73 protein-coding genes, 1 tRNA gene, 2 pseudogenes and 1 riboswitch (1 of these 77 only partly in view) are annotated in these 56,250 nt (G+C 38.4%); of the genes and pseudogenes, 73 read left to right on the top strand and 3 right to left on the bottom strand.

Annotated elements, in window-relative coordinates; all coding sequences use genetic code 11:
• From CP363_RS05260 to CP363_RS04950, 63 genes are all read left to right on the top strand, one after another.
• Positions 1-440: the 3' portion of a DUF1351 domain-containing protein gene (locus CP363_RS05260; RefSeq protein ID WP_098035958.1), read on the top strand. 436 nt of this gene lie to the left of the window's left edge; the window shows 440 of its 876 coding nt (coding positions 437-876); the start codon falls outside the window, past its left edge; the stop codon is at positions 438-440.
• Positions 440-1,399: an ERF family protein gene (locus CP363_RS05255; protein ID WP_233187138.1), complete on the top strand. Its 960-nt coding sequence runs from the start codon at positions 440-442 to the stop codon at positions 1,397-1,399. Before CP363_RS05260 ends, CP363_RS05255 begins: the two co-directional genes overlap by 1 nt.
• A gap of 1 nt (position 1,400) precedes the next feature.
• A complete protein-coding gene (locus tag CP363_RS10935; protein WP_233187137.1) occupies positions 1,401-2,309 on the top strand; it encodes a helix-turn-helix domain-containing protein in 909 nt (302 codons plus the stop codon).
• Positions 2,310-2,314: 5 nt separating this feature from the next.
• Complete coding sequence (locus CP363_RS05240; RefSeq protein ID WP_089150736.1) at positions 2,315-2,608, top strand: helix-turn-helix domain-containing protein; 294 nt, start codon at positions 2,315-2,317, stop codon at positions 2,606-2,608.
• A 105-nt stretch (positions 2,609-2,713) separates the two neighbouring features.
• Positions 2,714-2,917 carry a hypothetical protein gene (locus CP363_RS05235; protein ID WP_098035957.1) on the top strand — a complete coding sequence of 68 codons (204 nt, stop codon included), beginning with the start codon at positions 2,714-2,716 and terminating at the stop codon, positions 2,915-2,917.
• A gap of 21 nt (positions 2,918-2,938) precedes the next feature.
• Positions 2,939-3,352, top strand: coding sequence for a hypothetical protein (locus tag CP363_RS05230; protein WP_089150470.1), 414 nt, complete (start codon positions 2,939-2,941; stop codon positions 3,350-3,352).
• Between the two features lie 11 nt (positions 3,353-3,363).
• Positions 3,364-3,579 (top strand): hypothetical protein, encoded by a 216-nt coding sequence (locus tag CP363_RS05225; protein WP_089150471.1) that lies wholly within the window; start codon positions 3,364-3,366, stop codon positions 3,577-3,579.
• A gap of 506 nt (positions 3,580-4,085) precedes the next feature.
• Positions 4,086-4,451: a hypothetical protein gene (locus CP363_RS05215; protein ID WP_089150473.1), complete on the top strand. Its 366-nt coding sequence runs from the start codon at positions 4,086-4,088 to the stop codon at positions 4,449-4,451.
• A gap of 87 nt (positions 4,452-4,538) precedes the next feature.
• Positions 4,539-5,102, top strand: a complete 564-nt coding sequence (locus tag CP363_RS05210; protein WP_089150474.1) for a hypothetical protein — start codon at positions 4,539-4,541, stop codon at positions 5,100-5,102.
• 15 nt (positions 5,103-5,117) lie between these two features.
• A complete protein-coding gene (locus tag CP363_RS05205) occupies positions 5,118-5,357 on the top strand; it encodes a hypothetical protein (RefSeq protein WP_089150475.1) in 240 nt (79 codons plus the stop codon).
• Positions 5,358-5,375: 18 nt separating this feature from the next.
• On the top strand, positions 5,376-5,561 hold the full coding sequence (locus CP363_RS05200) for a prepilin peptidase (RefSeq protein ID WP_089150476.1): 186 nt from the start codon (positions 5,376-5,378) through the stop codon (positions 5,559-5,561).
• 149 nt (positions 5,562-5,710) lie between these two features.
• Positions 5,711-6,022, top strand: a complete 312-nt coding sequence (locus CP363_RS05195) for a hypothetical protein (protein WP_089150477.1) — start codon at positions 5,711-5,713, stop codon at positions 6,020-6,022.
• Between the two features lie 4 nt (positions 6,023-6,026).
• A complete protein-coding gene (locus CP363_RS05190; protein WP_089150478.1) occupies positions 6,027-6,245 on the top strand; it encodes a hypothetical protein in 219 nt (72 codons plus the stop codon).
• A 20-nt stretch (positions 6,246-6,265) separates the two neighbouring features.
• Complete coding sequence (locus CP363_RS05185; RefSeq protein WP_098035956.1) at positions 6,266-6,586, top strand: hypothetical protein; 321 nt, start codon at positions 6,266-6,268, stop codon at positions 6,584-6,586.
• Positions 6,579-6,842, top strand: coding sequence for a hypothetical protein (locus tag CP363_RS05180; protein ID WP_089150480.1), 264 nt, complete (start codon positions 6,579-6,581; stop codon positions 6,840-6,842). The genes CP363_RS05185 and CP363_RS05180 overlap by 8 nt, the downstream gene beginning before the upstream one ends.
• Positions 6,835-7,548 (top strand): Rha family transcriptional regulator, encoded by a 714-nt coding sequence (locus CP363_RS05175; protein ID WP_089150481.1) that lies wholly within the window; start codon positions 6,835-6,837, stop codon positions 7,546-7,548. Before CP363_RS05180 ends, CP363_RS05175 begins: the two co-directional genes overlap by 8 nt.
• Positions 7,549-7,562: 14 nt before the next feature.
• Entirely contained in the window at positions 7,563-7,718 is a 156-nt protein-coding gene (locus CP363_RS10790) for a hypothetical protein (protein WP_176713877.1), read from the top strand.
• Positions 7,719-7,721: 3 nt separating this feature from the next.
• Positions 7,722-8,102, top strand: a complete 381-nt coding sequence (locus CP363_RS05170; RefSeq protein ID WP_089150482.1) for a VRR-NUC domain-containing protein — start codon at positions 7,722-7,724, stop codon at positions 8,100-8,102.
• 2 nt (positions 8,103-8,104) lie between these two features.
• A complete protein-coding gene (locus CP363_RS10730; RefSeq protein WP_158227358.1) occupies positions 8,105-8,251 on the top strand; it encodes a hypothetical protein in 147 nt (48 codons plus the stop codon).
• Between the two features lie 292 nt (positions 8,252-8,543).
• A complete protein-coding gene (locus tag CP363_RS05160) occupies positions 8,544-8,738 on the top strand; it encodes a helix-turn-helix domain-containing protein (protein ID WP_198566936.1) in 195 nt (64 codons plus the stop codon).
• A 5-nt stretch (positions 8,739-8,743) separates the two neighbouring features.
• Positions 8,744-9,238: a hypothetical protein gene (locus CP363_RS05155; protein ID WP_233187136.1), complete on the top strand. Its 495-nt coding sequence runs from the start codon at positions 8,744-8,746 to the stop codon at positions 9,236-9,238.
• A gap of 259 nt (positions 9,239-9,497) precedes the next feature.
• Positions 9,498-9,568 (top strand) — tRNA-Trp (locus CP363_RS05150).
• A 411-nt stretch (positions 9,569-9,979) separates the two neighbouring features.
• Positions 9,980-10,210, top strand: a complete 231-nt coding sequence (locus CP363_RS05145; protein ID WP_021355783.1) for a hypothetical protein — start codon at positions 9,980-9,982, stop codon at positions 10,208-10,210.
• Complete coding sequence (locus CP363_RS05140; RefSeq protein ID WP_098035952.1) at positions 10,210-10,392, top strand: hypothetical protein; 183 nt, start codon at positions 10,210-10,212, stop codon at positions 10,390-10,392. Before CP363_RS05145 ends, CP363_RS05140 begins: the two co-directional genes overlap by 1 nt.
• 18 nt (positions 10,393-10,410) lie before the next feature.
• Entirely contained in the window at positions 10,411-10,746 is a 336-nt protein-coding gene (locus CP363_RS05135; RefSeq protein ID WP_098035951.1) for a hypothetical protein, read from the top strand.
• Positions 10,730-12,238, top strand: a complete 1,509-nt coding sequence (locus CP363_RS05130) for a DNA modification methylase (protein WP_098035950.1) — start codon at positions 10,730-10,732, stop codon at positions 12,236-12,238. Before CP363_RS05135 ends, CP363_RS05130 begins: the two co-directional genes overlap by 17 nt.
• Positions 12,239-12,301: 63 nt before the next feature.
• Positions 12,302-12,799: a hypothetical protein gene (locus CP363_RS05125; protein WP_098035949.1), complete on the top strand. Its 498-nt coding sequence runs from the start codon at positions 12,302-12,304 to the stop codon at positions 12,797-12,799.
• Positions 12,786-14,270: a phage terminase large subunit gene (gene terL, locus CP363_RS05120; RefSeq protein ID WP_098035948.1), complete on the top strand. Its 1,485-nt coding sequence runs from the start codon at positions 12,786-12,788 to the stop codon at positions 14,268-14,270. Before CP363_RS05125 ends, terL begins: the two co-directional genes overlap by 14 nt.
• A 15-nt stretch (positions 14,271-14,285) precedes the next feature.
• The gene (locus CP363_RS05115; protein ID WP_233187135.1) at positions 14,286-15,710 is read left to right on the top strand and encodes an anti-CBASS protein Acb1 family protein; all 1,425 of its coding nucleotides are present in this window, start codon (positions 14,286-14,288) and stop codon (positions 15,708-15,710) included.
• Positions 15,694-16,497 (top strand): phage minor head protein, encoded by an 804-nt coding sequence (locus CP363_RS05110; protein ID WP_098035947.1) that lies wholly within the window; start codon positions 15,694-15,696, stop codon positions 16,495-16,497. Before CP363_RS05115 ends, CP363_RS05110 begins: the two co-directional genes overlap by 17 nt.
• Positions 16,498-16,541: 44 nt before the next feature.
• The gene (locus CP363_RS05105) at positions 16,542-16,862 is read left to right on the top strand and encodes a LysM peptidoglycan-binding domain-containing protein (protein WP_110540368.1); all 321 of its coding nucleotides are present in this window, start codon (positions 16,542-16,544) and stop codon (positions 16,860-16,862) included.
• Between the two features lie 2 nt (positions 16,863-16,864).
• On the top strand, positions 16,865-18,064 hold the full coding sequence (locus CP363_RS05100; RefSeq protein WP_098035946.1) for a DUF2213 domain-containing protein: 1,200 nt from the start codon (positions 16,865-16,867) through the stop codon (positions 18,062-18,064).
• A gap of 1 nt (position 18,065) precedes the next feature.
• On the top strand, positions 18,066-18,557 hold the full coding sequence (locus CP363_RS05095) for a hypothetical protein (protein WP_098035945.1): 492 nt from the start codon (positions 18,066-18,068) through the stop codon (positions 18,555-18,557).
• Between the two features lie 8 nt (positions 18,558-18,565).
• A complete protein-coding gene (locus CP363_RS05090) occupies positions 18,566-19,624 on the top strand; it encodes a major capsid family protein (protein WP_098035944.1) in 1,059 nt (352 codons plus the stop codon).
• 14 nt (positions 19,625-19,638) lie between these two features.
• The gene (locus CP363_RS05085) at positions 19,639-20,016 is read left to right on the top strand and encodes a DUF4054 domain-containing protein (RefSeq protein WP_098035943.1); all 378 of its coding nucleotides are present in this window, start codon (positions 19,639-19,641) and stop codon (positions 20,014-20,016) included.
• Entirely contained in the window at positions 20,016-20,612 is a 597-nt protein-coding gene (locus tag CP363_RS05080) for a hypothetical protein (RefSeq protein ID WP_098035942.1), read from the top strand. The genes CP363_RS05085 and CP363_RS05080 overlap by 1 nt, the downstream gene beginning before the upstream one ends.
• A gap of 26 nt (positions 20,613-20,638) precedes the next feature.
• Positions 20,639-21,103, top strand: a complete 465-nt coding sequence (locus CP363_RS05075) for a hypothetical protein (protein ID WP_098035941.1) — start codon at positions 20,639-20,641, stop codon at positions 21,101-21,103.
• A complete protein-coding gene (locus tag CP363_RS05070; protein ID WP_233187134.1) occupies positions 21,057-21,575 on the top strand; it encodes a hypothetical protein in 519 nt (172 codons plus the stop codon). Before CP363_RS05075 ends, CP363_RS05070 begins: the two co-directional genes overlap by 47 nt.
• Complete coding sequence (locus tag CP363_RS05065; RefSeq protein ID WP_098035939.1) at positions 21,575-22,705, top strand: DUF3383 family protein; 1,131 nt, start codon at positions 21,575-21,577, stop codon at positions 22,703-22,705. Before CP363_RS05070 ends, CP363_RS05065 begins: the two co-directional genes overlap by 1 nt.
• 13 nt (positions 22,706-22,718) lie before the next feature.
• Positions 22,719-23,150, top strand: a complete 432-nt coding sequence (locus CP363_RS05060) for a hypothetical protein (protein ID WP_098035938.1) — start codon at positions 22,719-22,721, stop codon at positions 23,148-23,150.
• Between the two features lie 52 nt (positions 23,151-23,202).
• Positions 23,203-23,571 carry a hypothetical protein gene (locus CP363_RS05055; protein WP_098035937.1) on the top strand — a complete coding sequence of 123 codons (369 nt, stop codon included), beginning with the start codon at positions 23,203-23,205 and terminating at the stop codon, positions 23,569-23,571.
• Between the two features lie 55 nt (positions 23,572-23,626).
• Positions 23,627-23,797: a hypothetical protein gene (locus CP363_RS10725; RefSeq protein ID WP_158227359.1), complete on the top strand. Its 171-nt coding sequence runs from the start codon at positions 23,627-23,629 to the stop codon at positions 23,795-23,797.
• A gap of 61 nt (positions 23,798-23,858) precedes the next feature.
• Positions 23,859-29,003 (top strand): phage tail tape measure protein, encoded by a 5,145-nt coding sequence (locus CP363_RS05050; protein ID WP_098035936.1) that lies wholly within the window; start codon positions 23,859-23,861, stop codon positions 29,001-29,003.
• Between the two features lie 11 nt (positions 29,004-29,014).
• Positions 29,015-29,959, top strand: a complete 945-nt coding sequence (locus CP363_RS05045) for a LysM peptidoglycan-binding domain-containing protein (RefSeq protein WP_233187133.1) — start codon at positions 29,015-29,017, stop codon at positions 29,957-29,959.
• 8 nt (positions 29,960-29,967) lie between these two features.
• On the top strand, positions 29,968-30,378 hold the full coding sequence (locus CP363_RS05040; protein ID WP_098035935.1) for a hypothetical protein: 411 nt from the start codon (positions 29,968-29,970) through the stop codon (positions 30,376-30,378).
• Complete coding sequence (locus CP363_RS05035; protein WP_098035934.1) at positions 30,378-31,451, top strand: hypothetical protein; 1,074 nt, start codon at positions 30,378-30,380, stop codon at positions 31,449-31,451. Before CP363_RS05040 ends, CP363_RS05035 begins: the two co-directional genes overlap by 1 nt.
• Before the next feature lie 4 nt (positions 31,452-31,455).
• Positions 31,456-31,950 carry a hypothetical protein gene (locus CP363_RS05030; protein ID WP_098035933.1) on the top strand — a complete coding sequence of 165 codons (495 nt, stop codon included), beginning with the start codon at positions 31,456-31,458 and terminating at the stop codon, positions 31,948-31,950.
• Complete coding sequence (locus CP363_RS05025; RefSeq protein ID WP_098035932.1) at positions 31,943-32,311, top strand: DUF2634 domain-containing protein; 369 nt, start codon at positions 31,943-31,945, stop codon at positions 32,309-32,311. Before CP363_RS05030 ends, CP363_RS05025 begins: the two co-directional genes overlap by 8 nt.
• Positions 32,301-33,482: a baseplate J/gp47 family protein gene (locus CP363_RS05020; protein WP_098035931.1), complete on the top strand. Its 1,182-nt coding sequence runs from the start codon at positions 32,301-32,303 to the stop codon at positions 33,480-33,482. The genes CP363_RS05025 and CP363_RS05020 overlap by 11 nt, the downstream gene beginning before the upstream one ends.
• Entirely contained in the window at positions 33,472-34,233 is a 762-nt protein-coding gene (locus tag CP363_RS05015) for a hypothetical protein (protein ID WP_098035930.1), read from the top strand. Before CP363_RS05020 ends, CP363_RS05015 begins: the two co-directional genes overlap by 11 nt.
• A 49-nt stretch (positions 34,234-34,282) precedes the next feature.
• Positions 34,283-35,479, top strand: coding sequence for a hypothetical protein (locus CP363_RS05010; RefSeq protein ID WP_098035929.1), 1,197 nt, complete (start codon positions 34,283-34,285; stop codon positions 35,477-35,479).
• Positions 35,479-36,348, top strand: a complete 870-nt coding sequence (locus tag CP363_RS05005) for a hypothetical protein (RefSeq protein ID WP_098035928.1) — start codon at positions 35,479-35,481, stop codon at positions 36,346-36,348. Before CP363_RS05010 ends, CP363_RS05005 begins: the two co-directional genes overlap by 1 nt.
• Positions 36,349-36,477: 129 nt before the next feature.
• Positions 36,478-37,053: a hypothetical protein gene (locus CP363_RS05000; RefSeq protein ID WP_098035927.1), complete on the top strand. Its 576-nt coding sequence runs from the start codon at positions 36,478-36,480 to the stop codon at positions 37,051-37,053.
• Complete coding sequence (locus CP363_RS04995) at positions 37,053-37,247, top strand: hypothetical protein (RefSeq protein ID WP_098035926.1); 195 nt, start codon at positions 37,053-37,055, stop codon at positions 37,245-37,247. Before CP363_RS05000 ends, CP363_RS04995 begins: the two co-directional genes overlap by 1 nt.
• Positions 37,204-37,602: a hypothetical protein gene (locus CP363_RS04990; RefSeq protein WP_143468712.1), complete on the top strand. Its 399-nt coding sequence runs from the start codon at positions 37,204-37,206 to the stop codon at positions 37,600-37,602. Before CP363_RS04995 ends, CP363_RS04990 begins: the two co-directional genes overlap by 44 nt.
• A 16-nt stretch (positions 37,603-37,618) precedes the next feature.
• On the top strand, positions 37,619-37,816 hold the full coding sequence (locus CP363_RS04985) for a hypothetical protein (protein ID WP_046814207.1): 198 nt from the start codon (positions 37,619-37,621) through the stop codon (positions 37,814-37,816).
• Positions 37,800-38,057, top strand: a complete 258-nt coding sequence (locus CP363_RS04980) for a hypothetical protein (protein ID WP_098035924.1) — start codon at positions 37,800-37,802, stop codon at positions 38,055-38,057. The genes CP363_RS04985 and CP363_RS04980 overlap by 17 nt, the downstream gene beginning before the upstream one ends.
• The gene (locus tag CP363_RS04975; RefSeq protein WP_098035923.1) at positions 38,057-38,473 is read left to right on the top strand and encodes a hypothetical protein; all 417 of its coding nucleotides are present in this window, start codon (positions 38,057-38,059) and stop codon (positions 38,471-38,473) included. Before CP363_RS04980 ends, CP363_RS04975 begins: the two co-directional genes overlap by 1 nt.
• A 92-nt stretch (positions 38,474-38,565) precedes the next feature.
• Positions 38,566-39,687, top strand: coding sequence for a GH25 family lysozyme (locus CP363_RS04970; protein ID WP_098035922.1), 1,122 nt, complete (start codon positions 38,566-38,568; stop codon positions 39,685-39,687).
• A 501-nt stretch (positions 39,688-40,188) separates the two neighbouring features.
• Positions 40,189-40,641 (top strand): hypothetical protein, encoded by a 453-nt coding sequence (locus CP363_RS04965; RefSeq protein ID WP_098035921.1) that lies wholly within the window; start codon positions 40,189-40,191, stop codon positions 40,639-40,641.
• Between the two features lie 120 nt (positions 40,642-40,761).
• Positions 40,762-40,950: a hypothetical protein gene (locus CP363_RS04960; RefSeq protein WP_098035920.1), complete on the top strand. Its 189-nt coding sequence runs from the start codon at positions 40,762-40,764 to the stop codon at positions 40,948-40,950.
• Positions 40,951-41,032: 82 nt separating this feature from the next.
• Positions 41,033-41,500: a hypothetical protein gene (locus CP363_RS04955; protein WP_098035919.1), complete on the top strand. Its 468-nt coding sequence runs from the start codon at positions 41,033-41,035 to the stop codon at positions 41,498-41,500.
• A 412-nt stretch (positions 41,501-41,912) separates the two neighbouring features.
• Complete coding sequence (locus CP363_RS04950) at positions 41,913-42,605, top strand: hypothetical protein (RefSeq protein WP_098035918.1); 693 nt, start codon at positions 41,913-41,915, stop codon at positions 42,603-42,605.
• A 96-nt stretch (positions 42,606-42,701) separates the two neighbouring features.
• On the opposite strand, the gene CP363_RS04945 is transcribed toward CP363_RS04950, so the two are convergent.
• Positions 42,702-43,517, bottom strand: a complete 816-nt coding sequence (locus CP363_RS04945) for a phage integrase N-terminal SAM-like domain-containing protein (RefSeq protein ID WP_098035917.1) — start codon at positions 43,515-43,517, stop codon at positions 42,702-42,704.
• 161 nt (positions 43,518-43,678) lie between these two features.
• Positions 43,679-43,739, top strand: a riboswitch (Fluoride riboswitch).
• Between the two features lie 42 nt (positions 43,740-43,781).
• On the opposite strand from CP363_RS04945, the gene CP363_RS04940 reads away from it, so the two are divergent.
• The 4 genes and pseudogenes from CP363_RS04940 to CP363_RS04925 form a co-directional block, all read left to right on the top strand.
• Positions 43,782-44,180, top strand: a complete 399-nt coding sequence (locus CP363_RS04940; RefSeq protein ID WP_005727168.1) for a CrcB family protein — start codon at positions 43,782-43,784, stop codon at positions 44,178-44,180.
• Entirely contained in the window at positions 44,177-44,554 is a 378-nt protein-coding gene (crcB, locus tag CP363_RS04935; RefSeq protein WP_098035916.1) for a fluoride efflux transporter CrcB, read from the top strand. The genes CP363_RS04940 and crcB overlap by 4 nt, the downstream gene beginning before the upstream one ends.
• 10 nt (positions 44,555-44,564) lie before the next feature.
• Positions 44,565-44,795, top strand: coding sequence for a hypothetical protein (locus CP363_RS04930; RefSeq protein WP_057727014.1), 231 nt, complete (start codon positions 44,565-44,567; stop codon positions 44,793-44,795).
• Positions 44,729-45,257 (top strand): annotated as a pseudogene (locus tag CP363_RS04925) (amino acid permease); the annotation flags it as partial. The gene CP363_RS04930 and the pseudogene CP363_RS04925, both read left to right, overlap by 67 nt.
• Before the next feature lie 101 nt (positions 45,258-45,358).
• Here the strand turns inward: CP363_RS04925 and pepV are convergent.
• Positions 45,359-46,765: a dipeptidase PepV gene (gene pepV, locus CP363_RS04920; protein ID WP_098035915.1), complete on the bottom strand. Its 1,407-nt coding sequence runs from the start codon at positions 46,763-46,765 to the stop codon at positions 45,359-45,361.
• Between the two features lie 186 nt (positions 46,766-46,951).
• On the opposite strand from pepV, the gene CP363_RS04915 reads away from it, so the two are divergent.
• Positions 46,952-47,458, top strand: coding sequence for a pyridoxamine 5'-phosphate oxidase family protein (locus CP363_RS04915; protein WP_005720258.1), 507 nt, complete (start codon positions 46,952-46,954; stop codon positions 47,456-47,458).
• Positions 47,459-47,505: 47 nt separating this feature from the next.
• On the opposite strand, the gene CP363_RS04910 is transcribed toward CP363_RS04915, so the two are convergent.
• Positions 47,506-48,978, bottom strand: a complete 1,473-nt coding sequence (locus tag CP363_RS04910; protein ID WP_005727729.1) for an APC family permease — start codon at positions 48,976-48,978, stop codon at positions 47,506-47,508.
• A gap of 232 nt (positions 48,979-49,210) precedes the next feature.
• Here CP363_RS04910 and CP363_RS04905 point away from each other — a divergent pair, with 232 nt between their 5' ends.
• The 5 genes and pseudogenes from CP363_RS04905 to CP363_RS04885 all read left to right on the top strand — a co-directional run.
• The gene (locus CP363_RS04905; protein WP_089143130.1) at positions 49,211-51,298 is read left to right on the top strand and encodes a putative ornithine decarboxylase; all 2,088 of its coding nucleotides are present in this window, start codon (positions 49,211-49,213) and stop codon (positions 51,296-51,298) included.
• 10 nt (positions 51,299-51,308) lie between these two features.
• Positions 51,309-52,568: a methionine gamma-lyase family protein gene (locus CP363_RS04900; protein WP_057727011.1), complete on the top strand. Its 1,260-nt coding sequence runs from the start codon at positions 51,309-51,311 to the stop codon at positions 52,566-52,568.
• Between the two features lie 119 nt (positions 52,569-52,687).
• Positions 52,688-54,457: a DNA helicase RecQ gene (gene recQ, locus CP363_RS04895; RefSeq protein WP_089149943.1), complete on the top strand. Its 1,770-nt coding sequence runs from the start codon at positions 52,688-52,690 to the stop codon at positions 54,455-54,457.
• Positions 54,458-54,537: 80 nt separating this feature from the next.
• Positions 54,538-54,990: a flavodoxin gene (locus tag CP363_RS04890; protein ID WP_061204698.1), complete on the top strand. Its 453-nt coding sequence runs from the start codon at positions 54,538-54,540 to the stop codon at positions 54,988-54,990.
• Between the two features lie 410 nt (positions 54,991-55,400).
• Positions 55,401-56,195 (top strand): annotated as a pseudogene (locus CP363_RS04885) (excinuclease ABC subunit UvrA); the annotation flags it as partial.
• Positions 56,196-56,250: the final 55 nt, after the last annotated feature.

Raw genomic sequence — 56,250 nt, 5'->3', positions numbered from 1 at the left:
CCAGTTGGGACAACAAAACCTATAGTAACCCTAAATTTGAAGCCGAACTGTACGAGCAAGTTGATATTTTACGCAAAAATAAACAGCAACTTGAAACAAACAAACGAATTATCATTCAAAAAGCCGATGAATTAGGAATTCCATTTGCTCACTACTTCGACCAATTGCAAAGAGAGGTCCCACTTGATGAGATTCTCAACGACATGCAAGCGGAAAAAGATGAACTGATCGCAATTGCTAAAAAGCAAAAAGAAACTAAGCAAAAAGAACAAGCCGACTTGGTTAAGCATGGCGATAAGGCGATTGACCCTCAAACGGGCGAAGTTAAAGATAAAACTTATACCTTTAGACTGGAATTTCAAAACGTTACTAAGTATCAGGTTGACCAATTAAACAGCTTCTTAAAAGACTGGGGAATTAAAGCTAGGAGAATTAAATAATGACTACAAAAAAACAAGGTTTTGATGATTTTATTGAGCCAAATCCAGAATTAATTAAAAATTTTGACATCAAAAAGTACAAAAAAACAGACAATGAGCCAAAATTAAAGATTCTTACTTATACTGATGAGCAGCAGAATCGAAAAGATAAAGCTTCATGGGCTATGCATTTAGCAATGGTCAAGATGGCTATTGTGCAGCCAAAAAAGACACACGAAGTTGAAGTAAGCGGACTAACTAAGTATAAAAAACCGTATCACTACACTTACAAGTATGCGGATTTGGCTGACGTTGATAGAGCCATTATGGATGCCGTCAAAACCACAAAAGAAGACGGGAAACCGCTATTAACCTACTACTTTGATATCGATAATGGGGCGGAAGGCGTAACTGTTGAAACGGTAATCGTCGATGCAGCTACCGGCTATAGTGAGCGGACTAATAAAGTTTGGTTCAAAAATTTATATATCGGGGATGCACAATCTACTGCAAGCTTAATTAGTTACGGTAAAAGGTATTCGCTTTCAGCCGCGTTCGGCATTGCCAGTGAAGATGATGACGACGCACAAATGCAAAAAATGAATCAATCGCAAGCGGTTGATGAAAGTGCTATAAAAATCATTTTTGAAGATTACGTTAACAATCACTCAATTAAGGCTAAAAACTGGATTAAAGGTAAGCATGATAAGGCAACAGGTGACTATATTAGACAGTTGCTTGGTGATTACGAGCTTAACCATCATCTTGACAAAGCTAAGCAAAAAGCAATTGACCGCCGAAAAGAAAAAGACCAGCAGGTTAAAGAAGCGGTCAAAAAGATAAAGAAACCTAAATCGGAGGACGAGGTAATCAAGGATATCGTGGATAAGCCTAAAGCAGACCCATTTCCCGATAAAAAAGAAGACACCTCGATGAGTGATGGACAACAGAGTTTATTTGATGACATTTTAGGTGATTAGCATGACCGCTAAAAAAAGAAAAACAAGCGAAAACAATCGCAAGTTCAAAGGTGTTTGGATTCCTGCTGAATATTGGCTTGATGAAAATTTAACGATTATGGAAGTAGTCATCTTAACTGAAATTGACAGTCTTGATGGTGAGAACGGTTGCTTTGCAAGTAATAAACATTTTGCCAGTTTTATAGGGATGACACCGGCTTATGTGTCAAAAATAATCAAGCACCTAAAGGAAAAGGGCTACATAAGTGTTAAGTACAAAACCGAAAATCGGGTTACCACAAGATCAATCAAAATAATTAGAGGTATTAACTCTAGTAAAAGGGGTATTAACAATAGTTTAGGGGGTATTAACTCTAGTAAAAGGGGTATTAACAATAGTTTAGGGGGTATTAACTCTAGTAAAAGGGGTATTAACAATAGTTTAGGGGGTATTAACTCTAGTAAAAGGGGTATTAACAATAGTTTAGGGGGTATTAACTCTAGTAAAAGGGGTATTAACAATAGTTTAGGGGGTATTAACTCTAGTAAAAGGGGTATTAACAATAGTTTAGACCCCATTAACTATAGTGTACCAAGTAATACATCTAGTAATACATCTAATAGTAATACAATTAGTAATTCTTCTTCTGGGCGAAGAAGAGAAGAAGACCCAGAACGTGAACAAATTTATAAACAATTTTTCCAAATTGCAAGAATGAACGACGGTATGAAAGACAAAACTACTACTCCAACATACGACGAGATTAAGCAACTAAGAAGTTTACTTTATCGAATTAACATTGACACTCTAAACGCCGTTGTCCGCAAGTTTGAGACGAAAATGCAATGGAACATGTTAAATGATCCGTTTGCCTACTTGCTAAAGATGCTCCGAGATGGGTTAGCAAATGACAAATACTTTGAAGGGTAAGGAAAATGAACAGAATCAAAGAACTAAGGCTACAACATGGCTTAACTTTAAAGCAGTTGAGAAATCAATTAAGTAAAAATAATTTTAGTGTATCACCTGATGCACTAGCAAAATACGAGCGGGGAGATAGAAACCCAAAAGTTGAAATTTGGCAAAAGCTAGCCGATTACTTTGGTGTATCTGTTCCTTATTTGCAAGGGAGATACGACCATTTAACTAAAAAAGAAGCCTTGCAGGTAATTCATGAAGTTATGACTGTTTGCGGCATTAGCAAAGAAGAATTAAAGGAGAGGCTGTAAAAAAATTATTTTTGATTTAAAAATTGGTTGCGTAGTAACTCCACAGGGATGAAACGCTAGCACCGTGGACGGTTGGACACGCACCAAAAGTGAGAAGCGATCACAATGCCTAGTGTTCTGTTTCGGGTAAAAAGTCTTGACGGCGATCCGCTTATCAAGGTTGCTCTTAACGAAAAAGAAAAGTACGAGCTGCACTGGTTACACCCGTACGCTAAGTGCGAAATAGGTGAGTTTGACAGCTTCCTTGAAGCAGAAGACGCACTATGCAAGTACTACGGTTATGAAAATGTTACAGAAATCAAGTATTAAAAATGCAAGGGGAGCAGGAAGATGACTAAAGCAATTATTTATGATACTGACAAACAAGAATACGTCACAGCCGTTAACAGAAGACTGGTTTCAGGCAATATTGATTATTTAACATCAAAAGATGTGAAAGACGCACAAATTATTGATGCTGACAATTTAAATTTGCGTGATATTGAAAACATAGTAGGGCTGAAGCGTGATACTTTAACATTTCAAGATGTTTCTGAAGCCACGTTAAGGGCTAATGAGCGTCGCAAGGCAATTAATGAGATTCTTGAAAAAATAGAATCGTATTCCACTAGATTTAATAGTAGAGATGATGCACAAGAATTGACTGAACAACTATTGTATCATTTGCAGAACATTTATGGCTTAGATACAGACTATTGGCAAGATGACCTAGAAGGTATGCTTGACGATGCATTTGACTACTAAGGGGGGATAATATGCGAATGATTTTATCACCAAAACAGTTAATTAATAAGCATGAGTATGCTGTCTGGCCAAGAACGATGGGTGGCTATTATCGGGCACGTTTCAATGAAGAACCGTGGTGTGGATTTTTTAATCCTTATACTAATAAAATCAAAATCATGGCACGTGATCGTGATGAACTCTGGGCTGACTTGAAGTGCAGAGAAATTGATATTTATGAGGTATAAGTAAATGACTAAATGTATTTATTGCGATTTCAATCATCCAGACCATATTGGGGCTGAAATCTACAGCGGAGAATATATTTCTGAAACGGAGATGTATGACTCAGAGTGGAGTGATGGGTTTGAATATGAATATGCTTATTTAAAGCAGAAAAGGCCAGAGAACAAATCCAATCCATTCCGGATACTAGCTCAAACGGTATCTCTTTGAGTGATTTACTAGGGATGTTTGGCGAATCAGGTAAGGAATAAGCAATGAATAACTTACCAAAAAATGTTAAGTGGGCTGATATTGCATTTGAGCATTTTGGTTATTCATTCTGGGAAATAAATAAGGAGCATGAAAATGAATAAAGTAGTTTTTAAAGATTATTGGTATGAATTCAAATGCGTCAATTGTCATCACGAATTTAGAGTTTTGCAAAAAGACTGTGATGCTGTAATTCAGTGCCCGTTCTGCATAGTTCCATGGGGCTGTAGTGTAACAGGTACGAGTAAGGAGCATGAAAATGAAAGTAATTGATAAACGCAACAAACAAGAAACAACGATTTTTAAAGTAGGCGATGTTGTTGAACTGATTGAAAAAGGCTTTCAAGAACATGCATATGGCTTAATAGTAAAAAGGTTTGGAGAAAAAAATAAAACATACTTTAGTATTGTGAAATTATATAGCTCCAAGCCTGATCAAGCAAATTTCATTACATTTCCAGATTGGTTTACCAATCTTGATGAAATGCTGAGCGCCTTAAAAAAATTATTTTACGTACATAAAGTACACGCTTCTTTAAAAATATCTGATGGAAGTCCAAGCGATAGTGGTTATGCAATATTGAGTTCAAGATTGCTTAAGGAGCATGAAAATGAAACAAATTAGTTATGACAGTGCCGTACAACTAATTTATCAATATACAGATAAATTGGTTAATGGAGTATCAAATTTAGAAATTAAGGATAAATAAAAATGAGTTTAGATATTATCGCATATGACCCAAAAGAAACTAAAGCAAGAAAAAATAAATTTAAGGCTAAATATAGCATTTCTTATGACAAGTTTGACGATGAAATGATTAAGCCTCGTAAAGATATGTTTTGCTACTATCTACATCCAGAATTACTTGAAAGCGATATTAAAAAGTATGAAGAAATGGATGATGACGCTGAACTAATTGCTGATGTGGATGAAGTTTATAGTTTTAATATTGGATATGGTCAATTTAATTTTCTTAGAAAAGAACTCTGTGAGTTAGTAGGTATTAGATATGACGATTCTGATGTATTTAATACTCGTATTTACTATGATGATTGCTATAAAAATACATCATTGCTTAACTTCTTCCTACATTCTGATTGTGATGGTGAATTTAGCACTGATGAAATTCAAGAGTCCTATGAGCAATTTACTAAGTATTGCGATGAAGAAATGCTACGTGAGAAAAAAGCTGGCAAATGGGCAGAAGAAATAAATAGCTTTTTGAAGTTTTGGAAAGAAAGTGCTGATAAAAAACTTCAATGGGAATTTTGCTAATAAAGGAGCATGAAGATGACTGATGACATAAAAGAAGTGCAAGAATTAGCTAAGTACTATCAAAATTATGCTGAATACTATCATGAAAAAGCTACAAATTGGCATAAGCAAGCAGATCAGGATGAAGCAGAGCGAGAAAGACTGATTGACCTGATGAATCAAATCTACGTTTTAACGGGTCATGATCCAGAAGAAAAAACCGATGATTTAGCTGAAAAATTGGATCAAATCCGAAAATTAACAAAGAAGGCATAAACATGAAGGTGAAGATTTATGAACTGTAAAAGATTAACTGGACGTGGACAAGGTGAAATGCTTTTCCATTGTGATAATTGCGAAGGGGATTCGTTATTGGACACTTATGATGTTCTGACTGCGGAGGACGATTTGCATTGTCCCTTATGCGGCGCTAATGCTGATCATTTGACTGTACGCAATAGTGAAGACAACAATGACTAAAAAATTAAAGAGCAGGTTATAGTAATGCAAGAATTTATTGACGTAATCAAAGTTCTACTGGCCATGTTTGTTGTTACCGCAATGGTGTGGCTGGTGGCGTATACGGGCTGGACTTTAATCAGTATTTTAAAAGATTGGTGGTGTAGCAAGTGACATCTGTTGCTGATGGCATTGTGCTAATTGACGTAGATAAAGAAGGTCAATGGACCTTTCATTCTGATGGTAAAACGGCTGATCCAATTTTGCATAAGCAAAATCTTTACTTTACAGATCATAAAAAAGTGCCGTGGGCTTACAAATTTCCCGGTAAAGATTACTACGAAGTTGAGTCGGAATTTGTTTTAACCGTTACTTTACATAAAGAAACTGGTATTAAGCCGGGCATTTATCATGATGCGTATTTCACGCTAGGTGATGAAAAATTCCACGCTAGAAGAATAAAAGTAATGATTGAGGAGTGATCTTATGAGCAAAGAAGGCTGTTATCTTTGTGCGACGCTAAATGCTTATCATGATGGACCTGATTTATATGAATCAAATAGTGCGCTTCATATCTATCTTAATGAATTAGATGGCAAGTGGTACTTAATGGTTGACGGTTTGCCTTTCCTGGTGAAGTATTGCCCCAATTGTGGGCGAAAGCTTGATGAAAACACTAAATTTAAAGTTACAGACGGATTATAGCATATTGGGGAGCAATAAAAATGAAAGTAAAAACTATTTGTAATACTAGCTTGTCAGATTTAGATAAAGAAATTAATGATTTTATCAAAGATAAAAAGATTATTGATATCAAATTCACGGAAGTGATGTCGGATGACTACAATCCCGGTGATTGGTCAGCTTTAGTCATCTATGAGGAGAAAAGAAACAGCCACCTTCAGCAACAAGAATTCAATCTTTCCGATGGTGAAGATCCCAATGAATTTATGAAGGTTCATGATGTTGTTAATGTGGTAACCCTTAAAGATGAGAATAACGAACTAGTAACAGCAGTAACTTATGAGGATAAAGAAAATGACTAGTGAACCGGTAACTTACTTAAAAAACATCTTAGCTGTCCAAAATATCAGCGGTCTTATTACTTCTGATGGTTATGACTTAATTGATCAAGAAAAGCTAGTAACTAATCACAATCAAGCTAAAGTTTTAGCTCGATTGGTTAAAGAAGTAGGAACCTCTAACTATAATGGCGGCTATGCCGATGGTAGAGCTGAACAAGCTTTTGAAGACGGTAAAAAGATGGCTGAGTTTATGAAAGGAGCGTCACAAGATGAATGACTTAGTAATCATGAAGAGCCGGAAGGCTTTAACCACTAGCTTAAAAGTTGCAGAAGTCTTTAGCAAGAATCACAGAGATGTTATGCGTTCAATTAAAAATTTGACTGCGCAAAATTGCGCAGTCGGAAAAATGTTTGTTGAAAGTACTTATGTAAATCGACAAGGGCATGAGCAACCAATGTACTACATGAATCGTGATGGCTTTACTTTGTTGGCGATGGGCTTTACTGGCAGGGATGCAATGAGGTTCAAGCTAGAGTATATTGAAGCTTTTAATCAAATGGACGAATTAATCAGGAATGAAAGTAGCTTGCCACAAACACCAGAGGAACAATTGCAACTCACAATGGTTGTTACTAATCGGCTGGTTAAGCGTGTTGGAAAAGTTGAAGCCCGTGTTGACCATATTGAGAAAACAAGTGAATTAAGTGAAATTCAACGCTACCAGCTGCTTCAAGCGAGAAAAAAGAGAGTAATTGAAGCTGTGGGCGGTGTAGATAGCAATTACTACAAAGACACTAAGGCTAGAAAAGTATTTAATGCGTTTGGTAAAGACTTCAAAAAAGAATTTCAAATTCCACGTTATGACAGCTTGGAAAAACAATATTTTGAAAAGGCTATGGAATTTACTCAGAATTGGTATCCCGATTTTGTCCTTCAACGTGAAATTCAAAATTCCAACGCACAAACTAGCTTAAAAATTTGATTGGTGGTGGATTGATGCTAGATATCGGAGTTGGAGAAACAATTACAGATGGCTTTAAAACTTATGTGATGGGACATGACTTAAATTTGCATTTTGTCAGCTATGGCAACCATGCAACCCATCACGTAAGCGAGGATGCTTTAAAAATCATTTTGAAATCACAGGAGTAAAGAATGCAACGAGTTAGAAGAGTAAGACGGGGACCAGGTCCCGAACACAGAATTCAAAATGCAATCATCGCCACATTAAACTGGCGGCGTTGTGCTGTCATTAGACTAAACGCTGGTGCTATTCCAACTAAGAATGGCGGTCTGTTCAGGGGCGTTAAGCCCGGTACGCCAGATTTAATCGGGTACCGTTTAAAAGATAAGCAAGTATTTTTTATTGAAGTTAAGGCACCAAAAGGGAGAATCAGCCAAGCTCAACAGCTGTATCATCTCGATTTAATGCACAAGCATGTAATTCACGGTATAGCTAGATCGGTTGAGGACGCTGTAAAGATAGTCAATGAAGGATTAGTCGGCTACGGCTATCCAGATTACAAAGGGGCTTAGCGATGAAGATAAAAGAAGAAATAAAAGGCTTTTTTGAGTTTTTGTCGCTGTTGCTCGGCAGCGCGTTAATAGCTTTTGTGTTTATTGTCGTTGGAGCAGCTGGGTTTAAATTACTTTTTATATATTTGCGTTGGCTGTTTGGACTTTAAAGGTGAAAATTATGTATTTTCAATTAATTATGATAGTGGTTGCTGTTTACATATGTGGGTTGACGTTATTCACCCTTTATCAAGTTTTGGCAGATAAGAGAAAAACTTGGGGTTTGAGGCTTGCTCAATCATTTGGAATTATCTGTTTTGGTGTTATTAGCAACCTATTTATTCTATGGATGCCGCATTGTAACTGGTTTAATGCGTTTCTTGGAATAGTATTTATAATCTTGCCAGTTCTAGTATGTTGGTCAATGTTGGTATTAGATCCAGACTTACGGGAAGACTGGTAATGGCGTTTTTAAAGATTAAAGAAGCTTGTGCTGCTAAAAATATTACTTTAAAGGATTTATCTAAGTTAAGTGGTATTAGTGAGAGATCACTTGAATGGTACGTCAAGCAACAAAGGGAGCCTTCGTTAAGTAGGGTTGAGAAATTAGCAAAAGTATTAGAAGTTTCACCAGCGTGGCTGGTTTCATGGGAGTGAAGATTGTGAGTTTAGCAGACTTGAATTTTGATAAAGAAAAAACGATTAGCAAGGCAAAGAATTTTCTTGAAAATGATTTTCCGGACATCATGAATTATTCAGGTTTGCCGGTAACTTACTTATCTAGTCCACTTCTTGACCCTACGGGTGTTCACGGCGGCGGTAATGTAAACCATCAGCCCGATCAATTTTTAAAAGCTATTGAGCAACAAGACAAGTACGATGCAATTGTTAAGGACTGTGAAAATGCTACACGTGCTGTTGTTGAAGCTATGAATAGTTGCCCTGATACCGAACGGGATCCGTACCGCAAAATTTTGGTTAGAAGATACGTTAAAAATGATTTTGCACAATGGATTTATAACGATATGAATTATTCTCCAAGAACGTACGGACGCAAAAGAGACGAAGCACTTTATACATTCGCTCAACACCTAGAGCGGTACCGCAAGAAGTACAATGCCCAGAAGCTAATTCCTATCCTAATGGCGCATAAATGACCTATTTTTGACCAAAAAACGCCAATTTTTGACCAATAAATGACCAACTTTTGACCAAAAAACGCCAATTTTTGACGCATTTTTGACCAACACTTGACCATTAAAGCGGGGTATATTAGTAGAGTCGAAAGATTAGGAAAGAGATCTGGTCTTTCGATGTTGCTCAATACTTTTAAATTAGTGTTTATTTTTGAATCATTATAAACCTTTGTTTTTTTATAAATAAATGGGTTGTGCAAAAAGCACAGCCCTATCTCCTGCAAGCCTAGTGTAATGGCAACACGCCAGTCTCCAAAACTGGTTATGAAGGTTCGAATCCTTCGGCTTGTGTAGTCTGCGAAGACGTGTAAATCCACTGAGCGGACTGAGCTTATTAAACGTTGTTCTAGTCCTGATAAGCTCGAAGGCAAGTTTGAAGAGGCTTGCCTTTTATGGGCAGATAGGTAGTCTGCTCACCGTTAAGTTGATACTTGTTATTAATTTAGATTCCTCCAAGAATTTAGGTGAGTAGCATGGGTTCAATACCCGTGGTGCCCGTTGAGTAATCTGGTGCGTATAACCATAATTAACAGTTTCACAACACATTCAATTGAATCGGTTACGAAGTGCACCCGTGTTGGTTCGAATCCAACATTACTCGTTGTAGTCAGCGATGTGGGCTACTAGAATCCAAAAAATTCAGGATCACGTTAATTGCAGTAGCTGCTAAGCTATTGCTTTTTGTTTTTAGGAGGAAAAATTATGAACAAAATTTTAACTTTTGCCGCTGGTGTAGTCATTGGCGTAGTTTACAAGGACACTATTTTACAGGTAGCAAAGCAAGTAGAAGCCGCAAAGGATGCTAAGTTTGATAAGAAACTTGAAGACAAGCTGGCAAAGCACTTTAAAGACGTAGGCGAACAAGCCAAGGAAGAACTAGATAAGAAAGTTCCTGGTGCGTTTGACCCAAGTAATCTGGATGACCTGTACTAATGACCCCTACACAGTACTTTGAGCTATGTCAAAGACATAGCCGTTTAGTTAAGGCAAGAAAGATTGTTAAGCATTGCAAGACAAACACGGTTGCTAACATCAAGCAGAAGATTCTATTTAAGCAAGAAACGGGCTTTATGCCGCAAGATTATATTGATCGTTTTGGTAACCAATGTAACTAACAATCGTGAGGAATAACGATGAAAGATAGTACGTTTAAAGAAAAGCAAGCTAATGAAGCGGGTTTTAGTGTGGACTTGCGTAGTCAAATCACGCCCGAGTTGAAGAAATTTAGAGATAAGGAACTTTTAAAAATGTTGATTAATGATTTAAAAGATGAAAAGGATGCCTTAGATTACAAAATCTGTAGATTGCAAGATGCAATTTCTAAAATTGGTTCAGAGAATTCAGCAATTAAGCCTGGTAATAGAAAGCTAATGGAAAAACAGTTAGATGCAATGGAAGATTATAGTTTTGCATTAGAATTGAGAATTAGCCGTACAATCAAGGAGAAGGAAAATGAAAGTAGAAGCTAAATCAATTGATGAGATTAAGCCTTACGAAAATAACCCACGTAACAATGATGATGCTGTTGATGCTGTAGCTAAATCAATTAAGGAGTTTGGTTGGCAACAGCCCATCGTTGTAGACATCGGGGGGGTAATCATAGCTGGTCATACACGCTATAAAGCCGCTCAGAAGCTAGGACTAAAGACTGTACCTGTTGTGGTTGCTAAAGATTTATCAGAAGAGCAAGTAAAAGCATACAGACTAGCTGACAACAAATCTGGTGAACTCGCTACATGGGATGATGAACTGCTTGAAGATGAATTAATAGGCATTGATGATATTGATATGTCTCAATTTGGCTTTGATGACGATACACCACTTGATACTGTTGATGAACCTACTGATGAATATGCTGAAAGTGAAGACGATGTTGATGAAGATGATTACAACATTGAAGTTTCAGAAGAATCAGATGTTCAGCAAGGTCAAATTTATAAATTAGGCAATCACTATGTTATGTGTGGTGATAGTACTGATCCTGAACAGGTTAGTAAATTGATGCAAGGTAAAAAAAGTGACCTAGTATTCACTGATCCTCCATACGGAATGAAAAAAGAATCAGATGGCGTGGCAAATGACAATCTTAATTATGATGATTTACTTACTTTTAATAAAAAATGGATTCCTATTAGTTTCTCCAATTTAAAGGCTAACGGCTCGTGGTATTGCTTTGGAATTGATGAGCCATTGATGGACATCTATTCCAATATTTTGAAGCCAATGATAAAAAAGAATCAAATCACATTTAGAAACCTGATTACGTGGGATAAAGGCAACGGTCAAGCTCAAAATGTTGATTTCACAAGAAGCTATGCTATTGCTGATGAAAAATGCTTATTTGTAATGTGTGGGGTTCAAGGCTTTAACAGCAACTCAGATCATTATTTTGATGGATGGGATAAAATTAGGCTTTATTTATGCAATGAAGCTGAAAAAGTGGGACTTACGTCTAAAAAAGTGCAAGAGATCACTGGAACTCAAATGTATAAGCATTGGTTTACTAAATCCCAGTGGTCCTTTATTACAAAAGAACACTATAAAAAAATCCAGGAATACTATAAAGATAGTGATGCCTTTAAGCGTGAATATGATGATCTTAAGCGTGAATATGATGATCTTAAGCGTGAATATTATTCTACTAGAGCATATTTCAATAATACCCACGATAATATGAATAACGTTTGGCATTTTAAAAGAGTTTCAGGCAAAGAAAAAGAACAGACTGGCGGTCATGCAACACCAAAACCACTAAAGCTGTGTGCTAGGGCTATCGAATCAAGTAGTAGACCAGGTGAGACAGTTTTGGATATGTTTGGTGGCAGCGGCTCTACTTTGATAGCATGTGAGCAATTAGGACGGTCAGCATATTTAATGGAATTGGAACCTAAATGGGTTGATGTAATTATTGATCGTTGGGAATCATTTACAGGTGAAAAAGCCGAGTTAATTTGCAAATAAAACTGCAGGAACTAGTTAAAAGCTAGTTCTTTTATTTTGTCCAAAAAAGGAGGTGATTTTTATTTGCAAAAAGCTAAAAAAGATACAACGGGTAGACCAGAAAAAATGACACCTGAAAAGTTAGCTCAATTCAAGTTGTTTATCGTTGCTGGCTGTACGCTTAAAAAGGCTTGTGAACAAATAGAAATCACCCCGAATACTTGGAGAAATTATTGTAAAAGACATCCTGATTATTTAACGAAGTTTGCTAAGTGGAAAAATGAACTTGAGAGTAGAGCAAAAGTTAATATCGCCCTCAAGATCATTAATGAAAAAGATGCAAGCACAAGTGCATATTACTTAGAGCAACAGGTTAAGTTAAAAGATCAAGCGGCTAGAACTGCTTTGAATCGTGCTAAGGCTAAGCAAGCTAAACTGCAGGTTAAGCTCTTAGAAAAGCAACTAGAGCGTATTGATACTACTGCAAGCAAGGCAAAGGATAGCATGGCAAAACTTGACACTAAGACACTTGAAAAACTTGCTACCTTAGATGAAGGAGTTGACTTTGATGCAATTAACTGATGAACAAAAGGCAGGCGTAGCTCTTGCGGCTAGAGAAGAACTGGCACGCAGAAGCTATGCCTATTATTTTCTCTTGTCTAATGCTGACAAGAAGGCTCAGTTGTTCAATTACACCAAGTATGTGTGTGATCGTCTGCAAAAGATTGTAGACGGTGAACAGCACAACCTCATAATCTCTATGCCACCGCAACATGGAAAGTCAATGCTAGTAACCGAAACATTTCCCAGCTATTACTTAATGAGACACCCAGATCAATCAATCATGGTAACGTCTTATGCTGAAACAATGTACAAAAGATTTAGTAAGCGTGGCAAGCAACACTTTAGAGAGTGGGCACCGCGCTTATTTGGTCTCAATCTCGGACTAGCTAACTCACAAGAATATGACGTTGCTGGACATTACGGTGAAGCCTATTACACGTCAATCCTTGGCGGTGGTACTGGTAGACCAGCTAACTTGCTTATTATTGATGACCCTATCAAAGACGAAAAAGAAGCCGCATCACAAACAATTAGAGATAACGTTTGGGGTGAGTGGGCTTCAACATTTAGTACACGTCTACAAAAGAACGCGTCAGTAATTGTGATCATGACACGCTGGCAGACTGATGATCTAGCAGGCAGACTGTTAGACATGGACAAGTCAGAAGACAGCGAACACAAATTCAACTGGGAAGAAATTAAATTTCCAGCTATTGCTACTAATATACCAGCTGGTCAAACAGATGCTATTGGCAGACACAACGGTGAAGCACTTAACCCAGAACTACACCCACTAAGTCAGTTGATGATTCAGAAGCGCAACATTGGTACTCAACGTTTTAACGCTTTGTATCAGCAAGCACCAACAACGCAAGATGGTAACATCATTAAGCGTGAATGGATTAAGTACTATGTGCCAGATCGTGAGACGATGGTGAGATTACACTTAACTGAAAAAGAAGTCATGATCTTACCACGGCACTTAGATCAAACGGTTCAGGCGTGGGATGCTACTTTTAAATCTAAAGAAAATGATGACTTTGTAGCTGGTCAAACGTGGTCATCTGCAATGTCATGCTACTTCTTACGTCCTAATTGGTGTCACAAGCGTTTAACCTTTACCGAGACACAACGTGCTATTAAAGCGCAGTCACGTATTTATCCAGAAGCTGTAGCAAAACTAATTGAAGACAAGGCTAATGGACCAGCTCTGATTGATACGCTAAAGCGAGATATTGATGGTATTACGCCAGTTAGTCCAGGGACTGACAGCAAGGAAACACGTTTTGCGTCAGTCAGTCCATTATTTGAAGCTGGTCAAGTTTATGTGCCACATCCAAAATGGATACCGCAAGTGCAAGACATCATTGATGAATGGTGTGGCTTCCCATTTATGAAACATGATGACAACGTGGACTCTGCAGGATACGCACTTATGTATCTAAGAAAGCACAAGAGAAAACAAACATTTGGATTTATTGGTTACTAGAAAGGAGGTTAAGTTTTGGGACTTTTTAGCAGAAAGAAGAATAAGCCACAAAAGCAGATGCGTGCAGACTTTATGGATTATGAATCAAAAGGAATAACTCCACAAAGATTCGGCGATACTGCTCCACAGCTTGTGATGTCAAACATTGATAGATATGACAAGTATGATCGGCAGATGCACCTTTTTAAGACCAATGCAATAGCCCACCGCATAGCAGTTATGCAAGCAGAAGCGGCAACGCGTAACTACTGGCGGCTAGTCATGGATGATCAAGACAAGCAAAAGGTTTATCAAAAGGGTATGGATGATCTTAACTTACAGGCTAAGATCACACAAGAGCTGATTTATCGCAATGTTAATGGTGGCTCATATCTTAACGTTAACGTAGATGAAAAGGATCAAACAGATCTTGCTACGCCACTTAATCCTGATAACATCTTGAAAGTCAAGTCAGTTAATGCCTTTGGTTTGAAGCACGTACAGAAAACACAAATCTGCAATGATCCGACTGATGATAACTACTTAAAAGAGGATTACATCACGCTAGACGGTCTTACAGATGGCGATGATGAATTTGGCAAAGAAAAAGACAGCATCAAGATTGATCACACCCGTTACCAGCACATCTCATTAGATAAGTTTGAAGATGATGCAGTTGGTACATCACTACTAGAGCGATGCTATGATCAGTTGAAAGTGTTGGACACTGCAGAGTACTCACTAGGCAAGATGCTTTATGAATACAACCTGAAAGTTATTAACAGTGATGCTTACTTTAACGGCAGTGAAGCTAAACAAGAACGCGACAAGCGAATGCTGAAAGAAGGTATGAGTACTGAATCAGTTGTTGTTGTCGGTTTAGATGAAAACATAAAGAAGGTATCAACTAACGCTGGCGGTATTCAGTCGCTTTATGATTTTGCTTGGCAACAACTAAGTACTGCAACTGGTATTCCTAAATCAGTTTTGCTTGGTGAACAGGCTGGTACGTTAGCTGGTGCGTCACAAGATGTCATTAACTACTATGAAACCGTTAAGGCAATGCAAGAACAAGTCATTAGACCGCAACTTGAATGGATTGTGCGCTTGCTTATGTGGTCAGAGAGTTGTGGCGGTAAGTCAGAAGACCCAGACAGCTTAGACTGGCACATTGAGTTCAATCCATTATTTAGCCAAGACGCTAATACCAAGACAAAGAACTTTGTAAATCTTGCCAATGGTTTAAAGACCTTAACAGACGCAGGAATTATGGGCACTGATGAAGCTCATGACATCTTAGTAAGCAAGAGCAATGACGCTTCTATTCCACTTGAATTGCAAGCTGACAGCGCAGTTGATTATCCACAATTATCACAAACTGATGTGGATAACTACAAAAAAGAAAAGAAACAAATCGAAAAAGACATAAAGAAGGCAAGCAACCATGGCAAGAAAACATAGACGAATCCCTAAGACTAGATACCCCATGAACTTGGAAAAATCTTATCTTAGGGCTATGAATCGACTTATTTTGTCATGGGAAAAGGTAGCACAGTACTACATGCAGTATTATTTGAAGCCTTACGTTTCAGGCGGCGCGTTATCTATTGATGCTGACGATGATGACAAAAATGACCCGCAAAAGATTGAAAGAATTGCAACCATTATCGCTTTGATGACGCTTGCTATAAAGAATGCTAAGAGTGACAACCAACTCGCAAGCATAGCAAGCCAATTCGTACTGTCTGTTAACAGTTTTTCATTTGACAATGTAAATTCACAAGCCAGAGCGATAGAAATGCAAGCAATCAAAAGTGATCCAACTATCGAAGCTTTTATTAGAGCAAAAATTAAAGAAAATACGTCTTATATTACGTCTCTACGTGATAAATACATCGCGCAACTAAGAAATGACATTTACAGATCAATTTCTGACGGTAAGGGTGTCACAGAATTAGCAAAGACGATTGTTAAGCGTACAGGCATGACATATAGCCATGCTAGATTGATAGCTAATGATCAAACAGGGAGTATTTTGGCACAGCTCAATAAATATCGAGCTACTAGAGCAGGCTTTAAAAAGTACATGTGGCAGTCAATGGAGGACGGTCGCGTTCGTCCCAAACATCAGGAACTAGATCGCAAGATTTTTAGATATGATGACCCAGACGGAGGCGACAACGGTATGCTTCCAGGCGAGCCAATCAATTGTAGATGTGTTGCTTTGCCAGCAGATGATGATATTTAGCACTCATTTGAGTGCTTTTTTTATGCAATGAAAGGAGAAATTACATGGCAGATACAACTATTAACACTGACGACAAGAAGCCAGTTACATTCAACCCACCAGTTAACAATGAACCAAAGTTAGCACCAGCTAATACAGCTGATGTGCCAGCACCTAAAGATCCTAAAGGCATGTTTGACTGGTCTGATGCTAAGCAATATGTGATCCAAGAGGGTGAAACATTGTTAGACGTAGCTTTGAAGTATCACGTAGCATTGCAACAACTTAGATACTTCAACCACCTTAATAAAGTCACTTTCAAGGTCAACAAGGGTCAAACTATCTACATTCCTAACAAGCCTATTAATGTGCCTTACGGAGCATAGTTATGGGCGTTGCTAGATATGATTTTGGTCAAAGTCATATTGATAAATTCAAGATTGATCCACAAAACGGATTTTTAATTGTTCGCGATGTTCCAATCACTTTGACAGGTGTCAGAAAATACAGAAATCCAGACGGCACAATAGTTAGGGAGGCTAAAACCCCAGAAGAGCTGTTGTCTAAAGCAACTGTTGATTCTGCAAATGGCAAGCCTATCACTGACGACCACCCAAAAGATGCAAACGGTCAAAACGTCTTAGTTACTAAAGACAATTATCCAAAGTTCGTTAAGGGCTATATGGGCACTAATGCTCATGTCGCTGACGATGGGACAATCCGCAATGACATGACAATCATGGACCCAACTCTAATCAATGAGATTAGACACGGCAAAGAAGAATTATCAATTGGCTTTGAAATGGAGCTTGACCCCACAAAAGGCAAACTAGACGGTACAGCCTATGACGCTAAGCAAACTAACATCCGCATCAATCACGTTGCGGTAGTTGAAAAAGGGCGTGCGGGTCATAAAGTGCGGTTAAGTGCTGACAGTGATGATGCTGTTCAGGTTACAGATGAAACACCCAATGAAGAGAAAGGAAACAAAATGGAATTTACCAAAGTTCACAGCAAAGAATACGGCGACATTAGTGTTGCTACACAAGATGCTGACAAGTTAACCAAGATTATTGGCGATGCTGATGAAAGCAACTCCAAGCTTGAAAAACTTAAGGCTGAAAGAGACAAGATCAATCAACAAATCAAGGAACTTGAAGGCTCTAATGACAAGAGCAAAAAAGAAGCCGCTGATGCTAAGAAGAAGGCAGATGAAGCTCGTGCCCGTGCTGATGCGGCAGAAGAAGAAAACAAGAGCCTCAAGTCACAACTTGAAGGGGATGCCTTCGAAGACAAGCTTAATAACACCTTAGCTTTCAGAGAAAAGGCAAAGAAGATTGTTGGTGACAGTTTTGACTTTACTGGCAAGAGTGAACGTGAAGTTGAAGAAGCCGCTTTGAAGACTAAGTTCCCTGATCGCAGTTTTGACAGCGAAAGTGACGACTACGTTCGTGGTTACTATGAAAACTTATTCACTACTAATGCTGGTGGTGTTGGCTACGGTCGCACTGCAGAACAAGATTCAGAAGAATCAGCATATCAAAAAGCATTAGAAGCACGTCAAAACTTATATGAAGGGGGTGAATAATATGCCTTTACCAATCGGATACATGTACCAAGAAAAAGCTTTAGGTGCTGGTACTGTCGGTACTGTTCAACATTACAACATTGAACATGTACCTGCTGGCACTGACCTTAACTACGGTGTTGCAATCAAGATTCAAGACCAAGCAGGTGTAGTTGCTGATAAAGCACCTATTTTCGGAATCACTATTAAGCGTGGTTACGCAATGGGTGACGACTACAGCGCAATTGAAGATGATCACTGGTACAAAGGCGAAGACATGGGCGTTTTAACCGAAGGTGCTATCTCTGTACCAATTACTGCTGACGTTAACCGCCTTGACTTAGCCGCTATTAATGCTGACGGTACTTTCAAGCCAGCAGGTGCAGGCGATACCGCTGTAGGTCATTTCTTAACTGCAGGCGACAAGGACAGTACAGCGATTATCTATGTAAACTTAACTAGTGTTAACACTACTGCAACAGCTACGCCTGACGTATCAGGCGCAGGAAAGTGAGGTAAATAATGGCAGGATTTAATACAGGGGTCGCATACAGCAAGTTATTTAATGTGGTTGACCCAAAGGTTTTAGAACCTAAAAAGGAAGATTTACAAGGTAGAAAGATGTTTAAGATTAATACCTTATCTGATCCATGGGCTTTGACTTACGAATGGTCATGGAAAGAAATCATGGGTCAATCATCTGGTTATGCTGATCGTGCAACTGATATCACTGTAACTGATGTTAGCTATCACAATGAAATTGGTTACATCGCTGAAAGAACAGCTGCATTTGAATATTCACAAGCTGATCTTGAACGTGCAAACACTGGCGGCAGAAATCTCGACATCGTAACTGATCGTGCAGTTGCTACTCATGACGCATTAGCAAATTGGGAAGACGCTTTGATCTTTAACGGTAACGGTGACGACCGTCATCCAATTTACGGTTTAACTACTGATGCTAATAAGGCAGGATACCAAACTATTGATGACCCTAGCGTTACTTTGCAAAAGGTAGTTGATCCAACAAACGAAAATGCTTTTTCTGACGCATACAAGATCGTTAACTATTTCATGGATGCGGCTGCTAAAATCACAATGCTTCCAGGCTATCACAACGTTAAGCCTTATCTTGCATTAGCACCAAAGGAATACGATTTGTTAACTCGTCCATTGGTCAACCAATACAATCCAGATAAAACTTTATGGAACATGATCCAACGTGGTGGCAACAACGGTGAAAATGTCTTTGCTGGTATTCGCCCAATCACTGAACTTGAAGCTCAATACTGGAACAGCAAGACTGGCAAGGATGGCAAGAAAGACATGGCTATTGTCTATCTTGACACCCCTGACGTTGCACAAATTCAAGTTGCAATGGAACCACGCCGCTACGGTCAAGCTATCGCTTCTGCTGACAATGGTTTGAGCTACAAGCAGATGTACATCGAACGTACTGGTGGCTTATCTGTTAAGTTCCCAGCTGGTATCGTGCAACTTGCTGGCTTGAATGACGGCTCTGAAAAATGGGCTAAGAGCAAGGCAGACGCTAAGGCTGAAAGTGCAAAGAAGAGCAATTAGTGAGGTGAAATCACATGGCAGATTCAGAGATTGAAGAAATCAAACAGCTAGATAGCGATGCAACAGAAGACTTGACTGACCAACAGCTTCAAACTTACATAAACAACGCTCATTTGATTGCTTTAACTGATAAGTTCCCTAAGGATGTTGAATTTGACGATGTGCCTGTTTTAACTCTAGCAACTAGATACATGGCACTTCACTTAATCTCAACTAGAAGCGGTACTGCTGGCAGTGGTGTTGTATCTGAAAAAGTAGACGTTTTGGAAACTCACTATGCTAACACTGGTCGTCTTGACTGGTACAGCCGTTCACCGTGGGGACAGCTCTATTTAAAGCTCTTGAAAGAATTTGCCAGACTTGACACAAGCTTTGTGGTGATTCAACACTAATGAAAATCGAAGGATACAATCATATCCCTGAAATAACAAAAGAACTTGACTACTTAAACAAGCATCAAGTCGCTATTGGTTATTTTGGAGAGCATGAAAGCAGATTGCTAACCATTGTTGGTGCTAATGAATTTGGTGCAACGATTAAGCCAAAGAATGGAAAATGGCTTTGGATTCCAACTAAGGAATGTCCACGTGGCAAAGGTCCTAAGGATATTCAAGGCTTGTTTATTCCTAAAGGTCATAGAGTAGCGTGCGTTAATAACAACGGTAAACTAGTAGCTTATTTTTACTTGTCAAAGTTGGTTCAGATACCAGCCCGTCCATTTATCAGACAGGCTTACATGAACAACAAAGCTAAGTACACCAAGCTAGTAAGACACGGATTAACGCAGATATTTCTTGGTAGATTGACAGGCGAACAGCTACTCAATCGACTTGGCTTAGTTTGTACGGCTGACATCGCTAAGGCTTCAATTCGCTTGAAGCACCCAGCAAACAGACCAGTCACGATTGAACGTAAAGGGTCTGATAATCCATTGGTTGACACTGGCGAACTGCAAAGAAAAGTCACTTATAAAATACTGCACGTGTAATAGTAGGCTATAGAAAGTAGGAAACTATGAGCTTTAAAATGCGCCCTCAAAGATTAATTAACAAATTTGGTGTTGATCTCTGGGTTTGGACAGCAAGCAATTTTGCAAAACAAGAATATCTAGGCGGAGAAACCGTTTTTGACGATTATGATTCGCTTGACAAAGCTGATGCTGACAAATTGCATGAGCCAATACTGCCAATGTCTAGTCACCTTGCACAACTCTTCGGTCAGCTTAATGGCGGCGGGGAAGTGCAAGGCGATTTACTTTGGCTTTCACTTGGTAAATATCCAATTGGCACTGTAGTTTACTCACCAACGCAAGGCGGATTTTACAAAGTGACTAGCAGATCATCATATGACGGCTATACTGAGCCACATTTCTTTGAGTATCAACTAAAGGGGGTAGATCAAGATCAAACAAATCCAATCGCAGATGCCACCAATGAAGGATCACTACCTAGTGATCTACATCCTTATCCAGGTGGTTAATCAACTGCTTCACTGTAACGTATATCCTCAATATAATGCAGGATTGCGCGACAAGTATCCTTTCGTTACATATAGCTGGATTGATGCAGGTAGCAACACAACAATGGACGACATGGGCGAAATGGAAGTCACTCTTCAAATTGATGTGCAAGCTACTGATCAATATCAAGCTTTAGAAATGATAACCAGCCTGCACAAAGCTCTAAAATGGAGCTATGGTTATCGCAGATATTTTAAGCAGGCACACATAATTCCACATAGCGTATCGGGGACGAACGCCAAGCCTAGTTATGGTTACGGAGCCGTAATCAGTGACTATTGGTTTGAGTGTTCGTTTTCTTTATATGATCTTGGAACTATTTATAAACCAGAAGACCTTAACTTTGTATTTAATGAATCAATCATTGAATCAATTAAGGCAATGAACACAATGAATGGAACATCCATTAAAACTAGTAAGGAGGACAAATAATGGCAACAACCATCAATTCAGTCGCACCATATGACCATCCTATGGACGTTAATGTCGTGATGACTGTTTTACGCCCACAACCTGTCAAGGACTTGGGCAATATTCTACTTTTGAATGCCACTTCTGCAGATCCAAAAGCAGGAGGCACTTTGTCAGACACTTTGAACAGCACTGACATTTTGAACGGCATCTTGTTGAGAAAAACTGACAAGACTACTGGTGCTATTTATCGTGAATACAGGAATCTTGACGCTGTAGCTGTCGATTACAAAGAAGGCACACCAGTCTACAAGAAAGCATCAGCATACTTTGCACAAAGTAATCACTCTGACCGCATTGCTGTCTTGGATTATGACAAGAGTAAGGCATATGAGGCTCTCAAGGCATTCTGGTACTTTAACTGGACTTTCGCTATTTGTGTAGACAACACTATTGACGATTCAGCCGTCAACTTATCAAGCATCTTTGAAGTCAACAAGGATCACTTCTTAGTACTTCAAACAGAGAACATTTCCCAATACACGCAATTCAACGGTCAAAACTACACTATTGGTCTTAGTCACGACTTAGATGAACCAATGGATGCCGCTTTTGTTGGTGCAATTGCTACGCGTCCAGTCGGAGCGGTTACTTGGAAGTTTAAGAACTTAGTTGGCATTACTGCTCAAAACTTAACTACACAAGAACTTGCAGGTATTAATCAAGTTCATGCCATCGCTTATGAAGAAACAATGGGCAGGGGTCAAACATCAGAAGGTACAACCTTATCTGGTGAATACATTGACTTGCTTCATGGTGTGCTTTGGGTTCAAACAACCGCACAGGCAAAACTTGAAAAGATGCTTCAAGAAAACGGCAAAATTCCTTATGAAAGTAAGGGTATTGCAATGATCGGTGCTGTATTAACGGAAGTCATGAATAAAGCTTACGAAATGGGAATCATCATGACTGACGATGCGACAGGTCGTGCGATGTTTACTGTTACTACTACGCCACGTGAACAACAGTCACAAAAACACTTGTCAGAAAGATTTTATGATGGTGCAAGCTTTGAATATCACGCTTCAAGCGCTATCCACACCATTACTGTTAACGGCACTGTTGATTCAGACACCGTTTTGGCGGCTTAGAAAGGAGAATTAAATGCCTTCAAGAATTAGAATTGGAAAACTTCATGAATATGACGCTCGTGAGTCAACATTGATGATTAATGGCCATTTGATCCAAGGATTTTCAGAAAACAGTATGTTCACTATCCAAGATGACCAAGATTCTGCGAGTTTGAAGATTGATCCACAAGGTACGCCAACTAAGTCACGTAACAATAGCACAAGTGGTACTATGACTGTTCCATTGGATGAAACTTCACCATCCAACGCACTTTTATTGAAATACTTCAATGAAGACACAGTGTTCCCAGTGGATTTAATTACTTCAACTGCTCATGTCTCAACAACTTATGCGTTTATTACTAAGCGTGCAAACTTGGAAGGACAAAAAGTAGCTAGTGATCGTAGCTGGAATATTAAATTGATTAACTACGAAGAAACTGCAGTTATCGACTATGACGAATAGTTGACGGTTGCAAAAAGACCTATCATGAAATTCTTATCAAAGGAGATTTAAGATGACTGAAAAAATTAATAATGCCAAATTGGCACAAGAACAACATGACGAACAAGTGAGAATTAAGAAGCAAGCTGAATCTAGCAAGATCGAATCATTAGAAGGCAAGACCAAGACCGTGACAATTAGAAAAGGCACTGATCAGGAATACACGCTTGAATTGCAATTTCCAGGTGTTGAAAGAGCTTCAACTTTGATTGAAGATTCAAGAAATCCGTTTGGACAACCAAACCTTCCAGAATTGCTTAAGGAATCATTGAAAGACGTTGTGATCGCTCCACATATTGAATCTCTTAAATGGTGGAATCAGCATGAGGGTCTTTATGAAGCCGCCAACGCAGTTTTGAATTTTCTTACTGAAAAACTCTAATGTTAATTTAGATGATCAACAACTAGAAAAACAAGCTGATTATTCAGAGATTCCATTGCGCTTAGTAATGCACGGTGTCCCTGAAAAATTAGTAAAACATGCAACGCCAGATCAACTAATGATTATGCTGAAAATTGTTACTCGTGACATGGATCAGCAAGCAATCATTAATGCTAACCATATTGGGGAGCTGTTTGGTGGAAGCAGTAATCAAGATGAAAGTTAAGAGGTGAAGCCTATCAAGTAATTGATGGCTTTTTATTTTGCACTAGAAAGGAGGTAACTATATGGCAGACATCGAGCATCTAGGCATAGGAATTAACACAAATATTGATTATGATTCATTGACTAAAGCTAATGAGACAACCAAAAAGTTTATTTCTAACCTAGGTGTTCTTGAAAAAAGACTTAATCGGTTAAAAGTCCCAACTGGCTTGTCAACTGACTTGAACAAGATCAAAGCGTCAGCTGACAATACAGCAAAATCAGTTAGCGATTTAAAAAACAAGTTTAATGGTTTTGCTACAGCTGGTGAATCAGCAAGCAGACGTGTTGATAGTGCTACAAGTAAAAACGTTATCAGCATTAACAAGTATCGTGACGCTATGAATCAGTTTTCACCAAGCATGAAAAGAGCTGGCGATACTGCAAAAGAAGCATCGCAAAGCTTTAATACTGCTAAAGGTGCGGCTGAAAAAGCTGGTGCATCTATGGATAAAACCAGAGAATCCAGTGAAAGAACCGCCACAGGCTTTGGCAAGCTTCACGAAGCTGGATCTAAGCTGGTAAACATTAGCACGATGATAGCCGCATCAATGGTTCCTGTTGCGGCGGCTTTTAAAAAGGCAAATGATGAAGCTATTAAGTTGGCTGATGAATACAATGTCATCAAAAACTTACAGGAAACAGGCGGTGACAGTGCTAAAACTGCAAGACGTAATACAGCCGCTATTCAGAGAGAAAACAGAGCTTTATCAATCAAGTATGGTGTTGATCAAAATGATTTAGCTAAAGGCTCTGAGCAATTACTCAGGCGAGGTTATTCTGGACAACAAGATTTAGCCGCGCACAAGTACTTTGTTCAAGCCGCTAAAGCAACTAATGAAAGTTATAACGACATAGTTGCCGCCGCCGCACCAATGCTGGAACAATTTGGCTATAAGAAAAAAGCTGGTACAAGCAAGAAAAAGATGGCTGACTACACCAGACAAGTATTAAACAAAGCCGCTTATGTTGGCGATGTTACTTCTGGATCAGTTGGTGGTGAAGGTGGTTTTGGTAACTCCTTTAAGATGTCAGGATCAATTCTTCACTCAACTGGTCAATCTTTATCATCATCACTTGCTGTTTTGGGTACTTTGTCAAACTTTGGCGAAGAAGGTACACAAGCTGGTACTGGTGTACGTCAAATTGTTTCAAGCTTATTAGGCGCTTCCAAGAGTAAGACCAAGTCAGCCGCTTTGCATGATTTAGGCTTAACTGCTGGTGATTTCTTTACAAAGAATGGAAATATGAAGCAGTTGCCTGATGTTTTTAGAATCTTGCATAACGCTACACGTGGTAAGAAGTCTGACCGTGTACAAAGCGACTTTAAACAGATCTTTGGTCAAACTGGATTTAATGATGCTTCTATCCTAACTAAGAACTATCAAGACGTTGCTAATAATGTTAAGGCGGCTAACAGGGCTAACAGTACAAACTACATAACCAAATTATCTAATAGCAACATGAACTCTCTACAAAATCAGTTAGAGAAGACGAAACAGCTATTTAATGATGTTGGGATGTCTTTTGCTAAACAGATAGCGCCTGGACTTGCTAACATGCTTAAACTTGTTAACAAAGTTCTTGAAGCTGTTAGGGGTTGGCCTCAGCCTGTTAAACGCACTCTTGGTTACATTACTGCTATCACTGGTGCATTAAGCACTGCAACTGTAGCAAAGAGATTAGCTGGTAACCTTTTGGGAATTGGCGGCAAATCTGCTATTCAGGGTACTGCCAAAGGTGCAACAGGTGGCGCAAACAGATCATTAATTGGATCGGCACTTAACTTTGCAAAAACTAATGCTATTGGCGGTAAGTTTGCAAAAACAGGAATAGGGCAAAAAGCCACTAAAATGTTAGGCGGCACGGCTGGCAAAGGTGCTACTGCCTTAGCTGGTGTCGGTATTGCCGCAACTTCTGGCGTTGATCTCTACAAGGCGATAACTGCTAAAAACTCAACCGCTAAGTTTAAAAACTACGGCAAAAGTATTGGTTCAGCAATCGGTGGGGGTATCGGACTTTGGCTCGGTGGTCCTGCTGGTGCGGCAGTCGGTACTATGCTTGGTCAAGTTGCTGGTGGCTGGGCTGGTAAAATGGCTAAGCAATTTAGCAAGACTAAGTTCGGCAAGGCAATTGGTAAGAGCTTCAATCAAGCTGTTTGGAGTATTAAGCAAGCTCTACGTCCATTGGGGCGCACTGTTCATAGTTCTCTTGGTACTGTTGGCAAAGAATTTAATTCGCTTAATCGGACAGTTGGTAAAGCATGGCGTGATCTTAACAGAAACAAAGATTTTAGAGCGTTCAAACGCAATTTATCTAATTTCTTTAAATCATCAATAGTTGCAACTGCGCGATTTGGAATTAAGCAAGTTACTACTATCTTTAAGACTGGAATCAGGGTAGCAATTGACGTTATTAAAGGCTTAACCAAGATATTCAAGGGAATTGTTGGCGTTGTTAAGAATACTGTCAAGCTTGTGTCTGATGTCTTCCATGGTCGTTGGATCAAGGTCTGGGGCGATGCCAAGGGTATCGTCAAAGGCGCAGTTAAGATGATGACTGGCTGGATTGATACGCTTAATAAAGTTACACAAGACATCTTTGGTGGAATTATTAGTACTGCTAAAAATGTTTGGGACTTTGTTACTGGTCATGACAGTAAAGTATCTAGTCACCACGAAAACTCAACTAGTGTTGGTAGTGCTAATAAGCAAGTTGCCAATATGCAAAACGGTCAAGGCGGCAAGCATCATGCAGGTAAATCACATGCAACGACTATTGCTGACATTAACAAATCAACTCATTTAGGCGCACATGCTAACGGTACTGCTTCTTTAGTTGGCGAAGCTGGTCCAGAACTTGCTTACAAGCCTTACTCAAATAGAGCGAGATTACTTGGTGCAAGAGGTCCACAAATCACTCATATCCAAGCAGGCGAAAAGATCCTTAACGCCCGTGATACTCGTAAAGTCATGAGTGGCGGTCTAGGCACTGGATTAATTCTTAAGGGATATGCTACAGGTAACACTACGCTTGGCAAAACAACTAAGAAAGTTACTGATGACTACAAGCAGATCAAAGACAAGTCCACGAAGTCGCTTAATGAGCTGACCAGAAAGAATAATTCTAGCTGGCGTAATATAACAAGCACTACGACTAAACAAGCTGAGAAGAGCCGAAAAGGGGCAATAAACAAATACAGCGATATGAGCAAAGGTGTCACCAAACAAATGACATCATTGCACAGTCATGTTGTTGATCTTGCCTCTACGACTTCTAAAGGTTTTGGTAAAGAGCTAAATCACATGACCAAGTACGCTCATTCAGCAATGAATGGCACGATTGATGAAGTTAACTCTGGTATCAAGGGCATTGATCAAGTTCTTGGTCAATTTGGTGGTAACACTCAAGTTATTAAGCCTGTTAAGTTCGCACGTGGTTCAAATGGTCGCTTAACTCAAAATACTGTAGCTATGGTTAACGATGCAACTACTGGACCAGTTCAGGAAGCTATCGTCAAAAACAGTGGTGAGATTTTATTCCCACGTCACAGAAATCAGATTGTCGGACTTGAAAAAGGTGACGCTGTTCTTAACGGCTCTCAAACACAAGAGCTGGCACAATCAATTGGCTTAACTCACTTTGCGAAAGGATCAGGGGTAAGTCATAGTGCATTGAGAAAAATTGCTGAAAAAGCTGGTGCTAACCCTGCTAAAAGCTTTGCAGATATGTACACAAGTAACATCAAATCTGCAGGAGCTGACTTTAGGAAGGGCGCAATCGCACTCGCTAAGAACTCATCAACGCACTATGGAAATCCATGGTCAACTGCAATGTGGACTGTCATTAACAACGCTATTGGTGGTGCTGACGGTAAAGGCGGTACCCGTGAAGCATTCCTGAAATATGCGGAGTCAACGTTTAGCGGCGTTCCATATCAAATGGCTGCGGCTTCAAAGAAGTTGTCTGACTGTTCAGGTATGGTCATGCAAGCCTTGCGTCATTTTGGTATTAACATCGGTCGTACGACTGTAGCAATGCAGGAATCTAGTGGCGTGCAATATCTAGGTAAGTCATTATCTAAGACACTGCCTGGCGACTTGGTCATCTTTGGTCATGGTACAGGTGCCGCAGGGCACGTGGGTATCATTAAAAATCCAAAGACAGGTACGATGTTCAACGAAACTGAACCGAGAGCGCACGTTTCAAGAATCGCTGATGATAAAGGCATGGGCTACGGTTATTACCGTGTAAGAGGTTTGCACAATGCCACTCAGTCCAAGAAAACTGCTAAGGCAGATAAAAGACTTATAGCACTTGCTAAACGTGAGTTGGGTAGTTCTGCTATCAAATGGATCAAGGAACAGCTGGGCGATGATTTCGGCTCACTTGGTTCATTCAGCATTGTCGGTGACTTAAAAGAACGTGCAAAGGCATTGGCTGGCGGATTGAAGAAACTCGATCCACGAGCAACCAAGAATGGTATTGCTGCTATCTTAGGTAACTGGAATTTTGAATCTGGTGGTTTAAATCCCAGTGCTGTTAACTCTAGCGGTGGTGCTTCTGGTTTAGGTCAATGGCTAGGTGGTCGTAAGACTAACTTAATGGCATTTGCGAGACGTAAAGGCAAGAGCTGGACAAATCCGGCTGTACAGTTGGAATTTGCCGTAAGAGGTGAAGGCTCAGACAGTGCTATCTTGCGTCGTGTCCTAGAAGGTCATGGTAGTGTTGCAAGTCTAGCCAACATGTTCTCAGCACAATGGGAACGTGGCGGTTACAATGCCCAACACGTCAAAGGTGCTATGGAAGTTCGCAAGGTTCTTGGTTTTGCAAAGGGTGGTCGTCCTAAAGCACATACACCATTTATAGCTGGCGAACATGGTCCCGAATTAATAACCGCTGATGGTCCAGTTAAGGTTGATACTCACGAGGAGACTAAGAGCAAGCTAAGAGCCGCAACAATTCACAAGCCTGTAGTTAGTCCAGTTAAGCGTGAAGTTGGTTCACACCCCATTACGATTAACATTAACGTAAATGGCAATGTTGAAGGTAAAGAAGCAAGTCTTAGAAGATTAGCTCAAATGATTGGTGATCAAGTTGACCAAAAACTTGATGTATTATTTGAACACATCGCTAACGATGGCGGTGTAGATGAAAGTTACTATTAGGAGGTGAGACTTTGACGACTAAAACTAAAAAGAGAACGGCTGAACAAAAAGCCTATGACGATATGAAGTACTGGGACAAACAGCGCAAGCATGAAAGTGCTACATACATCAAAGCCTTTTCTAAGGCACAATCTTATGACTTTAACTCTCATAAAGCTAAAGGCAAAAAGAAAGAATCTTTGATTCGTAAGCGCAATAATTGCTTGAAGCTGGTTGATGCGGCTAAAAAGCGCAAAAACCGAGCTAAGAAAAATTATAAAAGCGCTAAAAGCAGATATGACAGGATAGTTAAGCAGAAGGCTGATGTAAGCAATAAACTTAACCAGATTGCTGATCATGCTGTTGGCTGGAAAAACGAAGGTAAGGCGGCCATTTTTAGATCAGACGGCAAAGGAGATATAATTTACATCTCGCCTGCTGACGGTGAAGATGAAAATGTTTCATCAAATATTACGTCTTATCCAGTCGACAAAGGCGCTCCCTATAGTGACTATTCAAGAGTAAGCAGTAAGGGCGCTACCGTTGCTGGTATTATCGTTGGTAAAGATAAAGCTGACGCATATCGTAAATGGCAGATGCTTAGCAGTTGGAACAACAACCACTATAGGTTGAGTTATAAAGGCGACTTCTATTACAAGCACTATCTAATCGCTAACATGTCAAACAGCTACAAGAACTTGAGGGACAATATTGAAGTATCAATAACATTCCAGTTTGTTTATGAAGCTGAGATCACGACTTCTAATGACAGTCATCATCACAGAAAATCGTCTAAGTCATCGAAGTCTGTAGCAGGAAACAGAAATAAGAAGTACACAGCTATCACGGTTAAGAGTGGTGATACCTTGTGGGCACTATCTCAAAAATATGGCAAGTCAGTAAAATGGATTGCTAAAGTCAATAACATCAAAAATCCTAATCTGATTTATCCAAAAACAAAGATAAGGGTTAGGTAGGTGATTGAATGAGAAATTATATTCCCGTAGATGTCGACAATATGCCTGACATCTTTGAAATACCGTTAGCTGGTGAAGTTTACACTTTTAGAATTGACTATAACGAAGTAGCGGACTTTTACACCGTAACAATTTGGCATGATCAAAAGAGACTCCTATCGCAGGAGCCTCTTTTATTAGGTCAATTAGTTGGTATTGATATTCCTGATCCAGAATTGCCAAGAATCGACATTAGAACCATGGATGAAACAGGTCATGCAAAAGATGCTGGCAAGGGCAGTTTGGGTTATGAAGTTCAGATGTATCTTGACGTTGTTGATCCAAATGGATCAGAAACAGAAGACCCGTCACGCAAGCCACTTGGCTATGACCCTAATGAAACTGATGATGACTTAACAGATGAAGAGGTGTCCTACTAATGATTATCACTAGAGACCCTCACATGCGTTTTGTTGCAGAAGATGACAAGGGACACAAGCAAGTTGTTTATAACGATGAAACTTATGAACATAACTATCCTTTTACTTTTGAGTGCCCTTTTAGTGATCAGGCTGTCCCTCAAACTAATACAGTAGTTTTGATGAACCTGACAAAAAAGCATAAAGCATTTTATAAGAAGGGGATGCACTGCTGGGTCGATTTTAATTGGGGAAAAGAGCCGAAAAAAATCGCAGAAGGTTTTATCAATGGTCACATTAAATTCAGCAGTGACGGTGTTACTGATCAAACGACTATTACTTTTACCGAAGGCACTAACTACAGCAATGTAAAAGCTAGAGCTATGCGGATTAAGAAAACAAAAAAGGTCAATCACTACAAAACAATCACGGTGACTGAAAAAGGTCACTTTGAAGAAAAAAGAGTGAGTGTCCCGTTTATTGAAACTTACAAGCGCGGTCCAAAGAAAGGGCAGAAGCGTGTAGTACACCACTGGCAAAAGAAAAAGGTCTGGGTCAAGCCTAAAACTAAAAAGAAACGCGTCAAAACACGCGCCCAAAAGGCTTACTTTGCTAATATGACTTTTCGCAAAGGAACTAGCTATAAAAAGATTATCCAAAGTGTTGCCGCACAAGCTGGCATTAAGATTGACAGGCTTGACTTGACTAAAGATTACACAATTAAAAAGTCATATACAGCCAAAGGCAAGCCACTAACGCTTTTAAAATATTGGGCTAAAAAGGCTAAGTCTGAGATGACTTATGAAAGAGGCAAGCTAGTCATCGTTAATCCTAATGCACCAAAACATACATGGTACAAGATTGATGATAAAGACTTGATGCAAGTTCCTGCAGAAAATGAGGCAAGTGACGATAAAAAAGGCGCTGTAACGTGGGAAATCGTCACACCGCTCATTCCTGATGTAACAACAAATACAGGGATCATCATGAACTCAAAATACTTAAAAGGTAAGTTCTATTGCAAAGGTGGCTCACACACGTTTGACGGTGAAAGTCCTAAAACTCAAGTTTCTTTGGTAAAGATAAAGAGGTGATTATATGCGGTCAGCAAATCAAAAGAACAAGAACTGGTATGAAGCGTTGCTGAAATTGCTAAACAATATTTATACAAATATTGATGTTGGTTTTCCTGCTAGGGTTATCAGTTATGACAAGAAAAGACATGTAGCTGACATTCAGCCGCTATTTAACTTTTCAGACGGCACAAAAAAAGCACAATTGCTGGATGTGCCTGTTGCAGAAAACTGTTATATCGTTGATGAAATTCTTGAAAGACTTAAGCCAGATTTTTCAGCAATTGATTCAAATTCTAGCTTGCCTGAACACTCTAAAACAAATCTTGTTAAGCACTTGCCTAAAAAGAAGCTAATGCGAAAAGGAGTACTTGTCACGGTGCTTGTGTTGGATCGTGACATGGACAATTGGAAAGGCGGCAGGAATGCTGACGAGTTTACGCCAGCCTCTAATCGCACACATGATATTAATGACGCTGTAATCATCGGAGTATTGGGCGGTGATGCTGTAGATGGCTAATGATATTAAGCTTGGTGAAAATCATGACTTCGTAATTGATCCAATTACGCATGATCTTGAAATAACAAACGGGCTTGATGAAATTGCACAACGTATTCAAGCCACACTAGAGATCAGATATGGTGAAATGGAACGGCTTGACCCTGAAATGGGGGCTGATTATACCAATTTTTTGGGCAAGCACCTTGATAAACAAGCCGCCGCAGGTGACATGCGAGCTGTTATTGAAGCTAAAGTCCCAGAGGTTGAGACCGTTGATGAAATTAATTTTGAAAAGTTACCTAATAGAAAGCTAAAAATTACTTTCAGGGCAACTGCTAATGTTGGTGAAGTGGAAGGAGGGATAGAAGTTGACAATTGATTGGGGATTAAAGAAAACAGGATACATAGCACCGACTTATGAAGAGTTTCTTGATAGTGTTGAGGATGATTTTCGCACAAGATTTGGTGATAAAACAGCTCTTACAAGTAATGCCAATCTTGGTGTTATCGCTAGATTAATGGCTGACGCTGTTTATGATCAAACACAACAGCAAGAAATGATCTATTATTCAAGATTCTACTCAACTGCTTTCGATTCATCTCTTGATCGCCTAGCCGCTAACGTTGGTTTATGGCGCAAAGTTGACGCTCCTGCACGTGTGCAGATTGTAATTACTACAAGTGATGAATACCTAATCCAAAAAGGTGAAAAGTTTGAAACCGAGGACGGTTTTATCTTTGACCTTGTTGATGATGTGCTTACAACTAAGCAAAATGACGGCACTTTTCAAGGCACTGGTAATGTACAGTGTGAAGAAAAAGGTGAAATTGGAAACGTTGATGCTAATACAATCACGATTGTCTCTAATCCTGATGAAGACATCATTTCTGTAACTAATCCACAGCCTGCTGGTGGTGGTCAAGATTATGAAAACGATGAAACATTCAGGAAACGTCTAATCATGGAAAACGCGGCAAGACCAGGTCCAACAGAGCTAGGAATTAAATCTGCTTTGATGAATCTATCAGGCGTTAAACAAGTTGGATTCATTGATAATAGTAAATTTGTTCCTGATGAATACGGCAATCCACCATGTTCGGTGCATGTGTATGTACTAGGCGGCAATGATCAAGACATTGCTCAATGCTTAATTGATCATGGTGCGGCTGGTATTAATCTAGCTGGATCACTTGCATATTCTGCTAAAGATGCGGCTGGCGACATCAAAGAAGTTAAATTTGATCATGCTAAGCAACATCGAATTTATGTGAAAGTACAAGTCAATATTAATGACGCTTGGAATAGTGACAACTGGATTGATGATGTCAAAGAAGCAATCTGTGATGAAATTAATTCATTGGAGCTGGGGCAAAAGCTGTATCTAACACGACTTTATCCTGTTACTTATGACGTTAATGGTGTTAACGATGCTGTTATCACGATTGGCAGTGATAGGACTAATTTAGGCAGTGCGGATATTGCTGTAGATCGTTCAGAGTTTGCTCATTGTGATCTTGACGATGTGGAGGTTGATTTGATTGGTTTATGAGACAACTGACCAACTGATTGCAGAAGCGGCAGATCACTGGAACAAGCGCCATGATACGGTCTTTTACAATCTTATTGACATCTTTAACCAATATCTTGGCAAAATTGATGACAATGGCAAAAAGATTGAAGATTGGACTGAACTAAAAAATGCGGAAGGTACAACACTAAATTTAATCGGACAAGATTACAAAGCCTACCGAATCAGTGACGATGATGAAACTTTTAGATTTATCATCTTTATCAACATCTTGATGTCACATGCACAAGGTACGATTCCATCAATAATTAAGATTATGAGTACTGCACTTGATGCTCCTACGGATAAATTAAAAGTTTATAAAACAGGGGTAAGACATATTGGTATGGAAATACCATTTGACTATGTCAAAACAGTGCAGATGCAGAAATTTATCGTTGAAAATATTCAACGACTTCTGGCTATGGGCTACTGGATTGATGAAATTATTTTTCGCACCTCTACACCACTGCCACTATACATTGGAGTTGGTGGTCAGATCAGTAGCACTTCAATTTGGTCTGCCAATACTGTTTGGTGGACTGGCTGGAAAGCAAAAACAGAAGAAAAACCTTTTGCAGGCATTATAGGCAGAATGAGTGATACATCAATTTGGAAAGCTAAAACAACAATTTGGTGGAGCGGTTGGAATGCTAAAACTACACCAGATTATTATGTTGGAATGGCTGAAAGATATATTTCTAGTTCTGTTTGGTCAACGGCAATAAATTAATTCAAGCGCTTTTTAGTGCTTTTTTATTTTGCAAAAGAAAGGAGTAAAAATGGCAGACGGATATAAAAATAAATTGCGATCAAGTATTTTAACAAATAGCGGTCGTCAGACTTTCCTACAAGTTGGCAACGGCGTTGGTACTTTAGTCTACACGCGTGCTATTCTTACAAGCCAAACTATGAACGATAGCAACGGAAATCCGCTTGATAACGAAATTATCGCAGGATTTAGCAATTTATCAGATGATCTGAAAGATGGAAAATTACAAATTACGCCAGTTACAGGCAATCATTTTGAAGTAATTGCTAACTTTGATAACAAAAACCAAGCGCAGGACATCGTTTTTAGAGCTATCGGCTGGTACGCGCGCATTGATACTAAAAATGGCAATGGTCAAACAGTAAAAGGACCAGAAAAATTAATTGCTGTCTCACCAACAACTAACGAAAGTGAAGTGCTAGCTGCTGGTAGTCCAGACGGTTTGTCTACACAAGTAATTTCTGCAGCGCTTGATATGACAATCAGTAATGCTGCGAATATTTCAATGACTGTCAACGATATTAGTTATGTTACAAGGGCAGAGCTTAACGCGTGGCAGACACAAATTGAAGATACAATTTCTGCTGGTTATATTGAATTGCCTATGCGTAATAGTCAAGGACAACAACTATTTGACCATGACGGCAAGGCGATCTCATTTAAGAAGCTTTTAATTGATACTGATAGAACGCTATCACAGCAAGGCAAGCCAGCAGATGCAAACGCAACAGGGCAACGGCTTAACAATATCGACCGCAGTCTTGAACAGCTTAATCAAGATTTGTATAGCAAGTTTGATACAAAGCAGAATGCGCAAGACCTTAAAAACGGTATTATTGCTAATGCTGACGCTAACAGAGACCAAGACAACAAGATTGCAGTATTGCAAAATCGAGCTTCTGAATTAGAAGCAAATACTCAAACGATTCACTTGCTTGGTCATGATTGGAGCGGTCTAAGCGGTCATGCAAGTCAACAATTTAAGGCTGCACGCCAGTTCATCGTAAATGATGCAACTTTGACAAATGCCAATGCTTATGCAAACGCAAAGGCAACAGGCGACGCAATCAAACAAAACTACCAACAACTAAGTCAAGCGATCGGAATTATCTGTGCTTGGCTTGATAACTTAGGTAATCAGCAGGTAATAATCGATCTTAAAAACCGATTATCTGCGTTAGAAGATTCAAAGAAGGAGACTAAATAATGGCAAACGTAAGAATCCAAGACTTTAACGAAAACTTGAAACCAGATACTAACAACGATTTTTTAATGACTTTTAATGACGGTTCTGAATCAAAAACTAGATTAAGAGACGCATTTTACAGTTTAGTGCCAGACGGCGCGCCAACTCATAACAACGTATTTCGTGGTCAAAACTTAGGTGCGCTTAATGCTACACATATTGCCAACATTCAAAATGGTTCATTCCATGACATGTTCATTGGTGACTACTTCCAAATTAACGGTTCAAACTACGTAATTGCAGGCATTAACACAAAACACTTACACGGCGATAACATGCAACTCGGTAATCACTTGCTCTTAATGCCAGACAGATTCTCTAAGTCAGAAGACGGCACCGTATTAAGAAGTAACGGTAAAGATACTCACTACATGAATGACACTGACACTACGGCTGGCGGTTTTGCAGGTACTAAACTTTACAAGACTATCATGCCATCTATTCAAAAGAAACTTGAAGCGGATTTTGGTAATCACTTATTAAACTTTAGAGAAGTTGTTTCTACACATGTTGATGATAATGGCGCACCAGATCAAGCAGAATGGCGCGATGCTAAACTTGGTATTCCTAACGAAGTGATGATCTACGGTACTACATTAAACGGAAATAATAAAAACGGTTCATGGTACAACACCGGTGACGATGATACACAATTACCATTATTCCGCTTAGACCCAGATGAAATTACTAACCACAGAGATTGGCCATTCTGGTTGAGAGATATCCGTTCTGCTTCGGGGTTTGCTCTTGCCGGCACCGATGGCGGCGCTAACTGGGGCGGTGCTTCGGACTCTTGGCATGGTGTTCGGGCTTTCTTCCTCATCGGTTAATCTTTAAATCCAGCGACCATTTATGGTCGCTTTGCCGATAGAAAGCAGGCACAAAATGAAAGCTTTATATATAGATTTATTTGAGCGCTGAAAGGTGTTCTTTTTTATTGCAAAAGAAAAGGAGAAATTATGAATAACGATATTAACCAAGATGTTAAGCAAGATGCACCAGTTACTGATAACCAAACTACACCAGTGACTCCAGTAGCTCCTGCTGTTCCAGACAGCGTAAAGCTTGATTTATCAGCAGATCAAGCAGAAATGGTGCAAGATCTTTTAAGTAACTTCGTATATGCTTATCGTTCTGATCGTGAGGTTGACTGCAAGCGTGAACTTGTGCGCAGAGATCAAGTTGGCAAATACCCATATATTGCAGAAGCACCAGATCCATCAATTATTAATCCAATTTACGATTGGGTAGGCAAGAAGTGGTACTCAAAGAGCGGCTCTACTAGCTTGCCAGAAATTACGCAGGCTGTTAAGACTTTGCAAAACGATCAACAAGTTGGCACTGCTCAAAATCTTGCTTTGACTAAGGCTGTAAAGGAATTGAGCGAAGGTCAAGCTGATCAAAATAAGTTGCTTTCATCAATGCAACACTTAATGCTTCAACTTGCAAGCGGTAAGGTAACTACACCGGCTGTGCCAACTCAACCAACTACTGATGACAAGACAACTGATAACACTAATGGAGGTAATAACTAATGACTACTAGTATTTACGATATGTTTGTTCAAATGTGGATTCTTGACTATGAAATGAAGCTTGAAGGTTTTGGCAAAGCTTACTTTCAAGGTTTAGTTAAGAGTGGTCAACTCAAGACAGAAGATTATCAAAAGATCGTGGGCGAAGCTTATGAAGCAACTGATAACCAAGTTAGCGTTGCGCCTCAAGCTTAATGGCTTGTATGCAATTTTAGGGCTGTATGCAATTTTAAAGGGTGCAGCTTTAATGACTAAGAAATATCCACAATTTTACTTTCCACCAGAATTGCGCGGGCTTATGAACAGCCCGGTTTTGCAGTGGGCTTTAATTGTGGCTGGTGTTCTTATGATTGGTTATATTCTTTCAAGTTATAACAACGAACACATAACAGGGGTATTAATCAGCTTCATTGCAGGATTAATTACTATTTTGTGTTTATTAGAGTTTGAACACTGGTATTTCTTAGATGATTATGGACCAGTATTAGCAAGTGATTTAACTGTTTTAGCAATAACAAGCTGGACGGCACGACATAGATGTAAACGCTAGGACAGGGGGTCGTGCAGTGAAAATAGATTTGAACGACCTTTTGTATTTAGTTTTCGGTATCTTATCTGCTTACTTTACTTTTAGGCTGAATAGTAAGAAATCCGACAGAGATTACATCATGGAGCAGAACAAAAGACTGAACGCAGAAAATAAAAAATTACTGCGGGAACTCAATGAATTAAGAGAGGAGAAAGACAATGAAACCAAACACTAGAATTTTAGATTACGTTGCATTGGTGCAAGACGGCGTTTTAACCGTGGACGATGTGCCACAAGATGTTAAGGGCGAAGTTACCAAGTGGGTGCGCTACTTGGCAGGTATCAAAGACGAAACCATGGTCAAGGACCCAGACGCAACCAAGCCAGCGGTAGAGGATAAGCCAGTAGACTACACCCCTGCTAAGACGGGCGACATCACTAGCGGCGTACTTACTACTAAGAAGGTGACCCAATAATGAATCTCACTGAATTAACTGCTTACATACAAATCGTTGTTTTGGCTATCGTCGCTATCTGTGTCGGTATCTCTACTAGTATCGAATACTTTGCCAAAAAGTCGGCTAAACCACTTCCAAAGCAAGTAATGACTATTGATGAGATTGCTAAGTTTGTCGTAAGCGAAGCCGCAACGCTGGATATTTCTGGTGCCGAAAAGAAGGTCAAGGCTGTACAAGCCTTACTTGATCAAGCCAAGCAAGAAAACAAGCCAGTGACCGAGACAGTTGCCAAGGGCGCTGTCCAACACGCTTATGACCAAATGACAGCAGACAAAGCTAAGGAAGAGGCTACACAAGACCAAGACAAAGATGCGCAACCCGTCGGCTTTGTAAGTGGTTTTGTAAGCGGTGATGATTCCGATGCCAAAGACTAAGACTTACAACGAATTTGTTTTTGAATCGTTTGGAGAATCGTTTGAAAACCAAACGATAGCCAAAAGAAACCAAATGAAAGGCGGTGAAAAAGATGTCAAACTTAACCGTATCAAAAAGAAGTTTGGGTGCTGATGTCGCAAGCTACCAATCAGAAAACGTAAGCTATGCTGGCATTAAATTTGCATTGATTAAGCTTACACAGGGCACTGGCTATATCAACCCAAAGGCAAAAGCTCAAATCAAGAGTTCACTTGCTCATGGGCTTTTAACCGGTGGCTACTTTTATGCTACACACTCTGGCTCTGTGTCACTGGCACGGGCAGAAGCTAAGTATGCCGTAGAAAAGGCTAAGGCTTATGGCGTCCCAGCTGGTAGCTACATCGCTGACGACTGGGAGCAGGGCAGCGGCAACGATGTCAACGGCTCTGTCGGTTCAAATACGGATGCTGTCATTGCCGCTATGCAAGTAATCAAGGAAGCAGGATATAAGCCACTTGTCTATGCTGGCGCTTATGTTTTGCGTAATCGCCTTAACACGGCTCGAATCGTAAAATCATTCGGGACTTGTTTATGGGTAGCTTCATATAAAGTCATGGGTCGTCAAGATTCACCTGACTTTAATTACTTCCCATCGATGGACGGTGTCGCAATCTGGCAATTTACCGATAATTACAAAGGTTATAACGTTGATGGCAATATTACCCTGATTGATTTAAAGATTGGTTCGGGTAGTTCTCAATCAAAATCAACTAAAACGACCGTAGAATCGCTCTCTCAGCATCCCGCTGTGAAGTGGAATGTCGGTGCTGTTGCAGTAGTATCTAATTCAAAGGGTGCATATGTCTACACCAGTTCCAAACTTGACAAGAGAGAAAGCAACAAGCTAAAACCGTGCGGATCAATGTGGCAAGTCTTCGGACTTGAAAACGGCGCTGTGAAAGTTGGCAAGAACCAATACTTTGATGGTCGTGCCGTCTATGTGAAAGCTAATCCTATCGCATATAACGACTCAAAGCACGCTGTCGCAAAAATTGTTCTACCTCATACCCATGCTCTTGATGCGCCAAAAGCTGACGCAGGCAAAGTGTACGGCTTGGAATTGAACTCCAAAGTTGAGGTTCAGGGCAGAGTCGGGCGGTTCTTGAAGATTAAAGAGTTACACAAGGGCAAGCAGGTATATGTGACGGGCAACCGCGCTTATATCGTGCTATAGTAGCAAAAGCAAAAATTAAAATTTATATATGTAGACAAGGAGTTGAAAAACTCCAAATATCGTACAATAAGCCACCTTTGGGAACTATATCCCTGGGGTGGCTTTTTTGTGTTTAATGGTATATACTTAGTTCAAGTAAAGTATTCTTCACTTACGTGAAGGTGATCCGATTAAATAATCTTTTATTTGGATTGACTATTACTTATTCCTCACGCATGTGAGGGTGATCCAGTTAAATATTTATTTATGGGATTAATTTAAAGAATTGTTACGATAATCGAAGGTTACTAATTTATTCCCCAGCTGTCTGGGAGTGATCCAGTTGAATATTTATTTATCGGATTAATCTCCATATTATGGAGCGAAGCGGCGCAGAGCAATCTGTGCCGCTTCTTTTTTTGCTTTTTTAAAAATATTTTGGGATTTAGCTTTACATTTTGCATATAGGTGGTAGTATATAAGTGTAAAGAAATTAAGTAATAGAAATTCGAGGTATTTAAAATGAAAATTAACTATTCAGAACTTTTCAAAAACGCACATAAAGAAGCACATGAAATTGTTAGCAAAGTTGGCGATTACATGGTTGCTTTCAAGATTGCATTAGCTGATCAATGGAAAGTAGTTAGAACTATGAAACTTAGCGAAGAACAAATTACTAAGCTTGAAAATGATGGCTGGTCACGCTGGACTAAAGGCAATTTTGACCGTCTTTACTTTAACCCAGACAAAAACGGCGTTCTTGAATTGACTTACCACAAGTCAGGCAACATCGACTCAGCAGACTGGAACGGCAAAAGAGTTTCAAACGGTGAAGCTTACCGCATCAAGAGCATGAAGTGCTGGGTAGATGTCGACAATGCAAAAATTCAAGTAAGATTTTACGGTTCAAACGATGATGAAGCCGAAATGCTTCAAAAAGCTGCTAAAAAGAGCTTAGATAAGGCAATTGCATAATATCACTTTGAGAGAGTATAGAAAAAGCCACCTAGAAGGTGGCTTAGTGTAAAGAAATAAATAATAGAGGTGTGAGGTAACACACCTGTATCTAAGTATTATAGTATAAGAGGAGAAACGATGGCAAGAACAGAAGCCGAAAAAGCCGCGCAAAGAAGATATGCTAAAAGCGATAAAGGCAGAAAAGCAAGGCAAAAAACTGTTTGGAAGAGTCATGCCAAAGGGTTTATCAAGGAATACGCAACGGCAAATGACTTAAAAGAATTGAAGATTCTAATTGAAGAAAAAGAAAAAAATCTAAAAAAGTAGCAAAAAACACTGGACATCTCATATATATGTGGTAGTATATAAGTGTAAGGAAATTAAGTAATAGAAATTCGAGGTATTTAAAATGAAATATTTTACTAAAAAAGAAATATTAGAAAACTTCAAAGCTATTCTTGAAGAAATGGATGGATCAAAGTTAGACATTAATACAATAGATAGTAATAATCCAAATGCTGTCAGTGGGATTTATGCACATCAATTCAGCTATGACCACAATTATATTAACGATGAAGAAGAAGCCGGAAAGGCTGTAGAAGAGTATCTCCTTGAAATGGATGATTTAAACGAAGATCGCGCATTTGGCCCATTTGAATTAGATGCAACACTTCGCGAGGGATCCTATTTTTACGGAGGCGAATGGGATGCTCGTAGAATAGCAACAGAATTGGAGATAGCTCTTGCTTCAACTGTTCAATTAGAGCTATTGCCACGTAGACAGCGTAAGACCTTTACTAAGCAAATTGCCTTAGACAAGGTAAACAAGGCTTTGGAAAATACCAAAGACGATGAAATTGTAATTTTTAAGAAATAATGTGCTATAATGAATTCAGCTTATAGTGAATGTCATGTTGACATAATTAAAGCCGCTCACAGTTTGGCTGTGGGCGGCTTTGACTTTTACGGAAAAAGTACGGAAAATATTTACATGCAATTGAAACCCATTGAGTTAATTTTGGTGATTTTTATAGCAGTGAAAACCATTTTCGCTTATTAATTTAAAATTTCAATATTGCATGATTTTTACAAATATTGCAGAGAAATCTAGATTTATTAAAAATATTTCCAACTGTTACGAAAAAACATTTTTCTTTAATCATTGTGTGATCTGGCTGTGATGGAACTGCAACTCGAAGCAGGTATTATATAAAATGTCAATTGCAAGAGAATAATAAAACAAAAATGACGAATAGTAATTGACGTTTTAATTTAAGGAGAGATGTTTTTTGAAAACTAAATCTATTTTAACTAAGACTATTGCTGTTGCTGCTTTATCACTTGCAGGTATTGGTGCAATCAATCAACTAGATAATAATGAAGCACAAGCTGCCGTTGTGCAAAATGATGCAGTAGTGTATACAACTACACAAGCTACTACCGTTTACAATAACTATGAAAATCCAGTTGCAACTGGTCAAACTTTAGCAGCAGGTACTAACTGGAAGATTATAAAAACTGCTTATGATTCAAAGGGACAGAAGTGGTATGATCTTGGCTTAAATCAATGGGTATTGGCAACTAATTATACTACTAGCCAAAATACTCAAGCTAGACAAGAAAATATCTACACTCAAACACAAACGCCAGCTCAACAAACTACACAAGTTAGCCAAAGTCAAAGTTCATACACTTATTCAAATGTGAACTACACACCTAAGACGACAACAACTAGTTCATATTCATCAACCGCAACAGGTTCCGAAGCTAGTGCAAAGGCATGGATTGCAAGCAAAGAATCTGGTGGCTCATACAGTGCTAGAAATGGCCAATATGTAGGTAAGTATCAACTTTCTTCATCTTATTTGAATGGTGATTATTCAGCTGCTAACCAAGAACGTGTAGCGGATAATTATGTCAAATCTAGATATGGCTCTTGGAGCGCTGCTAAAAGTTTCTGGCAAGCAAATGGCTGGTACTAATAGATAACTCCAAGTTCTGACTAAGATAGATTTGTTGAAATTTCACCTTCAACAAACAAAGACGACTACTCGAAATGGGTAGTCGTTTTTGCTTGTTTATTTTTTTAATTCAAATTTACTGGTTTCTACATAGAGTGTCATATTTTTACGGTAGTAATTTAAAGTTTTCATTGAAAGATGTAATTTTTCAATATAATCCGCTTCTGTTAATTTTGAATTAGACAAAACAGAGTAGACATAAGACATCCGAAGCTTATGTGTAGTTAATGGCATGCCGACTATTGAACGGTCAGGGGCAATTTTTTGGTTAATATTAAAATCAGAAGCGTAATGTTTGCCATCGCGGCGAGCAAACAGATAGGGATTATAGTTATTGGCAAAATTAGTGTGATTTTGGATATATTCTCTGACATCATTTTCTTTAACTTTTGCCAACAATTCATTTACATGCAAAATCATAATTTCTTTTGGCTTAAAACCACAAGCAATAGCAGCCATCATCTTGATAGTTTCAGGATGAATATTTTTTATTTGAATTAATTCTGATAAATAATTTTCCCAGCCAATAACATAGTGTTGCTTACGATTGAAGCGATTACCACGTAAAGTGAGCAATGGATAAGTAATGATGTAGCCATATTCATTCAAAAAAACAAAATACATCTTTATGTGACTAAGATATTTATTTACTGTATTGCTTTTCATATGGAGTTTATTTTCAAGTGAATCTAAAAAGTTACGTATATCTCCAGTTGTAACATTTTCTACATTTGCTTCAGTAGCATCTAAACTACCAGAATAATAATCCCAAAAAGTTGAAATTGAAGAACAGGCTAGAGAAATAGTTGAATCGGCTAGTTTCTTTTGTTGTTTACAGTAAATGCGAAATTTATCTTCATATGGAAAAGTCAAGATTGAGGCTCCTTTCAAACATTCGTTAAAAATAATTATACATTATTTCAAGCACGTTGTTACTAAATTTTTTATTAAATAATTAAACTGCGTGTCGCTTTGCGACACGCACACAATACAACTTGCCAACCAAACAGAAAAGTCGTATGATGATAACTGTTAACTGAATAGGCGATGATGTTCGCCATTAACCGAGTAAAATCTAATGACGTCTACTTTATCCGATAGGGGTAGAGTAGACGTTTTTTTGTGGGAGGAATCTGTTTGAATTCAAAATTTATTAATTACATTAGTATCGCTATTTTCGCCTTTTTTGGTGGTATGGCACGTGCTGGTTTAAATGCAAACTTCAGCTATTATGGTACTTTTTGGGGTAATGTCATAGGTTGCTTTTTATTAGCGTTTTTTACCTACTTTTTTATTGAAACTAAAGAGATTAGGCAGTGGCTTGTAGTTGGATTGGGTACTGGCTTTGTAGGTGCATTTACTACTTTTTCAACTTTTAATCTTGATGTTTTAAAAAATATGCAGGCTAATTTGCCAATCGAAGCAGTAATTTATTACTTTAGCTCAATTATTTTTGGCTTTGTTTTTGCTATGTTAGGAATGAAAATTGGTAAAAAAGTTGGTCAATTAGTAAGAAAGGAAAGGAATACACGATGAATTTTTTGCTTGCAGGAATTGGTGCATCAATTGGAGCCATGCTTCGTTATGCTATTACTAATTATGGTAAAAAGCATTGGGAATGGATTGGTAATAAATTTTCTAATTTACCTACACCGACTTTGCTTATTAACTTAACTGGAGCATTAATTTTAGGCTTGATTTTTGGAATTGATGCTAACACTTTTATTTATGCATTACTAGGAACTGGAGTAATGGGTGGCTATACAACCTTTTCCACTATGAATACAGAATTAGTTGAGCTTTATAAGAGTAAAAATTATCGTGGTCTTGTATTCTACGCGGTGTCATCATATCTGGGTGGCTTGGTTCTAGTTTATTGCGGCTATTATTTAGGAAATTTACTGAAATAATATTAACAGCATGAAAAAAATGGGTTTGCTTGAACAGATTAAAAATAAGGGATTAGTCCTAGATGGTGCAATGTCGTATGAATTGGAAAAACAAGGCGTAGATACTAATAATAAATTATGGACCGCAACAGCTTTGATTGATCAGTTGAGCAAAGTTTATCAAGCACATTGGGATTGGTTAATTTTTATAAAAATGGCTGGTTCCCCAACGGCTGGGGTGGAGTATTTACAACAATGCTAACAGTAAACTTTGCTTTTTCAGGATGTGTATGTGCTTGATCTAATTCATGTGCCATTTGCTGCAAATATTATTAACTTCGTAGTTTTGACTGCAATTATTTCTGCGGCCAATTCAGGTTTGTATGCTTCAACTAGAATGCTTTGGTCGTTGGGCAACGAAGTTTCTGGATTAGCTGTTGTATTCGTTTGGACGGCGATTGCATGGTCAGAATTGAAGTTTAGAAGGGCATTTTTAAACTCAGGTCATCAACTCAGTGAATTGAAGTACAAGACCCCATGGTATCCTGTAATTCCATATTTTGCATTTATATCAAGCCTGCTTTCTTGTGTGTTAATCTGGTTCGATCCAACCCAAAGAGTAGCATTGTACTATACAATTCCTTTTGTAGCTATTTGTTACTTGGGACATCATTTTTGGCTAAAATCTAAGAAAAATAATGAAGAAGTTTTATTGGAAAAATAAAAAAGTCACTAGTGATATATGACACTAGCAACTTTCTATAGCTTATATACTGCATTAAAACAAGATCAGTATATAAGCTTTTTTGATACATGTAAAAATTTTTATTCGGCGTCCTTAGTCAATTCATAGATAGCTTCGGCATAAATCGCAATTGAATTAATTAGGTCATCTACCTTCATATATTCATTTGCTTGGTGCATAACCATTGGAGCATCTTCAGGTTGAGCGCCATATGCAACTCCATGCTTAAATAAACGCCCATAAGTCCCACCGCCGATCACGACTTCATGACCTTTATTACCAGTCTGGCGTTCATAAACTTTGAGCAAGGTTTGAACTAATGGATCGTCTCCAGGTACATAATGAGGTTCTTCAAATGAAGCAAAACTTGGAGTTAAGATATCACCAAATTTTTCTTCAACTTGCTTAACCATCTTATCTGGATCAGTACCTTGAGGATAGCGAATATTATCTTTCAAAACAGCATTTCCATTTTCCTCGTAGTCAAACATTGATGGAGCACTTGAGAGATCACCCATCAAGTCATCATGATGAGCAACGCCTAATTTTTTGCCGTTAAAGTCTTCATGTTCAACATTGGCTAAGAAATGAAGCCAGCTTTTATCGCGACCAGCAAAATCAAATTGATCTAGAAATACTGCCAAAAATGTAGCCGCATTTCTACCAACTTGAGGTGCAGATGCATGGGCACCTTGACCAGTTAATTCAATCTTAGCTTCATCGCCCTCAATAGTGAATTCGCCTTCAAGTTTATTATCTGATAAAAACTTAGTATATTTTTCCTTCATTGTGGCTAAATCACTACCAACAATAGTTGCATAGGCCTTTTGAGGAGTTACGTTTTCGGCAATGCCGGCCTTGAATGACTTAAGGATTACTGATCCCTTTTTATTGTCATCTTTAAAGGTCATGGTCAGGGTATAGATCCCCTGTTCACCGTTGATAATTGGAAATTCGGCATCAGGTGAGAATACTTGATCAGGGGTTGGCTCATGTTTTAGGTAGTAATCAATGCCAACCCAATTAGTTTCCTCATTGGTTCCCACAATAAAATCAATCTTTTTCTTAGGTTCAAATCCAGCTTCTTTAAGTAAAAGCATGCCATAATATGCAGCTAGGGCAGGACCTTTATCATCGGCAGAACCTCGACCAATGATTTTACCATCCTTAATTAACATTTTAAAAGGATCAGTTACCCAGCCGTCACCAGCTGGAACCACGTCCATGTGGCCAATAATGCCTAAACGTTTTTCACCAGTACCATAGTCGACACGGCCAGCGTAATTGTCAACATTTTTGATATGGAAACCATCACGCTCTGCAAACGATAAGAATTTCTTCATTGCCTTAACTGGACCTGGACCAACAGGATACTCTTCGGAAGTATTATTCAAATCCTCAGATGAGTCGATTGCGATTAATTCGTCAAGATCACGAAGAATGTCGTCCTTTTTGGCTTGGGCCAATTTCTTATAATCTATATTCATATTCTGCCTCTTTTCTTATTTTTTGTTAGCTAAAATTTTACCAGAAAAATTAATATTAAACAATTATACATTTAAAATGGGAAAATAATGAGCATTAAAGTTGTTTTTAGTTAATTGTGTCATGTACACTATAAGAAATAATATAGATAAAAATTACAGAAAGTATATAGAAACGGAAAGATTATTATGAGACAACATGTTCCTGAACTCGATCGCAATTTAAGTAACGACGAATTCCTAGATCTAATCGTTGATTGTTTCCATTCAGTAATTTTTGGTACCGTTGATCAAAATGGTGATCCACATACCAATATTATCGATATTGACTTTAATGAAGATGGTCGTCTGATTTTTGCAACGACTAATCAGAAGTCATTTTATCGCCATATTAAGGGACACAATAAAGTTTCAATTACCGCTTTGCGCGGAAGAGAAACTCTCACTAGCATTGGTTTCACTCTAGAAGGCTATGTTGATGAGGTAAGTCCACAATATTTAGAACGAATTTATAAAATCAAACCACAAATGCATCATATTTATGCTAATAAAACTAAAGATATGAACACTTTACGAGCTTTTGCATTAACACCAATTATTGGTTCTGTTTATGATTTACGGTTTGATCATGTTTTTCAAAAACAATTCGACTTTGTTAATGTTCCTAGTAAGATGCAGGTTGAAATCTTAGAATAATAAAATAAACATGCCTCGATTTTCGAACTGATCGAAGCATGTTTATTTTATATATTCATTTCTTTACGTTCTTCGCGTTTTCTTAAGTATGGTAGTAAGAAGCCTAAGCCAAAGAGTACGATAACTGTAATAATATTCATAATTAATTGGTGATTAAAGGCTGCACTACCGAATGTTGCTTCTGCTTCTTGAGGAATAAATCCTAAAGTAGCACAGATAAAGGTAAAGATTAAGCACCACCAGCCCATTATAAGGGCACCAGTCTTATTTTTAATGAAGACATAATCTGAGTGGAACTTCTCTTGGTGCATCCGTAACATAATGAAAGCGAAGAATACCCAACAAGTCTTGTATGGGGAAATAATACCATTGATATTTAAAAGCCAATTGTAAATTGAATTAATATTTGGCAAAGTCCCAGTAAGTAAAAGCAAGAATAAGGCTAAACCACAAGTTAAAGTGTACGAGTGAACTGGACGACCTGTTTTGTCTTTTTTCCCAGTTAACCATTTTGGCATGAATTTGTCGGCAACGTCACCGGCAAAGACACGACTTGATGCATCAAGTAAAACTGCTAATTGGGCCATCATAAAGAGGGCTTGAACAACAGCAAAGATGTACATTAATACTTTGCCCCAACCAAGGCTTTCGCCTAGTAGTTGAAATGCATAGTAAGGTCCGTTCATCTTGAAATCATGTGGAATATGATGAGCATTGAAAAACATTGCTAAAGCCAAAGTACCGAAGATAGTCAAGAATCCAGTCATCAAAGCCAACATCCACATTGCTTTAGGAAATTCGTGTTTTGGATCGCGCATTTGTACGATATAAGGAGCAGCAAGTTCTGCACCAGACATGGCGAAGATTAGAAGACCAGTGGTAGAAAAGTAACGTAAACTAAATGATGGCTTAAATGCGGCCAAGTTAAATGGTTGGGTAGCAATATGGTGTCCATGCATAACTGACCAAACAGCAAGTAAAACAAAGAGCATAGACATAATAAACATTGCACCACCACCAATTAAAGATAGTAGTTCAAGTGAATTCTTGATTGCATTTTCAACCAAAATAAAGGCAAGAATAATGACAAAGGTCAAAATCCCAAACCAAAAAGTAGACATATGCTTGTCTAAAGTATTGTTGCCCAAAATAATCCATGAAAAGGACACAATAACTGAATTAGAAACATCGACCAAATAAGGAACAGTTTGAACCCAATACATCCATGAAGTCCAGTAGCCCAGTGTATCGTTAGATGAATGACGTACCCAAGATGCCAATCCACCGGCTTGATCAGTAAAGGTTAGGCCCATTTGACTAGACATCAATGCATAAGGAATAACGTAGGCGAAGAGTAGGAAAATCCAAGATACAACTACTGATAAGCCTTGATTTTGAAATGGATAAAAAATATTTTCAAAACTGATAATCGTTACGAAGTCGATCAATGCAATAACCGGCCATGACATGTAGTGTTTTTTGCCGGGTTCGAAATTGACTGTTTCGATTGTTTCTGACATAAAAAATCCTCCAAGTTAAGCTATTTTATCGTTGTGTTGACATAGCTGTTCTCGGAGGCGAGCAAGGCAAATGCACTTGTTAAAAACCTCCAATATTTATATAATAATTTCAGCTGTAGCGTATTTTAAGAAAGAATGCAAAAAGTACGCTATACTGTAGAAAAATTATAAAGACTTTTTAAAGTTTTGCAATATGTAAAACGGTTTCGTGGACAAAATGGAAAGAAAAAGGATGGATTTTTTGAAAATTGCCATTGGAAATGGCGTCAATGTTAATAAGATGAAAGGTTGGTCGTCAATTCCAATTGGCGATGTACAAAATAGTGCTGAACTTGTCGCAATTGTTGTCAAAAATGATGATGCATTAGGAATAAAACAAGCAGAAGCTCTAAGAGAACAATCTGGCTTTCCGATTCCATTGATTAAAGTAACTGATCAGGTAGATGAAGACCAAGTCACTCAGAAAGCTACAGAATATGAAAAGCAAATGGTGCCAGGCTTTTTGACCGACTTGATCAATTTTGCTCAAGCAAAACCAATTTCATTTACTACACCGGGTCACCATAATGGGCAATATTATGACAAACATCCTGCCGGAGTAGTTTTTAATAAGTTCTTTGGTAAAAATCTAATGTTTGCCGATACAAGTGATACTGTTCCTCAATTAGGGGATACAATGACGCATGCTGGAACGCCACTTAATGCAGAAAAGAAAGCTGCTAAAACTTATCATGCAGATAAGGTTTACTTCTGTACCAACGGAACGACTTCAGCTAATTCTATTTGTGCAAGTGCACTTTTATCTGAAGGCGATCTAGTTTTATTTGATCGAAATAATCATAAATCTTTGTATAATTCTGCCTTGGTAATGAGCGGAGCAAAGCCGGTCTACATTCCAACTGATCGAAATGCACTTGGACTAATTGGAGAAATGGATCCAGCCTTCTTAACTGAAGATAAAATTAGAGCTGAAGTAGCTAAGATAGATCCGGCAAAGGCAAAGGCTAAGCGTCCATTTAGGTTAGCAATCGTACAAGCAGAAACCTATGATGGAGTCTTTTATGATGCACAGTGGATTATTGACCGAATCGGTAAACTTTGTGATTATGTTCTGTTTGACTGTGCCTGGGGCGGCTTTGAAGAATTCGTGCCAATTATGAGACATTTATCACCACTTCTACTTAACTTGGGTCCTGATGATCCAGGTATTTTGGTTACTCAGTCATTACATAAACAGCAAGCAGGTATGGCTCAAGCGTCACAGATTCTAAAAAAGGATGCTCATATTAAAGGACAAAAACGATATGTTGATCATAAGCACTTTAATCATGCTTATCTGAAGTTTGTTACTTCCAGTTATGCATACCCACTTTATGCTTCATTAACAGTTAATTCCTACGTTACTGCTGGAGCAGGAAATAAAAAGTGGTGGGATCAAACTCTGCGAATGGGAATTGAATGGCGGAAAAAACTACTCAAAAAGTCTAAGCTATTTAAGCCATTAGTTCCTGACAATTTTGCCGAAATTTCGACTGATGAATTGGCTACCAATGCAGAATATTGGGAAATGGGACAAAGTACGGATTGGCACGGTTTCCGTAAAATGGTTCCAGGCGAAGCAATGATTGACCCATTGAAGATTACGGTAAAAACTCCCGGGATTGATGTAAAAAATGAAAAGTATGAGAAAACGGGTATTCCAGGCGCGGTAGTGGCAGAATACTTAATGGAAAATCATATTATTCGAGCTAAAAATGATTTGAATTCATTGTTGTTTTTACTTACACCGGGAGATAGTCAAGCAGAACTAGATACTTTACTTGAAGCTTTTTTAAGTTTTGAAAAACACTATCTAGAAGATGACTTAATGAAAGATGTTTTGCCGGTTTTATATAATGAGTATCCAAAGCGTTATCAAGGCTATACCCTGAAACAGTTGTGTCAAGAGATGCATGAGTACTATCAGGAAAATAATACTTTTGTATTACAGCAAAAGCTATTTTCTAAATCAGGGATGCAAGACTATCAAATGACACCAGCTACAGCTGATCAGCTTTTTAAAAAGGATCAAAATGAACTGGTCAACCTAGAAAATGTTGTTGGAAGAATTGCTGCCGAAGGAGCTTTGCCGTATCCACCAGGAGTTTTCATTGTTGCACCTGGTGAAAAATGGGGAGTAGTAGACCAAAAGTACTTTGAAGTCTTGGCGCATGCTATTGAAAAGTTTCCTGGTTTTGTGCCAGAGATTCAGGGAGTATATCTGAGCGAAAATAATAATGGTAGTTTATGCGTACAAGCAGAAGTAATCAAAAATAAATAGGGAGTTAAAAATGAGTTTTTCTTGGAAAGAGAATTTACCAAAAGAGTTAAGCGATAAAGTGACTAAAGTTGAATCAATGATTCAACCTCGTCTAGAAGAAATTGATGAACAAGTTTTGTATAATCAACAACGTGTATTGGACCTATTTAGAAAACATCATGTTGGTGAAGAAGATCTAGTTCCATCAACAGGCTACGGCTACGACGATATAGGTCGTGATAAGATTGAAGATATATATGCTGACTATTTTAAAACAGATGATGCTCTAGTTCGTCCACAATTTGGTTCAGGTACTCATGCAATTACTGTTGGTTTATTTAGTATGCTTCGTCCTGGTGACACGCTTTATTATTTGACGGGTACGCCATATGATACTATTCAAGAAGTTATTGGCTTAGCTGGCAATAAACCAGGCAACATGAAGGAATGGGGCATCAAGTTTAAGACTACAGAATTAAAAGACGGCGAGGTTGATTATGATCAAGCTAAAAAAGATATCATGGATCCTTCAATTAAAGTAGTGGCAATTCAAAGATCATTAGGCTATGCAACTCGTAAGACTTTTACTATGGCTAAGATTAAGCCAATGCTTAAGTTCATTAAAGAAGTTCGTCCAGATGTTAATATTTTTATTGATAATTGTTATGGAGAATTCTCTGAATGTGAAGAACCAACTTTTTATGGTGCTGATATGATGGCTGGTTCCCTTTATAAGAATGCTGGTGCAGGTCTAGTAAAAGGGGGAGCTTTCTTAGTTGGGCGACAAGACTTAATTGATGGTGCTGGTTCACGGTTGACAGTGCCAGGAGCTGGAAAAGGTGAAGGCGCAACTTGGGGTTATTTGCGCGATATCTACCAAGGATTCTTTATGGCAGCTCATACTACTGGTGAAGCTCAAAAAGGTATGGTCTTTACTGCAGCCTTATTAGAAGAAATGGGGATGCAGGTTTCACCTAAGTGGAGTGATCCACGTAGTGATATTGTTCAAACTGTTACTTTTGGTGAGCCTGATCCGATGGTAAAATTCTGTGCGGCTATTCAACACTATTCACCAATGAATTCATTTGTTGACCCAATTCCATATCATCAGGATGGTTACGAAGATGAAGTTGTTATGGCTTCGGGAAGTTTTGTTGAAGGATCAACAATTGAGCTTTCTTCTGATGGCCCTTTACGTGAACCATACATGCTTTATATTCAAGGCGGTTTGTCCTATGCTCATGATAAGATTGCGATTACTCATGCAGTAGAAGAAACATTTTATAAGTAAATTTAACTCTAAAAGATTCACATTTTTCTTTATTTAAAAGTGTGAATCTTTTTATCTTGTTTGGGGTAAATTGTTAATTTAGAATAAAAAGTAGCAATTTAACTAGTTAGGATAAGTTTATGAATCCAGAAGAAGTTTTAAAAGATACATTTGGCTATACAAATTTTCGCCCAGGTCAAAAACAAGTAATTGATTTAGTTTTAAAAAAGCAAAATGTGTTAGCGGTTATGCCAACCGGTGGCGGAAAATCAATGTGTTATCAAATACCAGCTTTGATTAATTCTGGTGTAACTTTGGTTATTTCACCATTAATTTCTTTAATGAAAGATCAAATTGATAATTTAAAGCAAAATGGAATTAATGCGGCAGCATTAAATTCTACTACACCGCAAGAAGAGGTTAATCCAATTTTACGTCAGGCATATGAAGGCAAAATTAAGTTAATTTATATTACACCTGAGCGTTTAGCGATTGATTATTTTAGATATCAGTTAAATTTTTTAGATATTGATCTAGTTGCTGTCGATGAAGCACACTGTATTTCACAATGGGGACATGATTTTCGACCTGCTTATCGTCAATTATTAGATGGAATCAATTCACTAAAAAGCAGACCAAATATATTAGCTTTAACAGCGACAGCCACGCCTGCGGTTCAAGATGATATTTGTGAACAATTGAATATTCCCAAGGAGAATATGATTGTTACCTCTTTTGCTCGCCCTAATATATCGTTTAAAGTGGTCAACTCACCACAAAATACTCCATTATATATTTCAGAATATATTAAGGCACATCAGGATAAAGCGGGGATTATTTACACTAATACACGTAAAAAAGTTGAAAGTTTGACAGATTATTTGGCTAAGAAAGGAATCTCTGTTGGTGCTTATCATGGTGGAATGGATTCTTCAGAACGAAGTCAAGTACAAGAAGCTTTTCAATTTGATGAATTTCAAGTAATTGTAGCAACTAATGCTTTTGGAATGGGGATCGATAAAAGTAATGTCAGATTTGTGATTCATGCCTCAAGTGCCCGTAATATGGAAAGTTACTATCAAGAAGCAGGTCGGGCAGGCCGTGATGGGGAAGAAAGCGAAGCGATTTTAATCTATCATCCTGGTGACTTGCGTCAATATCGCTACTTTATTGATGAATCAGATGCGGATGATAAATATCGAGAACTGCAATATCGTAAGTTGCAAACAATTACTGATTATGCTAATACTGGTGAATGTTTGCAGCAATTTATCGTCCGTTATTTTGGTCAAGATTGTCCGCCATGTGGCAAATGCTCAAATTGTCTAAATCAGGATGAATTGACTGACATTACCATTGATGCTCAAAAAGTGATTAGTATGGTTTATGAACTAGATGGTCGCTTTGGAAAAACGATAGTTGCTCAATGTTTGATTGGCTCAAAAAATCAGCGCATGCAAGAAATGAATGCTACACAATATAAGTCTTTTGGCTCTCTAAGAATGAAGCAAAAAGATGCTATAAGCTTGATTGACTATTTAATTGCTTCAGGTTATCTAGAAGTTGAAGGTAGCAAATATCCACTAGTGCATGTAACTAATCATGGGTGGGATGTACTAGATGGCAAAACTGTAGTCAAACGGCGAATTGCTAAGATTTCAGTAACTACTACTCATGCTGGTGAAGAAAGTGATACTTTATTTGAAGCTTTAAGACAAAAGCGTTTGGAATTAGCTAAGCAGCAAAAAGTACCAGCATTTATGATTTTTTCAGATCGCTCTTTGCACGATATGGCACAAATTAAACCACAAAATGAAAGTGAATTTTTAGAGGTAAGTGGTGTAGGGCAAGCGAAGATGAAAAAGTATGGTCAGGCTATGATGGAAATAATCAAAAGAAAAGGAAAATAGCTAAAATAATAATATTAAAATATTGGTCAAACCGGTCTTTTTTTATTACAATAAATGTAAATGAAAGAAGGACTATATTTATGGCTAAAAAAACATTAATTATCTATTATTCTTGGGAAGGCAATACCAAGAACATGGCTGAAAAGATTAACGGCGAAATTGAAAACAGCGAATTAAAGGAAGTAACTGTTGCTCCTGACGCTTTTGATTCAGATATGTACAAGACCAACGATATTGCTCTAGATCAAATTCAAGGTAAGGTTCCTTATCCTGAAATTCAAATGGATGATATCGATTTTAATAATTATGATTTGATTTTAGTCGGTAGCCCTGTTTGGTCAGGCTATCCTGCAACTCCAATTAAGCCATTACTTGAAAAGATGAAAAACTACCGTGGTGAAGTTGCATCATTCTTTACCTCAGCAGGCACTAACCATAAGGCTTATGTCAGTCACTTTAAAGAATGGGCTAATGGTCTGAATGTTGTTGGTGTTGCACGTGATGATAGTGAAGTCCGCGATTGGGTTAAATAATTAACCTTTAGAATATTAAAAATCAGTACAAACTCCGTGTTTTGTACTGATTTTCTTTTGTATTTTAAGAACAAAAATAAGAGTTACAAAATGTAACCCTCATTTTTTATTTATGACACGAATCAAGCGCCGTTACGCATGACTCCTAGCTTGATAGGTGTCTCTAAATATGTGGTATTTTTATATCTATCAAAAGAAAAAACAACGGTTTCTTTAATCAATATCACAACAACACCTCATTTCTATGTCTTTTAAAAGTAAGCGCTTACTTTATCTACTTATAATATATCATATAACACATATTTTTAATAGTAATTTTGTCATAATTTTCCAAAAATTGGTTTGCTTGTTGGTAATTCATGATTATAGATTAAAAGAGATAATGACTAAATATGGAAAGGGGATATTTAATGACGATTCCAACGAAAATTGAAGTTCGTGGCGGACGAGTACATAACTTAAAGAATATTGACGTTGACATTCCTTTGAATAAATTTGTAGCAATTTCAGGACTGTCAGGCTCAGGAAAATCATCACTAGCAATGGGGATTCTTTATGAAGAAGGTTCAAGACGCTATCTTGATGCTCTGTCAACTTATATGCGTAGGCGAATTAAACAGGGAAATCAAGTTGATGTAACTAGCGTCAAACATATTCCCTCCGCATTAGCTTTACGGCAGCGTCCAAGTGTACCAAATGAGCGAGCTACAGTAGGAACCATGAGTGAGACTTTTAATGTTTTACGCTTAATTTTCTCTCGTTTGGGTTCTCCAGTTTGTCCTAATGGACACCGCTTGAAGCCGAGTTTGGCAATTGCAAAGGCAATGAGTATGTCAGGTGAGCAAATGGGACAATTAACTTGTCCAGTCTGTGGTGTAAAATTTTATGCACCAAGTGCCGAACAATTTGCTTTTAATTCAGATGGTGCATGTACTGAGTGTGGCGGAACTGGTAAGGTACGGCAACTAGATGAATCTAAACTGATTACGGATGAAAATTTGTCAATTAAAGATGGTGCAGTTGCATCTTGGAGCTTGCCAGGACGGAACTTTATGTCTAACGTTGCAGAACATGCTGGTGTTAGGATCGACATTCCTTATAAAGATCTTACTGATAAAGAAAAAGATTTTGTCTTAAATGGTCCTGAAAAGAAATATAAAATGGACTTTTTATCAGGAACTGGCAGGGTATTTCATGATTTTAATGGTTCAGTATAAATTCTTGTGTAAACGGCTGTGAGATTTAGGATGCCTTTCGGGA

This window comes from Lactobacillus sp. UMNPBX12 (assembly GCF_002553955.1).
Taxonomy (GTDB): domain Bacteria; phylum Bacillota; class Bacilli; order Lactobacillales; family Lactobacillaceae; genus Lactobacillus; species Lactobacillus crispatus.
The sequence above is the reverse complement of the archived record's forward strand: the minus strand, read 5'-3'. Positions and strand labels throughout refer to the sequence as shown.

Coding starts and splice junctions, on each gene's coding strand:
- terL (WP_098035948.1), top strand. CDS start 12,786: ATGCAATTAACTGATGAACAAAAGGCAGGCGTAGCTCTTGCGGCTAGA.
- CP363_RS05185 (WP_098035956.1), top strand. CDS start 6,266: ATGAAAGTAAAAACTATTTGTAATACTAGCTTGTCAGATTTAGATAAA.
- CP363_RS04930 (WP_057727014.1), top strand. CDS start 44,565: ATGAAAAAAATGGGTTTGCTTGAACAGATTAAAAATAAGGGATTAGTC.
- CP363_RS05100 (WP_098035946.1), top strand. CDS start 16,865: ATGGGCGTTGCTAGATATGATTTTGGTCAAAGTCATATTGATAAATTC.
- CP363_RS05170 (WP_089150482.1), top strand. CDS start 7,722: ATGCAACGAGTTAGAAGAGTAAGACGGGGACCAGGTCCCGAACACAGA.
- CP363_RS05130 (WP_098035950.1), top strand. CDS start 10,730: ATGAAAGTAGAAGCTAAATCAATTGATGAGATTAAGCCTTACGAAAAT.
- CP363_RS05175 (WP_089150481.1), top strand. CDS start 6,835: ATGAATGACTTAGTAATCATGAAGAGCCGGAAGGCTTTAACCACTAGC.
- CP363_RS05225 (WP_089150471.1), top strand. CDS start 3,364: ATGCGAATGATTTTATCACCAAAACAGTTAATTAATAAGCATGAGTAT.
- CP363_RS05005 (WP_098035928.1), top strand. CDS start 35,479: ATGGCAAACGTAAGAATCCAAGACTTTAACGAAAACTTGAAACCAGAT.
- CP363_RS05070 (WP_233187134.1), top strand. CDS start 21,057: ATGAAGGATCACTACCTAGTGATCTACATCCTTATCCAGGTGGTTAAT.
- CP363_RS05030 (WP_098035933.1), top strand. CDS start 31,456: ATGCGGTCAGCAAATCAAAAGAACAAGAACTGGTATGAAGCGTTGCTG.
- CP363_RS05055 (WP_098035937.1), top strand. CDS start 23,203: ATGACTGAAAAAATTAATAATGCCAAATTGGCACAAGAACAACATGAC.
- CP363_RS04890 (WP_061204698.1), top strand. CDS start 54,538: ATGGCTAAAAAAACATTAATTATCTATTATTCTTGGGAAGGCAATACC.
- CP363_RS05065 (WP_098035939.1), top strand. CDS start 21,575: ATGGCAACAACCATCAATTCAGTCGCACCATATGACCATCCTATGGAC.
- CP363_RS05040 (WP_098035935.1), top strand. CDS start 29,968: ATGAGAAATTATATTCCCGTAGATGTCGACAATATGCCTGACATCTTT.
- CP363_RS05105 (WP_110540368.1), top strand. CDS start 16,542: ATGGCAGATACAACTATTAACACTGACGACAAGAAGCCAGTTACATTC.
- CP363_RS05210 (WP_089150474.1), top strand. CDS start 4,539: ATGAGTTTAGATATTATCGCATATGACCCAAAAGAAACTAAAGCAAGA.
- CP363_RS04995 (WP_098035926.1), top strand. CDS start 37,053: ATGACTACTAGTATTTACGATATGTTTGTTCAAATGTGGATTCTTGAC.
- CP363_RS05215 (WP_089150473.1), top strand. CDS start 4,086: ATGAAAGTAATTGATAAACGCAACAAACAAGAAACAACGATTTTTAAA.
- crcB (WP_098035916.1), top strand. CDS start 44,177: ATGAATTTTTTGCTTGCAGGAATTGGTGCATCAATTGGAGCCATGCTT.
- CP363_RS04975 (WP_098035923.1), top strand. CDS start 38,057: ATGAATCTCACTGAATTAACTGCTTACATACAAATCGTTGTTTTGGCT.
- CP363_RS05205 (WP_089150475.1), top strand. CDS start 5,118: ATGACTGATGACATAAAAGAAGTGCAAGAATTAGCTAAGTACTATCAA.
- CP363_RS04955 (WP_098035919.1), top strand. CDS start 41,033: ATGAAATATTTTACTAAAAAAGAAATATTAGAAAACTTCAAAGCTATT.
- CP363_RS04990 (WP_143468712.1), top strand. CDS start 37,204: ATGAAGCAACTGATAACCAAGTTAGCGTTGCGCCTCAAGCTTAATGGC.
- recQ (WP_089149943.1), top strand. CDS start 52,688: ATGAATCCAGAAGAAGTTTTAAAAGATACATTTGGCTATACAAATTTT.
- CP363_RS04915 (WP_005720258.1), top strand. CDS start 46,952: ATGAGACAACATGTTCCTGAACTCGATCGCAATTTAAGTAACGACGAA.
- CP363_RS04960 (WP_098035920.1), top strand. CDS start 40,762: ATGGCAAGAACAGAAGCCGAAAAAGCCGCGCAAAGAAGATATGCTAAA.
- CP363_RS05110 (WP_098035947.1), top strand. CDS start 15,694: ATGGCAAGAAAACATAGACGAATCCCTAAGACTAGATACCCCATGAAC.
- CP363_RS10790 (WP_176713877.1), top strand. CDS start 7,563: ATGCTAGATATCGGAGTTGGAGAAACAATTACAGATGGCTTTAAAACT.
- CP363_RS10730 (WP_158227358.1), top strand. CDS start 8,105: ATGAAGATAAAAGAAGAAATAAAAGGCTTTTTTGAGTTTTTGTCGCTG.
- CP363_RS05050 (WP_098035936.1), top strand. CDS start 23,859: ATGGCAGACATCGAGCATCTAGGCATAGGAATTAACACAAATATTGAT.
- CP363_RS05085 (WP_098035943.1), top strand. CDS start 19,639: ATGGCAGATTCAGAGATTGAAGAAATCAAACAGCTAGATAGCGATGCA.
- CP363_RS05145 (WP_021355783.1), top strand. CDS start 9,980: ATGAACAAAATTTTAACTTTTGCCGCTGGTGTAGTCATTGGCGTAGTT.
- CP363_RS05235 (WP_098035957.1), top strand. CDS start 2,714: ATGCCTAGTGTTCTGTTTCGGGTAAAAAGTCTTGACGGCGATCCGCTT.
- CP363_RS05075 (WP_098035941.1), top strand. CDS start 20,639: ATGAGCTTTAAAATGCGCCCTCAAAGATTAATTAACAAATTTGGTGTT.
- CP363_RS05035 (WP_098035934.1), top strand. CDS start 30,378: ATGATTATCACTAGAGACCCTCACATGCGTTTTGTTGCAGAAGATGAC.
- CP363_RS04965 (WP_098035921.1), top strand. CDS start 40,189: ATGAAAATTAACTATTCAGAACTTTTCAAAAACGCACATAAAGAAGCA.
- CP363_RS05010 (WP_098035929.1), top strand. CDS start 34,283: ATGGCAGACGGATATAAAAATAAATTGCGATCAAGTATTTTAACAAAT.
- CP363_RS04980 (WP_098035924.1), top strand. CDS start 37,800: ATGAAACCAAACACTAGAATTTTAGATTACGTTGCATTGGTGCAAGAC.
- CP363_RS05230 (WP_089150470.1), top strand. CDS start 2,939: ATGACTAAAGCAATTATTTATGATACTGACAAACAAGAATACGTCACA.
- CP363_RS05180 (WP_089150480.1), top strand. CDS start 6,579: ATGACTAGTGAACCGGTAACTTACTTAAAAAACATCTTAGCTGTCCAA.
- CP363_RS05080 (WP_098035942.1), top strand. CDS start 20,016: ATGAAAATCGAAGGATACAATCATATCCCTGAAATAACAAAAGAACTT.
- CP363_RS05060 (WP_098035938.1), top strand. CDS start 22,719: ATGCCTTCAAGAATTAGAATTGGAAAACTTCATGAATATGACGCTCGT.
- CP363_RS04905 (WP_089143130.1), top strand. CDS start 49,211: ATGGATTTTTTGAAAATTGCCATTGGAAATGGCGTCAATGTTAATAAG.
- CP363_RS04900 (WP_057727011.1), top strand. CDS start 51,309: ATGAGTTTTTCTTGGAAAGAGAATTTACCAAAAGAGTTAAGCGATAAA.
- CP363_RS05240 (WP_089150736.1), top strand. CDS start 2,315: ATGAACAGAATCAAAGAACTAAGGCTACAACATGGCTTAACTTTAAAG.
- CP363_RS10935 (WP_233187137.1), top strand. CDS start 1,401: ATGACCGCTAAAAAAAGAAAAACAAGCGAAAACAATCGCAAGTTCAAA.
- CP363_RS05200 (WP_089150476.1), top strand. CDS start 5,376: ATGAACTGTAAAAGATTAACTGGACGTGGACAAGGTGAAATGCTTTTC.
- CP363_RS05140 (WP_098035952.1), top strand. CDS start 10,210: ATGACCCCTACACAGTACTTTGAGCTATGTCAAAGACATAGCCGTTTA.
- CP363_RS05000 (WP_098035927.1), top strand. CDS start 36,478: ATGAATAACGATATTAACCAAGATGTTAAGCAAGATGCACCAGTTACT.
- CP363_RS05095 (WP_098035945.1), top strand. CDS start 18,066: ATGCCTTTACCAATCGGATACATGTACCAAGAAAAAGCTTTAGGTGCT.
- CP363_RS04910 (WP_005727729.1), bottom strand. CDS start 48,978: ATGTCAGAAACAATCGAAACAGTCAATTTCGAACCCGGCAAAAAACAC.
- CP363_RS05090 (WP_098035944.1), top strand. CDS start 18,566: ATGGCAGGATTTAATACAGGGGTCGCATACAGCAAGTTATTTAATGTG.
- CP363_RS05025 (WP_098035932.1), top strand. CDS start 31,943: ATGGCTAATGATATTAAGCTTGGTGAAAATCATGACTTCGTAATTGAT.
- CP363_RS05255 (WP_233187138.1), top strand. CDS start 440: ATGACTACAAAAAAACAAGGTTTTGATGATTTTATTGAGCCAAATCCA.
- CP363_RS05190 (WP_089150478.1), top strand. CDS start 6,027: ATGAGCAAAGAAGGCTGTTATCTTTGTGCGACGCTAAATGCTTATCAT.
- pepV (WP_098035915.1), bottom strand. CDS start 46,765: ATGAATATAGATTATAAGAAATTGGCCCAAGCCAAAAAGGACGACATT.
- CP363_RS05160 (WP_198566936.1), top strand. CDS start 8,544: ATGGCGTTTTTAAAGATTAAAGAAGCTTGTGCTGCTAAAAATATTACT.
- CP363_RS04970 (WP_098035922.1), top strand. CDS start 38,566: ATGTCAAACTTAACCGTATCAAAAAGAAGTTTGGGTGCTGATGTCGCA.
- CP363_RS05135 (WP_098035951.1), top strand. CDS start 10,411: ATGAAAGATAGTACGTTTAAAGAAAAGCAAGCTAATGAAGCGGGTTTT.